The sequence below is a fragment of the Gordonia sp. 'Campus' genome, from assembly GCF_022206305.1.
GTDB lineage: Bacteria > Actinomycetota > Actinomycetes > Mycobacteriales > Mycobacteriaceae > Gordonia.
This window is the reverse complement of the sequence record NZ_JAKOIW010000004.1, coordinates 229,467-286,327: the sequence shown is the minus strand read 5'-3', so window position 1 is coordinate 286,327 and position 56,861 is coordinate 229,467. Positions and strand designations below refer to the sequence as shown.

Below are 56,861 nucleotides of genomic sequence, written 5' to 3'. Positions count from 1 at the left end.
GCACCATCAACAGACCACCCGGCAGGACGACGGGCCGCCGCCGTTCTGACGGCGCGTCGGCGAGAGTCAGATGGTCAGGCCCGCGGATATCCGCCTGTGTCGGCAGGCGCGGAGTCGCCGTTGCCGTTTCCGCCCGATCCTTTCGGCGGTCGGGTGAGCCGCTTCGGGAGCCGTTCGGCGAGCCCACCGAGCGGGGCGACCGACTGATTGAGGAGGTCGACGGTGTCGGCGAGTTCGTGAACCGTCTCCTGCATCGCGATCAGGCTCGGGCCGAGTTGTCCGATCACCTCCGTCAATTCGGTGATCCGATCCAGCGGCCCGCCGGGTGCGATGGCGCGCTCGACTGCGCCGTTCTCGCCGAGTAACTGGTCGAGCAGCCCGTCGTCCTCCGACAAGCGGTCGAGAATGCCGCCGGGCGCGGTGACCTTCTCCAGCACGCCGTCGGGTGCGGTCAGTTTGTCGACGATCCCGCCCTCGGAGGTCAGGCGCTCAAGGATGCCCTCGTTCTCGGTGAACTGATCGACCACGCCGCCCGGCCTCGTCAGCCTGTCCAGCGGTCCGCCCTTGGCGGTCAGCCGGACCAGGATCCCGCGTTCTTCGGCGACCTGGTCTAGGAGTCCGCCCTCGGCGGTGAGCTTGTCCAGCGGGCCGTCGGGTGCGGTGAGTCGGTCGACGACACCCCCGGTGCTCAGCAACCGTTCCAGCGGGCCGCCGGTCGCCAGGATCTTGCCGAACGGGCGGTCGGGACCCAGCAACTCGGACAGTTGGTTCAGCAGTGCGAGTGGCGTACGGATGGAGCCGAGTTCGTCGGCGTCGACGCCCACCGCCACGGCGATCTCGTTCTGGACGCTGCCTGCGGTGATGCGGGCGATCGTGACAGCTGATTCGGCGGCACTCAGTACGACACCGGTCACCGCGAAACCGAGCCGGAACGGCATCTCGACGAGGCTGCGGCCCGCGTCGGTCGGCACAACGGGCCGACGAGCGGCGTCGCGCCGACCCGGGAGGGTCTGTTCGGGGTGGTGCCGATCAGGAAGGGACTCCATGGTGTCCGACACTAGGCCACCGAACGGGGATCGAGTGGAAGGGTCGTGCGATCCGTCGGCGTGGTTCGGCTACTTCGCGCCGCCCGCGGGTGACTCCGCGGCTTTGGCGGCTTTCGCCGCCTTCTTGAAGTCGCGCACCTTCTGCAACGAATCCGGATCGGTCACATCGGCGACCGAACGGAAACCCTTCTTGCTGTAGTCGCCGGCCGCCTTGGTCCAGCCCGACGGTTTGATGTCGAGTTGCTTGGCCACGAGTGCCACGAAGATCTTGGCCTTCTGCTCGCCGAACCCCGGAAGCGCGCGGAGCCGGGCCATCAGGTCGGCACCGCTCGACGCCTCGGTCCAGATACGTGAGGCGTCCCCGCCGTACTCGTCCGCGACGACCTTCGCGAGAGCCTGGACCCGTCCCGCCATCGATCGGCCGTAGCGGTGGATCGCCGGGGGAGTGGCGCACAGATCGGCGAACGACTCCGGGTCGGCGTCGGCGATCTCGACGGGGTCCATCGTGCCGAAGCGGTCGCGTATCTTCGCCGGGCCGGCGAAGGCGCGCTCCATCGGGAACTGCTGGTCGAGAAGCATCCCCGTCAGGAGTGCGAACGAATCGCTGGAGAGGAGCTCGTCGGCCGCGGCGTCCTGGGCGATCTGGATCTTCGGCATGGGTCGATTCTGGCAGACGGCGCGCACGCAGGCTCTAGACTGCCCCCATGGTCAGCGGGGAGAACGGCACGCGCCGGGGTGTGCGCAACGCAGTGATATCGACGGCGACGGTGGTGGGACTCGTACTGGGTGTGGTCGCATCCGTGATCGGCGTCGGCGGTGCGGCGGCGGCCCCCGTCGACGACGGGGCGAACTATGTCACCACCCTGCGGTGCGACAGCGTGAACCCGTGGCCGGCGGGGACGGTGAAGGTCCGCGTCGACGTCTTCAACCAGATCCAGCACCCCGCCGATGGCCTCCCCGGACCCGTCATCTCTCTCATCGGGACCGATCGGGCTCGACCGGTGGCACTGGAATACAACTACGAGGTGGCGGTCTCGTGGCGCAATCTCCGCACCGGGCGGACCGGTGTCACCTCGGTCGCGGGCCGCGGTTTCACGGTCAAGTGGCAGGTCGATCTGCACCCGGGCAGCGGACCGGTGGTGTTCACCATCAGGCAGAAGCTGGGCGCCCTGGCCTTCTTCCCCATGACGAACCCGAAGTATTCGACCTGCCGGGGCCGCGCGGTCGCGTGACCGACCGGTCGGCGAGTCCGCCGATCAGCAGATACTGGGCGGCGAAGTAGCTGGCGAGCACCCACGTCTCACCGGCCACCCGCAGGCGCCGATCGGTCACCAGGTGCCGTCGGTTGACGATCGCCAGATCGGACAGCAGGAAGGCCCATCCGCCCGCGCGCATCCGCGGTTGTGGTCCGGGCATGTCCGACGCCAGTGCCGACATCGTCGCCAGCGTGTTGCCGTAGGTGCTCAGAGTCGGGAGCAGGTTCCGGCGGTGTCGTGCCAGAACGGTGGCGGACTCGCCGAGCAGGCCGAGCCGGGGCAGCAGGGTGCGCGCCGACGGTCGGGCGCCGGCACGCCACATCGCGATGGCGTAACTCAGCTGGGCGCCCGCGAACAGCGTTGCGCCCCAACGGAGATACCGATCCTTGGCGACCGGGTCGTCGTGGGTGAACTCCTCGCACAGCATCAACCGGTCGCCGGCCGTCGAGAACCCGATGACACTCGCCAGCGCGACGTTGTCGGCGATGCTGCGCCGGCGGGCACTCGCCGCGACCCGGCCCGCCAGCAGCACCATCGGCAACGGTTTGGTCAGGGCCGCCGCGCGGCGCGAGGTCGACGACCCGCTGACCGTCGCGACGGCAGCAGCCGCCGCATAGGCGATCCGAAACCCGCGACTCACCGCAGAACACGCGCGACGAAGCCGCGGATGTCCGTGTCGGACATGCGCTTCGACTGGGCGCCGTCCAGGGTCAGGTACGTGCGTGCGGACACCTTCGAGTCACCTGCGCGGGCGTCGTTGAGGTACTTGAGGGTCAGCGGTACGACCACCGAGGTGTCCTGCAGGGTCTGGGTCATCAGGACGGGCCGTTCGAAGCCGCCGGTCGGCAGCTCGGTGGCCTTGGTCAACAGCCCGGTGAGTTCGGTGTTGCCCGACAGCGGCTTGGTGAACAGCGAGCCCATCGCGAGTCCGTCGGCCTCGCGGGCGAACTCGGTCACGCAGGTGGACGCCGCCTTGGTGAGCCACTTCTTGCCCGCATCGGACAGGTAGGCGTTCATGTCGAGGTCCGGCTTGGCGTTCCGGATGGCGCTGAGGGTGTACAGCGCGTCGGCCGCCAGGCCCGAGGGCATCGTCGTCGACGACGGGCCCAGATTGGCGACCAGAGAACCGAATTCAGCGGGAATGGAGCTCGCCGCGGCGCCCTTGAAGTCGAGCTTCCCGCCCTGGATGCGCGGGGCGAGCCGGGCGAGTGTGATGGCGGCGGCGGCGCCCTGTCCCTCGCCGACGACGGCCCAGGAACGCGACAGGTTGTCGGCGATGTCGCGGGATGCCCGCACCGCGTCGGCGATGTTGCGGGCGGTGGCCTCGAGATCGTAGTACTGCGGTGTGCCGGGGGTTCCGACGCCGGCATAGTCGGTGCTGACGACGGCGTAGCCGCGGTCGAGCCAGCGGCGCAGTTCATCGGTGTCCTCGGTGATCGGGCGTGACGAGGGCGCGCACTTGTCGGCGATGCCGCGCGATCCGTGCGCCCATGCGACGATCGGCCACCCGCCCGCGGGAGCTCGCCCGGCCGGCACCATCAGCACTCCGGAGGAGAGGTGGGCCTTGTCGTCGGCGCCGGTACTCCAGTACGTGAAGTCGTTGCCCGACGCTGCGCCGGCCACCATGCGTCCCCGCGGCAGGTCACGGTTGGCGTAAACGGCCCCCGGCGTCTGACCGGGGCCACGGGTGTCGACGGTGCCCGCGTTGTCGTCGGCAGGTGCGCCGGAGTCCTCGGTGGCGGAATTCTCGGGGGTCGCCGGGCTGGACGTGGTGGGGCTCATGGGGGCCGGTTCGGCGGCCGCCGGGGCGGCCACGCCGAGTGCGACGGCCGGGGCCACCGCCATCGTCAGGGCCGCGGCAAACGCGACCGTGCGGGCGAGGGGAGCACTCCGTGGTTTCGAAGTCGTGCCGTGCGGGTTCATGTCGTACCAGTTCGTTCTGCTCAGGGGTGTACGTGGAAAGTGTTGTGAATCAGGCGTTCACGACACCGACGGCCGGGAGGAACCAGCAGTTCTGGTTGCCGTTGCTGGCGTTGCCGAAGACGGCCGACAGGATCGTCCCGCTTCCGGTCTTCACCGGCGCCAGGCGCACGCCCGACAGGAGGGGAAGTGCGGTGAGGGCGGTGTTGTCGGTGATCGGGTCCAGATCGGCGAAGCCGCCCTGCAGGGTGCTGGTGTTGAACCATGCGACCTGCATGGTGCCGCCGCTGCCTGCCGTCGGCGAGGCCGGGACGAAAGCATAGGCCGTCTCACCCTTGTCGACGAGATTGAGCTTCTCGGGCAATTTCACGCCCGGGATCATGTCGAGTAGTGGCTTCAGCGGGGTGAGCGGGTCGGTCTTCATCGGCCATGGACCGGCGACGGCCCCGGCGCCCGCGGTGACGAGACCGAGCGGGTTGTCTGCGGTCGGCGCGGTGCAGAACGGAGACACCGAGGGCGTGAGGGTCTGGATGCCGAGGGTGCGCAGGAGTGCGATCGGGTCCGTCGTCGCGACCGGGGTCGGCGTGGGTGCGTCGCCTGCCGCAGCGGGTGCGGCCGCCGGGAGGGGGAGTGCGCCCGCCCGTCCGGCGATGTCCTCCACCGACAGCTGGCCTGCGCTGCCCATGATCGTCTGCGCCGCCTCGACGGCGATCTTGTCGACGCCTGCCGCCTTCAGCAGGCGAACGGCGCCGGCCAGCTCGGCGTCGAACGGGATCGACAACGCGCCGAGCATGTTCGCCGGGATGAGGGGTTCGGCGGTCGCTGGTGCCGAGGTGACGGTGAGGGTGGCCGCTGCCATCGCCACGCCCATGAGTCCCGCTCCACAGCGCTGGATCGCGCGGTGACGGGTGACGCGATGACGAGTGACGGGACGGTCCGCGTCGGGGCGGGTGAACCGAGACGAGATGGACATGGCTCTCCTTGAGGCAACCGGCTATGACAACCGAGCACACCCGCCACGTGTGGCGGGTGTGACAGATGGGGCTTGAGTTACAAGAGACCATGCGGTGCTCGACCGCGGCAAGTCGTGAGTCCGACCCGTGACCTGGGCGCTACCTGTGAGATACCGGAGCCGGCGCGACATGCGGTTCTACCGGGGTTCGCGGGACTCCACGCGCGCAACAGAACGGCACCCCGGCGCTGACGCCGGGGTGCCGTTCCTGTGAGAGGGAAAGCGATCAGATGATCGCGAGTCCGATGACGGGGACGATCGTGCAGGACACGATCTGGCCCTTCGTCTTGGTGGTGACGTTGCCGTGGATCGCCGAGATGACGCGCCCCTTGCCGGTGCGGGAGATGCCGGTGAAGGTGCCCGGACCCTCCTTGACGTTGATCTTCGGGTTGCGCTTGAGGGTCGTCGTGCCGGTACGGCCGGTGTCGACGTTGAACCAGCTCACCGTCAGGGGAGCGGTCTTGTTGTCGATGGCCGGACCGGTGCCGAGGGAGGTGTAGACGTAGCCGCTCTCGCCCCGCTTGGGGCCGGGCGCCGGAGCTTCCTGCGGTCCGGCGGTCACCAGTGCACGGCCGAGCGAGCCGCCGCCCGGGATGCAGCCGAGACCGAAAGTGGGATAGAGGAATTCCTGGATCTTCGGGGCGTTCGGGCCCTGCGGGATCTCGGGATCGCCGGGCTTGCGCTCGGCGGCGAGCTCGCGCGCGGCCTGCTTGCGGCCCGGCTCGCCGAGGAAGTCGGCGATCGACCGCCAGATCTTGCTGACCTCCGCGGGCATCCCCGGGGTGTCGGCGAACGACTGTGCCTGACGGAGCAGATCGACCGAGACCTTGCCGTCCGGACCGGGCGTGGCCACCGAGCCGATGATGGCCGGGGCGAATGCGCCGAGCGAGTCCAGCACCCGCTGGTCGACCTTCGGCGCCGGAGCGGCCTGCGCGGCGACGGGCAGCGCGAGCGAGGTCGCCGCCGCGAGAGCCGAGACGGCGACGACGACGCGACGGGTCCGGAGTCGATGGGGGGCCTTGGCGGATCGCAACCTCAGTGGCCGAGTGAAACGCACTGGTGTGTCCTAACGGTCGTGGCGGCGCCGGCTGGAAACCGTCGTGCGCCTCGTGGTCGTGTCATCCGCCCGGGTGTCGGGTAGCGGACAGCCGATCTTCTCACCCGGGTCGTCGCGGGCCAGTCTAAGCCCCCGGCGGGTTCCAATGTCCAGACAGTAAGCCTGTTACGGGTGGGTTTATTGAGGTTATTGATGCAATTGTTACCGAAGTGAAGTATTGCGGCGTCGAATACAACGGGGTCTACCCACCTGGTTGGATGGACCGGAGTGGTGCCGACGCGTTGCGAGACGGCTGACGGTCCACGAGTCGACGATTGATGGGGTGTCCCGGGTGAGAGAACAGCGCAACGACGACGGTCGCGTCCGCGGGCGGGTCCGAATGGCGCGCGCGATGACCGCGTTCATCGCCATCGCGGTGGCCACGACGACGGTGACAGCCTGCGCTGACGAGTCGGCCACCGGTAGTCAGGTCACCCTGCTGACGCACGACTCGTTCGAGCTGCCCGAGTCGGTACTGGACGCCTTTCGTCAGGACACCGGTCTCACTCTGAAGATCGTGAAGTCCGGCGACGCGGGCCAACTGGCATCGACCGTTTCGCTCACACCCGGCGCGCCGAAGGGAGACGCGGTCTACGGCATCGACAACACCTTCGCGTCGCGGCCGATCGAGGCGGGCGCTCTCGAGCCCTATGCGTCTCCGGCCGCGGCCGCGGGAGCGGCCGACTACGCGGTGCCCGGCGCGAGCGATCAACTCACTGCCATCGATCGCGGAGACGTGTGCCTGAACATCGACAACGCCTGGTTCGAGCAGAGGTCACTCACCGCGCCGACGAGTTTTCGCGACCTCACCCGGCCCGAGTACGCGGCGCAGACCGTGCTCATGGACCCGTCGACCTCCTCGCCGGGTACCGCCTTCATGCTGACCACCGTCGGCGCGCTGGGCAACGGCTGGCAGGACTACTGGAAGCAGGTCATCGGCGGCGGTGCGACCGTGGTCTCCGGGTGGGAGATCGCCTACAACCAGTTGTTCAGTGCGGGCGAAGGGCGCGGCGACAAGCCGATCGTGCTGTCCTACGCCTCGTCGCCGGCCGCGACCCCGGGTACCAGCGCACTACTGGACAGCTGCTTCCCGCAGGTCGAATACGTCGGCATCCTGAAGGGCACCCGGAACTCGACGGGTGCGCGCAAACTCGTCGACTTCATGCTGAGTCCGACCGTCCAGAAAGAACTGCCATCGTCGATGTACGTCTACCCGGTGCAACGCGACACCCCGCTACCCGAGGGGTGGCCCGCCCGCGCCGAGGTGCCCGCGTGGATGGCGTCGCTGCCTCCGGCGACCATCGCGGACAACCGCGAGATGTGGCTCGACCAGTGGCGAGCCGCGGCCGGTCGGTGATGCCCGCGTGACAGAGGCCCAGGCGCAGGCCGGGACGGCTGCCACGCGTGTGGCGTCCCTCGCCGGGCGGGTGGCGCTGCGACTGGTCCCTGCGATCTTCGTCGTCGTGCTGTTCGCCTGGCCCGTCGTCGCCCTGGTCCGTCGTGCGGTCGCCCTTGCGGGTGACACGGGTTCGGGTCTGGGTGATCTGCTCGACCGCACCGACGCACTCGGCCTGCTGGGCGTCACCCTCGGGCAGGCGGCGGCGTCGACCGTGCTCGCGCTTCTCGCCGCGGCGCCGATCGCGTGGTTGTTCGCCCGGGTCCGGGGGCGGACGGCGATCATCCTGGCCGTGATCGTGACGGTGCCGTTCGTGCTGCCCACCGTGGTCGTCGGTATCGCCTTCCGCTCGCTGCTGTCGGGGCCACTCGCCTTCTTGCACATCGAGTCCGGTCTGCCGGCGGTGCTCGCCGCGCACATGTTCATCAATGTGGCGGTCGTCGTGCGTGTGGTGGGTGCCGCGTGGCGTGGCCTCGATCCCCGCGTAGTCGAGGCCGCCCGAACACTCGGCGCGGGCCGTCTGCGGGCGGTGCGTACGGTCGTCCTGCCGCGGCTGGTGCCGTCGATCGCCTCCGCGGCGGCGCTGATCTTCCTGTTCTGCTCTACCAGTTTCGGTGTCGTCATCATCCTGGGCGCGGGGGAGTTACGGACTCTCGAGACCGAGATCTACACGCAGGCCATCGGTTACTTCCGTATTCCGGAGGCGGTCGCGCTGTCGACGTTGCAGATCGTCGTGGTCGTCGCAGCGCTGCTGCTCACCCGGGTCTTCACCGATCCGGCCGGTACGGGGTCGGCGGGTGCCGGTCGTCGGCACGCCGGGAGCGCCGCGCATGGGCGGTGGACGCGGCCGGCCATGTGGGCGGCCGGCGTCTGGACCGTTGTGCTGCTCGTCGGACCCGTCGTCGTGCTCCTGGTGCGGTCCGTGCGGCCGGTCGCCGACGGTGGGTGGACGCTGGCCGGGTATCGCGCGCTCGCCGAACCGGTCAACGGCGTCACTCCGCTGGAGAGCCTGCGATATTCGCTGCTCACCGCGCTCGCCGCCACCGCGATCGCGATGGCCGTCGGTACGCTCGCCGCGGTGGCATTGCACCGATCGCACGGGTTCCTCGGCACGGTCGGCTCGGCCATCTCGCTCGTCCCGCTCGGAATCAGCGCCGTCACACTGGGTTTCGGATACCTGATCGTCCTGGCGTCGATGCCGTACGCGATTGCGGCGTCGCCCGCGGTCATCCCGCTCGTGCAGGCGCTCATCGCGATCCCGGTGGTCATCCGCATCATGCTGCCCGCCCTGGACTCGGTGCCGGCCCGGCAACGGCATGCCGCGGCAACCCTCGGCGCCCCGCCGTGGCGCGTCTTCGTGACCGTCGACATGCCGGTCGTCGGCCGGTCGATGGCGGCGGCGGGCGGCTTCGCCTTCGTGATGGCGCTCGGCGAGTTCGGGGCGACGAGCTTTCTCGCCCGCGCCGACACGACGACACTGCCCGTGCTGATCGGGTCCGCGCTCAACCGCCCGGGCGCCGACAATCTCGCCACCGCGATGGCCGCCTCGGTCGTCCTGGTGGTCGCCACCACCGTGGCGGTGGTGGCGGTCGAGGCATTCCGACCGCGAACGGAGGTGCCGCTGCTGTGACCGATGGTGGAGCACAGGTGGGTCGCGGTGTGTCGCCCGGTGATGTGCTGACGATCTCCGATCTCACCGTCGCCTACGGCGACGACACGGTGATCGACGGTCTGTCGTGGCAGGTCGGCGGGGAGGGCGCGCTGGTGACCGCGATCCTCGGCCCGTCCGGGTGCGGCAAGTCGACACTGCTGCGGGCGGTCGCCGGACTCGAGGTCCCCACCCGGGGTGCGGTGCGATTCCACGGTGTGGACCTGGCCGGGGTCGAGGTCCACCGCCGGGATTTCGGCGTCGTGTTCCAGGACGGACAATTGTTCGGCGGGCGCAGCGTCGCGTCGAACATCGGCTACGGACTGCGGGTCCGCCGATGGCCGCGTCGGCGCATCGCCGAACGCGTCGACGAGATGCTCGACGTGGTCGGTCTTCCCGGTTACGGGAAGCGGCAGGTGGACACCTTGTCCGGCGGGCAGGCCCAGCGCGTCGCGCTCGCCCGCGCACTGGCTCCCCGGCCGCGGTTGCTCCTCCTCGACGAGCCGCTCGCGGCCCTCGACAGGAGGCTGAGAGACGAACTCGCGGTGGAGATCTCGGAGATCGTGCGGGCCGCGGGAGTGCCGACCGTGGTGGTCACCCACGACCACGCCGAAGCCGCGACCATGGCCGACGTGATCAGTGTGATGCGAGACGGCGCGATGGTCCAGACCAGTGTTCCCGCGCACCTGTGGAGCCGTCCCGCCGACGAGTGGACCGCGCGATTCCTCGGTGTCACAACGGTTCTCGACGCACGAGTCGAATCGGGCGTCGCCGACACCGTTCTCGGTGCCCTGCCCCTCGATGTGCCCGATGGGTCGGTACGACTCGGCCTGCGTCCGGAGTCCGTCGAGGTCGGCAGCCTCCTCGAGGGTCGGGAGCCCGGGGGTCATACGGCTGGGGGTCACACGGCTGGGGGCACGGTGCGCCTCGTCGCCGAGTTGCCCTCCGGACCGCGGGTGCGCCTGGACACCGTGGCCGGCGAGATCGATGCGGTGACCGACGAACCGGTGATGATCGGCGACCGGGTGCGTATCCGGTTGGTGCCCGAACGTGTCGCGGTGATCGGGCGGTGACCGCGGCTCGACGCGACCTCCTCGTGCCGCCCGGGCTCATGATCGTCGGGGCCACGTCGATGTACCTCGGCGCTGCCGTCGCCGTCGGACTGTTCGACGTGATTTCGCCGGCTGCGGTCGCGTGGCTGCGTATCGCGGGTGCCGCGATCGTTCTGCTGCTGTGGGTGCGGCCGCCGCGCACCGCCTGGCGCTGGGAGCGATTGCGGCTCGCCGGGTGTTTCGGCCTGATCACCGCGGGCATGAACATCGCCTTCTACGAGGCGCTCGTGCATCTGCCGCTCGGCACCACCGTCGCGCTGGAGTTCCTGGGCCCGGTCGTGGTGGCCGCACTGGGTTCGGCAACACGACGAGACGTCGCCGCGCTCGTCCTGGCCGTCGTCGGTGTGCTCCTGATCGCCGACGTCCGATGGTCGGGGACGGCGCTGGGGGTGATCCTCGCCCTGACCGCGGCGGCCTGTTGGGCCGGTTACATCGTGCTGGGCAAGCGGGTCGCGGCCCGCGGCTCGGGCGTCGAGGACCTCGCCACCGGGTTCGCGGTCGCCGCAGTCGTCACGGCGCCGCTCGCGTGGTGGGTGGCCGACGCCGTACGCGCCGGTGCGTCATTGCCCGTGGTCCTCGGCCAGGGCCTGCTGCTGGGCATCGCCTCGACGGCGGTGCCCTACGCCCTGGATCAGATCGTGCTCCGGCGCGTCGGCCGGGCACGGTTCGCGATCCTGTTGGCGCTGTTGCCGGTGACCGCATCGGTCATCGGGCTGGTCGCGCTGGGCCAGATACCTCGGCCGCTGGAGGCGGTCGGGATCGCGGCGGTCGCGCTCGCCGTCGCGGTCAGGTCCGCCGACGAGGCCGACGAGGTGCCGCCGAACTAGCCGATCTCACGCGGCACGCGCCTTCTTCAACGCCTTCTGCAGCTCTTTCTTCGACATGTCCGAGGTGTCCAGCTTGCGCATCCGGTGGATCACCACGGGGCAGCGAACGCAGCGCGTGGAGCTCTTGCAGCACTTCTTCTTGGGCTTCAACGAGCCCACTCTGGTCGGGTCGACCTTGCCCATGACGCGAGGTTAGCAGGCCCTAAGTCCGGCGCTTCCGGGAGCTGTGATCGCGGTCTCACCGCCGGAGCCGATACTCTGTGACCTTGAATCCCTAGGTGATCTGCTCCCCACGCCGGTCAGAGCTGTTCGGCCGTGAGCGTCGTAGACGTTCGGCTGTGCCGACCGCCGGCCGCCGATGCCGGTCCCCAACCACACGAAAGAGAGCCAGTGAGCGCTGCCCCCACCTTCCGCAACGTCGCGATCGTCGCGCACGTCGACCATGGAAAGACCACACTCGTCGACGCCATGCTGCGCCAGTCCGGCGTCTTCGGTGAGCGCGCCGAGGTCGTCGACCGGGTGATGGACTCCGGTGACCTCGAACGTGAGAAGGGCATCACCATTCTCGCCAAGAACACCGCGGTCCACCGGCGCCAGCCGGACGGCACCGAGGTGGTCATCAACGTCATCGACACCCCCGGTCACGCCGACTTCGGTGGCGAGGTCGAGCGCGGCCTGTCGATGGTCGACGGTGTGGTGCTGCTCGTCGACGCCTCCGAGGGGCCGCTCCCGCAGACCCGGTTCGTGCTGCGCAAGGCGCTCGCGGCCGAGCTGCCGGTGATCGTGGTCGTCAACAAGACCGACCGTCCCGATGCCCGCATCCAGGAAGTCGTCGACGAGACCCAGGACCTGCTTCTCGACCTGGCGTCGGATCTCGACGAAGAGGCCGCGAAGGCCGCCGAACTCGTCCTCGAACTCCCGGTGCTCTACGCCTCGGGTCGCGCGGGCAAGTGCAGCACCGTGCAGCCCGCCAACGGTGAGGTCCCGGCGGGGGAGAACCTCGACGACTTCTTCGACGTCCTGCTCGAACACGTCCCGGCGCCCAAGGGCGATCCCGAGGCCCCGCTGCAGGCCCACGTCACCAACCTCGACGCGTCGGCCTTCCTCGGCCGCCTCGCGCTCGTCCGCATCCACAACGGCACCCTCCGCAAGGGCCAGCAGGTGTCCTGGTGCCGAGAGGTCGACGGCGAAGCCGTCGTCGAGCGCGCCAAGATCACCGAGCTGCTCGCCACCGTCGGCGTCGAGCGCACGCCCGCGGAATCGGCATCGGCCGGCGACATCGTCGCCGTCGCCGGTATGCCGGAGATCATGATCGGCGACACCCTCGCCGACCTCGAGAACCCGCAGCCGCTGCCGCGTATCACCGTCGACGAGCCCGCCATCTCGGTCACCATCGGCACCAACACCTCGCCGCTGGCCGGCCGCGTGTCCGGACACAAGCTGACCGCCCGCATGGTCAAGCAGCGCCTGGACGCCGAACTCGTCGGCAACGTCTCCCTCCGGGTGCTCGACATCGGCCGTCCCGACGCCTGGGAGGTGCAGGGCCGTGGTGAGCTGGCGCTGGCGATCCTCGTCGAGCAGATGCGCCGTGAAGGCTTCGAGCTGACCGTCGGCAAGCCGCAGGTGGTCACCCGCCAGGTCAACGGCAAGGTGCACGAGCCGTTCGAGCACCTGACGATCGACGTACCCGAGGAGTACCTCGGCGCGGTGACCCAGCTCCTCGCGGCTCGAAAGGGCCGCATGGAGCAGATGAACAACCACGGCACCGGCTGGGTCCGGATGGAGTTCATCGTGCCCTCGCGCGGCCTGATCGGCTTCCGCACCGACTTCCTCACCGAGACCCGCGGCACCGGCATCGCCAACGCCGTCTTCGACGGATACGACTCGTGGGCCGGCGAGATCCGCGCCCGCCACACCGGCTCGCTGGTGAGCGACCGCGCCGGCACGGTCACACCGTTCGCGATGATCCAGCTCGCCGACCGCGGCACCTTCTTCGTCAACCCCGGTGACGACAGCTACGAGGGCCATGTCGTGGGCATCAACCCGCGTCAGGAAGACCTCGACATCAACGTCACCCGCGAGAAGAAGCTGACCAACATGCGTCAGTCGTCGGCCGACGTGATGGAGACCCTTGCCAAGCCGATGCAGCTCGACCTCGAGGCCGCCATGGAATTCTGTGCCGCCGACGAGTGTGTCGAGGTGACCCCGGAGGTCGTTCGCGTGCGTAAGGTGCACCTCGACTCGAACACGCGGGCACGCGAGCGTTCGCGGGCCAAGTCCCGGGACGCCGCCGTCGGTTCCTGACCCGCGCGACAGGTGGCCGGGACGGTGGGGCCGACACGTCCGATGGGCCGAGAAGCTTCTTCTTCATGGGGGTATCCGAGGTGAATCGCGTGAGACCAGAGCTCCGTGCGGAGGGTCGGACGGGGAGCGCGGCCGCGCACCCGGTCCGACGCCGCGCGCTCGGACTGCTCTCGTGCGGTGCGGCGTTGCTCGTCGCCCTGACCGCGTGCATGTCGGATCCGCCGCCCCCGGTCCGGGACACCGGCCCGCCGCCCACCCCGACCGAGTATCCGGTGGCGAAGACGATCTACGTCGCCACCGACTCGGTCGGCGCCGGATTCAATCCACACATCGCGGCGGACCAGAACCCGGTCACGACGGCCGTCGCCGCGATGACGCTGCCGAGCGCGTTCGTGCCGGTCCAGACGCCGGGCGGAACGGTGTGGGAGCTGCAGCGGTCGTTCGTCACCTCCGCCGAGGTCACCTCGCGGGCACCGTTCACGGTCACCTACCGCATCCACACCGATGCGCAGTGGTCCGACGGTCTGCCCGTGACGGGTGACGACTTCAACTACCTGTGGCAGCAGATGTCTCGCCAGCCCAACGTGGTCGCCCCGGCCGGATACCGGCTCATCGACTCGGTCCAGTCCAGTCAGGGTGGGAAGGTCGTCGAGGTCAGGTTCGAGAGTCCGTACCCGGCGTGGCGCGAACTGTTCACCGGCCTGCTTCCCAGTCACGTCCTCAAGGGCGCGCCCGCCGGCTTCCAGACGGGGATGGACACCGGCAAGCCGGTCTCGGCCGGGCCGTACGCGATCGTCGGCATCGACAAGACACGCGACGAGGTGCGCCTCGCGCGCAACGACCGTTACTGGGTCACCCCGCCGCGCCTGGATCAGGTGGTGTTGCGTCGCGCGGGCAACTCCGCGCAGATGCTCGACTCCATCCGCTCGGGTGACTCCTCGATCGTGGCGCTCGGCGCCTCACCCGCGACCGAAGCCGAACTCGGCGCCCTGCCGGGTCTCGAGACGGCCCGCAGTCTGAGCGCGCGATCGCTCGGGGTGAGCGTGAACGCGCGCACCGAGGCGATGAGTTCGGTCGAGGTCCGCCGCGCCATCCTCGGCCTGATCGACCCGCGCCTGACCACGTTCGCCGGTGCGGGGGACTGGGTCGTCCAGCCCTTCGCCAACACGGTGTTCGCCCCGTCGGATCCGGGGTACACGCCGGTCTCGCGCCCGCGGACCCCGCCGGCCGAGATCGACGCGCTACTGGGCTCGGCGGGCTACCGGCGCGCCGCGCCGGAACCCGTCGGCTCCGCAGATCCGGTGCCTTCTGCCTCCGACGAGTCGTCTGCCTCCGAGCAACCGTCCTCCTCGGCGGTGCCGACTCCGTCGGCGGCAGGAGAGTCGACCGCGGGCGGATCAACGCCGCCGGGTCCGAGCGAGACGCCGGTGGAGGGTCTCGCCGAGGTGCCCGACCTGCCGGAGGGGATCCTGCCGTTCCAGAAGGATGGCCAGGACCTGATCGTGCGCGTGGGTGCGGTCGCGGGGGATCCGCGGACCATCTCCGCCGCGTCGAGCATCGTCGACCAGCTACGCGGCACGGGAGTCCGCGCGCAGGTGGTCACCCTGCCCAACAGCGAGCTGTACGGCTCCGCACTGACGAACCGGCGAGTCGACCTCGTCGTCGGCTGGACGGGCCTCGGAGTGCCGCCCGCGGCCTCGCTGGCGTCGCAGGTGGACTGCAACCAGCCCAAGCCCGGCACCGAGCCGTCGCCCGCCACGCCACCGACGCCCACCAGCATCGCACCCAGCGGCGGCGACCCGGGTGACAGCTACGCCAGCAACATCTCCGGCCTCTGCGATCCGCGGCTGATCGACCTCGCACGTACCGCGCTGTCCGAGGACGACCCGGTCGCCACGCTGAACGAGGCCGAACCGCTGCTGGCCGCGCAGGCCATCTACCTTCCGCTGTACCAGGATTCGATGGTCACCGGGACCACGCCCGCCGTGCGCGACGTTCCGCTGACCGGGCCGATCCAGGTGTCCATCTTCGGGACGGCCGTGAACTGGGAACTGTCGTGAACGGAGAACTGTCGTGACCGAGACGGTCGCCGCGCGTCGGCTGCTCCTCGTGCACGCCCACCCCGACGACGAGACGATCATGACCGGCGGCACCATCGCCCGCTACCTCGCCGAGGGGGTCGACGTCCGGGTCCTCACCTTCACGCTCGGGGAGGAGGGCGAGGTCATCGGCGACGAATGGGCGCAACTGGTCGCCGACGGCGGCGCCGACCAACTGGGCGGGTTCCGCATCCTCGAACTCACCCGCGCGCTGGCGGCGCTGAGCCCCGTCGACGAACCGGCGCTGAGGCCTCGGTTCCTCGGGGGAGCGGGGCGGTGGCGGGACTCCGGCATGGCCGGCTCGCCGTCGGCCGATCATCCGCGTGCTCTAGTCCAGGCGCCGTCCGACGAACCCGTCGACGCGTTGGTCGAGGTCCTGGCCGACTTCGCACCCCAGGTCGTCGTCAGTTACGACGCGTCCGGCACCTACGGCCACCCCGACCACAAGCTCGTCCACGAGGTCACCGCCGCCGCGGTCCGGCGCGTCCGTGACCACGGCGCCGGTCCGCTCAAGGTGTACGAATCGGTGACCGAACGCAGTGCGCTGAAGGCCGGGCTGGCCGGCGTCTCCGCGGTGCCGGAGGGCTGGCGCATGCCGGTCGACGGGGAACTGCCCAGCTACCCCGACGACGCCATCACCACCGAGATCGACATCCGCACATACCTCCCACACAAGGTCGCCGCCCTGGCCGCCCACGCCACCCAGGTCACCGTCGCCGAGTCGGGCACCGAGTACGCGCTGTCGAACAACATCCTGCAACCCATCGCCGACCACGAGCACTTCATCCTGACCGAGCCGCACCGGCACGACGTGCACGCCGGGACCCGCGAAACCGACCTGTTCGCCGGGATCGACTGAGGAGCGCAACGCCATGACCGCTCCCGCCGACCCCACGCGACGCCGCGCCCTCGACCGTGCGCTGCTCGGGTTCCTCGTCCTCGACGGCTTCGTCGTCGGCCTGCTCGCGGTGGCCTTCACCTACCAGCGATTCGGCGGCGTCGCGCTGCCCGTCGCCGCGATCGTCGCCGGTCTGCTCAACGTCGTACTGCTGTGGCTCGCCGCCGGGTTCACGGCCACGGCCTGGCGCTACGGCCCACTCGGCGCGTGGGGACTCGTCGTCCTCGTGGCCGGCGGCTTCCCCGGACCCGGCGGTGACGTCGTCCTGACGCCCAGCGGGAATTTCCTGTGGCAGACCGTGTTGCTCCTCCTGCTGGGTGTCGGCCCGGCGGTCGCCCTGATCTGGTCCGGCCGTCTGCCCGAACCCGGGCGGAACGCGGCCACACCGCGCTGAGCTCCCGGCGCGGGAACCGCTGAACCGTCGGCGCGGGGACCGCTGAACCGTCGGCGCGGGGACCGCGGCGGCCGAACGTTAGAGTGAGGGACATGGTTCTGCGCGCGTGGGCCGACGACATCACGGCCCCGATCGAGCGCGTCACCGCCGCACTGCGCGGTGTTCGTGACGACCCGGCCGCCCTCGGTCCCGATGCCCTCGACGACCAGGGCTGGGCCGCGCTGCTGGGTGCCTCCGGGCCTCAGTTGGAAGAGCTGTGCGACCTCGCCGACTCTGTCCGGTGCCGAGTGACCGACCCCCATTCCCTCACCTTCGTCGTCAACCGCAACTTCGACACCACCGTCGTCAGCCGGCTCGGACCCGGCGATCCGACACTCGCCGACCTCGTCACCGAGGCGGTGGGGCTCGGCGCCACCGAGATCTGCATGCAAGGTCCGCTGCCGGCCGAACTGCCCGCCACCGAGTACGTCCGGCTCGTCGAGGAGATCACCGGTGCGGCCGAGGGCCTGCACCTCCATGCCTACCGCGCGCCCGAGATCGTCGACGGTGCCGACCGGTCCGGGGTGTCCGTGGCCGAGCATCTGCAGCGGCTGCGTTCGGCAGGGCTCGGTTCCGTGCCCGGGACCGCGGCGCAGATCCTCGACGACACGATCCGGGCGACACTCTCACCCTCCGGCTCGGCCCCGCCCGTCGCCGACTGGGTCGACGTCATCGAGACGGCCCACCGGGCCGGGCTGTTCTCCACCGCCACGATGCTCTACGGGCACGTCGAGACTCCTGCGCAGCAGGTCGCACACCTGCGCACCCTGCTCGGAATCCAGCGTCGGACGGGGGGATTCACCGAGCTGATCCTCATGCCGCTTCTCCGCGAGAACGTCCCGCCGCACCTGGTGGGCGTTGCGACGGCCGATGCCACTCAGCGGGAGACCCGCGCCCTTCATGCGGTGGCCCGGCTCATGTCCGCGGGGCTCATCGACCACATCCAGGTGGCGTGGACCAAACTGCCCGCCGACACCGTCGACCTGCTGCTGCGCGGCGGTGCGGACGACATCGGCGGGCTGCTGCTCGACGGCGGTCTGATGCCCGGGGCGGGCGCGGAGGCGGGCCGGGTGCTCGACGTCGACACCCTGGTCGACATCGCGGCGCGTGCGGGCCGCATGCCGCGCCAACGCACCACGCGCTACCAGGAGCCCGAGCCCCACCGCCGGACAGCGCTCCCGCAGGTGCGTCCGTGACCGGGACCGCCTCGCCCGCACGTGAACCGATCGCGACCCCGATCAGTGATGTCGACGTCGCCATCATCGGTGCGGGTATCGCCGGTCTCGGGATGGCCACCACCCTCGCGCGTTCGGGCCGCGAGTCCTTCGTCGTCCTCGAGCGTGCCGACGCGGTCGGGGGCACCTGGCGGGACAACACCTATCCGGGCATCGCCTGCGACATCCCGGCCCACCTGTACTCGTTCTCGTTTCGGCCGCCGGCGGACTGGTCGTCGCGCTTCCCGAGCGGCGCCGAGATCCGCAACTACCTCGAACAGACCGTCGTCGACGAGGGGCTCACGGACCGGATCCTGCTCGAGCACGAACTGCGCCAGGCAGTCTGGGACGATGCCGCCGCGTGCTGGGTGATCGGCACGGGAAGGCCGGACGGCACGGTCACATCGTTTCGCGCCCGGTCGCTCGTGATGGCGGTCGGCCGACTCTCCGAGGCGCGTATCCCCGAGATCGACGGTCTCGACAGCTTTCCCGGTCAGGTCGTCCACACCGCGGCGTGGCACGACGACGTCGCGGTCGCGGGTGCCCGGGTGGGCGTCGTCGGCACCGGTGCCTCGGCGGTCCAGCTCATCCCGCACCTCGCCGAAGTGGCCGAGGACCTCGTGGTCTTCTGCCGTACACCTCCCTATGTCGTGCCGCGGGACGACCGTCGGTACTCCGATGCCGAACGCGCCGAGCTGCTCGACCCCGTCGTCGCCGACGAGGTGCGCAACCGCCTCCTGGCCGAGGCCGACGTCGCATTCCGTCAGCGCCTCGGCCTCTCGCCCGACATCGACGAGATCCGGGCGCGGGCCGTCGGTCACCTGCACGCGCAGGTCGCCGACCCAGTCCTGCGTGATCAGCTGACGCCCGATTACGAGATCGGTTGCAAGCGAATTCTTCTGAGCGACGACTTCTATCCCGCGCTGCAGCGCCCCAACGTGGTGTTCGAACCGAGCGCCCTGACATCGGTCACCGAGTCGAAGGCCACCGCCCGCAGTGGGCACACCTACGATGTGGACGTCCTCGTGATGGCCACCGGATTCGAGGCCGCGCGTCCGCCCGCCGCGTCGTTGATCGTGGGCCGCGCGGGCCGTCTATTGTCCGAACACTGGTCGGCGGGTATGACCTCGTACGCGTCCACCGTCGTCAGCGGCTTCCCGAACATGTTCGTGCTGGACGGACCCAATGCGGCGCTCGGGCACAATTCGGCGATCTACATGATCGAGACGCAGCTCGACTATGTCGCCGGTGCACTCGACCACATGCGGGACAACGGCATGCGGACGCTCGTCGTCTCGGCCGAGGCCGAAGCCGCCTACACCCGCGAGATCGACGAACGCAGTCGATCGACGGTGTGGCTCACCGGATGTGACAGCTGGTATGTCGATCCGGAGAGCGGACGCCTCACGCTGTTGTGGCCGGGGACGGCGGTGTCGTTCCGAGAACGCAACGGGACCTTCGATCCCGCCCCGTACGAGAACACCGCACACCACCGGACGAACGCCGCGACCACCATGGAGGGGGAGTGATGACCGACCCGAGGGCCATTCGTGCCGCATTGTCGGCTGCCCGTGACCGCGCGCCGATCGGTGTCGACGACGCCGTCGCGCTGCTGTCGTGTTCGGGAGACGACCTGACCGAGTTGCAGTCCATCGCCGCGGAGCTGCGCGACGAGGGGCTTGCCGCCGCCGGACGGTCGCGCCAGATCACCTACTCGCGCAAGGTCTTCATCCCGCTCACCAGACTGTGTCGCGACAGATGCCACTACTGCACCTTCGTGACGGTGCCGGGCAAGCTGGCACGGGCGGGCGAAGGTCTGTACCTCGAACTCGACCAGGTGGTCGACCTCGCGCGCCGCGGTGCCGAACTCGGTTGCAAGGAAGCACTGTTCACGTTGGGCGACCGTCCGGAGGACCGCTGGCCACAGGCCGGCGAGTGGCTGGCCGAACGCGGATACACCTCGACCCTCGACTACGTGCGGGCCGCGGCGGTCGCGGTCCTGTCGGAGACGGGCCTGCTGCCGCATCTGAATCCGGGCGTGATGAGCCTCGACGAGCTGCTCCACCTGCGCCCGGTCGCCCCCTCGATGGGCATGATGCTCGAGACGACCTCGCGCCGGTTGTTCACCGAGAAGGGGCAGGCGCACTACGGCAGTCCCGACAAGGATCCTCTCGTTCGCATGCAGGTGCTGCGCGACGCCGGGGCCGCACGGGTCCCCTTCACCACCGGCATCCTCGTCGGGATCGGTGAATCTCTGCGCGAGCGTGCCGAATCGCTGCTCGCGCTCGCCGAGGTGCATGCGCAGGGCGGTCACCTCCAAGAGGTGATCGTGCAGAACTTCCGGGCGAAACCCGACACCGCGATGCGATCGACCCCGGACGCCGAGATGACCGAGTTCCTCGCCGCGGTCGCGGTGGCCCGCATCATCCTGGGACCGCACATGCGGGTGCAGGCGCCGCCGAACCTGGTGTCGCCTGCCGAATGCGCCGCACTCATCGCGTCCGGGGTGGACGACTGGGGCGGTGTGTCGCCTCTGACACCCGACCACGTGAATCCCGAACGCCCCTGGCCGAACCTCGACGCCCTGGCCGCCCGGACCGCCGAGTCGGATTTCGTTCTCACCGAGCGCATCACGGCGCAGCCGCCCTACGTGCTCGCCGGTGACGACTGGATCGACCCGGCGCTGGCTCATCACGTCGCCGCACTGGCGGATCCCGTCACGGGACTCGCCGCCGACACCCGGCCCGCGCCGCGCCCCTGGCCGGCCGTCGCCTGACCTGCCGGCTGGTCTCAGTCCAGATGCGGTGCGAGCGCCTCGTATCCGCCGACGACGTCGGTGGCCCGGTGTAGGCCGAGGTCCTGCAGCGCCGCCGCGGCCAGACTCGACGTGTAACCCTGCGAGCACAGGATGATCCAGCGGACGTCGTGGTCGACGGCAGGCGCGATACGCGCGTCGCTGGCCGGGTCGCACCGCCACTCCAGGACGTTGCGTTCGATCACGAGTGCGCCCGCGGCCTCGCCCTCCTCGGCCCGCTGTGCGGCGGGCCGGATGTCGACGAGGACGGCACCCGCCGCGAGTTCGCCTGCGACGTCCGCGGCCTCGACGCGGTCGATACGTGACCGCGCGTCGGCGAGGACGTCGGCGATGGTCTTGGCCTGGCGACTCTCGCTCATTCGGGCTCGTCGGTGAGGATCGTGCGCTTGCGGCGCAGATGCCCGCCCTCGGAGATGTCGTAATAGGACATCGCGGTCAGCGGCGGCGAATACGCGTGCACGCTCAGCGTCGGCACGACCGGGGCCGCCGCGACTGTCGCCGTGTCGGCGGTGTCGGCGAGTCGGATCGTCGGGTTCTGCACCACGTCGTGTACCCAACCGAGGGGGAAGGCGGCCTGGTCGCCCGCGTCGAGAATGCGCACCGCCAGATCGTCTCCCGTCCAGTGATACTCGCGCAAGGAACCCGAGAGCACCGTGAGGGCGCCGAGCGAGCCGGCATGATCGTGGAGTTCGGTGGCCTCGCCGGGGGTCCAGCTGATCAGCCAGACGTCGACGTCGTCGTCGGTGTGCAGGCGCGTCGACCATCGATGACGGGGGTCCCATGTGTGCGGCAGGAGCGCGTCGTGCCGACCGTCGAGTACGTCGGCCACGCCCTGGTCGGTGAGGCGCAGGAGATCGGCGGGTCGCAGTCGGGTCGGCAGGTGACCGAGTGTGCGCGGGGCGGCGGTCCGGAGCCGGTCACGCGATGTGCTCGGCGCGCTACGGGCGAGGGTCGAGGTCATGGCGAATCCTTGGGGAGGAGCGGTGGATGGCGGTCGGTGAGGTCGATCAGCGACAACACATGCACATCGACCGTCGAACCGGTTCGTGCCCCACGCCGGCGCACTCGGCGACGGCACGGTCTCCCTCGATCACGAATTCGTCGATGACGATCATGCGGTGACCATGCCCGGAGATCGGCCCGGCGTCGAGAGTTGTCGGCACAGTGAGCGAAACCCCGACCCCGGCGACGCTCCGGGAAGACGCCCACATGTGATTCTCGTTACTCCCAGCCCTCTCGGGGCGCGATCCGGCAGGGGGCGATTTCGTCGTGGGCCCCACCGGGGCGGATACTGTGGGGTGCGGTTCGACCAGCCCTCGGGCCGCACCGGCGCCGACGCCGGAGAGCCGTTCGACGCCGAACAGCTCATCGCGTCGCGCCGACCCGGATCTTCCCTAGCGAAGGAGTGAGTGGTGACCTACATCATCGCGGAGCCTTGCGTCGACGTGTTGGACAAGGCTTGCGTGGAGGAATGCCCCGTCGACTGCATCTACGAGGGTGGACGCATGCTCTACATCCAGCCGGATGAGTGCGTCGACTGCGGTGCGTGCGAGCCGGTGTGCCCGGTCGAGGCGATCTTCTACGAAGATGATGTGCCGGACGAGTGGGAGCCGTACGTGAGCGCGAACGCCGATTTCTTCGACGACCTGGGTTCGCCCGGCGGCGCCAGCAAGGTCGGCAAGACCGATGCCGATCCGGCCTTCATCAAGGGGCTCCCGCCCATGAACGAAGAGGACTGACCCGCTCCGCATGAGCAGTCCAGTCTCCCGCGCGGCGGCACCGCTGCGCGTCTCCGCGTCCCGTGTCAGCCGGCGCCTGCCCGATTTCCCGTGGGACACGATCGCCGGCGCCAAGGCTGCGGCGCAGGCGCACCCCGACGGGATCGTGGACCTCTCGGTCGGGACGCCCGTCGACCCGGTGCCGGAGCTGATCCGCGACGCGCTCGCCGATTCGGCGGCGTTCCCGGGGTACCCGACGACCATCGGGACGTCGGAACTGCGCCGGGCCGCGGCGGAGTCGCTGGCGCGTCGACATGGCGTCACCGCTCTCGACGAGACGGGCATCCTGCCGGTGATCGGGACCAAAGAAGCCATCGCGGGACTCGCGTCGACCCTCGGGCTCGGACCCGGCGACGACGTCGTCATCCCCGAGGTCGCGTATCCGACCTATGAGGTGAGTGCTCTCCTCGCCGGAGCGAGGGCGGTACGGGCCGACTCTACGATCGCGCTCGGGCCGATGAACCCGGCGCTGATGTTCATCAACTCACCGTCGAATCCGACCGGCAAGGTGCTGGGCTTCGACCACCTGCGCAAGGTCGTCGGATGGGCCCGCGAACGTGGCACCGTCGTCGTGTCCGACGAGTGCTACCTCGGACTGAGCTGGGAGGGCGAACCGCTCTCCATCCTCGACCCGCGGGTCTGCGACGGCGACCACACCGGTCTGCTCGCCGTACATTCCCTGTCGAAGATCTCCAACCTCGCGTCGTATCGCGCCGGATTCTTCGCCGGCGACACCGACCTCATCGGCGAACTGCTCGCAGTCCGCAAGCACGCCGGGTTGATCGTTCCGTTCCCCATCCAGGGAGCGATGACCGCTGCGTTGCGCGACGATGCACACGTCGACGAGCAGCGCGAGCGCTATGCCGCTCGTCGACGGCTGTTGAAAACAGCGGTCGAAGGCGCGGGATTCCGGGTCGACCACTCCGAGGCGGGCTTGTACCTCTGGGCCACCCGGGACGAGCCGTGCCGAGACACGGTGGCCTGGCTCGCCGACCGTGGAATCCTCAGCGCCCCCGGCGATTTCTACGGTCCGGCCGGCGAACGCCACGTTCGCATGGCGCTCACCGCGACCGACGAGCGGATCCGCGCGGCCGTCGCTCGGCTGGCCGACTGAGTCCCGACCGGGTCAGCCGCGGCCGCTCTTCTGCTGCAATCGGTCGATCTCCTCGGAGGCCTCGGCCTTGGTGAGGTCGGCCGAGATCGTCTCGCCGGCTTCACGGGCGAGGGTGTCGAGGTAGCTGCGCTGGGCTCCGGTCATCGGTTCGTCACCGGTCACCCAGTCGTCCGGGTCTTTTTCGGTGGAGTTTCCGGCGCCTGCGCCGAGGACCTCGTCGGTGTCGTTCGTCGAACGATTGTTCGATGTGCTCATGAGCCCACCATACGTCGCGATCGCCGATCCGGCCAGGAGGCCCGGACTCAGCTGTTCTTGTGCAGGGCCTCGTTGAGGGCGATGCCGTCGCCCTTCCACGGCACGACCTCGACGGCGCCGGTCAGGCTGTTGCGACGGAACAGCAGATTCGACTGCCCGGACAGGTCGCGAGCCTTGATCTGGGTGCCGTCGGGCCCGGTGACCTTGGTGCCGGCGGTCACGTACAGCCCTGCCTCGATCACGCAGTCGTCGCCGAGCGGGATGCCGCAGCCCGAATTGGCTCCCAGCAGGCATCGCTTGCCGAGTGCGATGATCTCCTTGCCGCCGCCCGAGAGCGTGCCCATGGTCGAGGCGCCGCCGCCGATGTCGGAACCGTCGCCCACGACGACGCCCGCCGAGATACGGCCCTCGACCATCGACGATCCGAGAGTGCCGGCGTTGAAGTTCACGAAGCCCTCGTGCATTACGGTGGTACCCGCCGCGAGGTGCGCGCCGAGGCGGATACGGTCGGCGTCGCCGATGCGCACGCCGCCGGGGACGACGTAGTCGACCATGCGCGGGAACTTGTCGATCGAGTACACGGTGACCGGCCCACGGGCGCGCAGCTTCGCCCGCACCGACTCGAAGTTCTCGACGGCACACGGGCCGTGGTTGGTCCACACGACGTTGGTGAGCATCCCGAAGATGCCCTCGAGATTGGCGCCGTGCGGGGTGATGAGCCGATGCGACAGCAGATGCAGCCGCAGGTAGACGTCGTAGGCGTCGACCGGTGCGGCCGCGAGGTCGGCGATGCCGGTGCGGACCGCGATGGTCTTCACGCCGCGGACCGCGTCGACGCCGACGAGGTCGCGAAGGTGCGCGGGAGTCGACTCGTCGTCGAGGGTGACGGTCTCGGCCGTGTCCACGCCGTCGAGTTCGGGTTCGGGGAACCACACGTCGAGGACGACGCCGGGGGTCGAGCCCCCGTCGATGACGGTCGCGATGCCAGTTGCGTGTGCGCCAGTTGATGTCACGACAGGTGAGTCTAGGCGATCGGCGATGCCCGCCCGGCTCGCCACCCCTGGGGGACACATGGGCCCGAGCGTCATCCGTTCGACCCAAACCCCTGGTCGGCGCCGGTCACGCGCTCGTACATTCGTATCCCATGACCGGCCATCCCCATCCGCCCGTCCCACCGCGGCAGCGCCGTCGCCGGTGGCCCTGGGTGCTGGGCGGTGTCGGACTGGCCGTCGTCGTCGCGCTCGCCGTCGGGGCGGTGATCTTCCGGCCCTGGCTGCTCTTCGTCGACACCGAGGTCGACGACGCGATCCCGGTCGCGGTGACCCCGACGACGTCGTCACCGGGGCAGGCCCCGCCGCCGGCCGGACCCGTGGTGACCTCGCGCGGCACACTCATCAGCCACGAGCACTCGACCACCGGGGCGGTCTCTGTCATCGAGAAGCCGGACGGCTCACGGATTCTCGCGATCGAGAACCTCGACACCACCACCGGCCCCGATGTCCACGTATGGCTGTCGGGGGCCGAGGTGGTCGAGGGATTCGCAGGCTGGCGTACCGCCGCGGACGCGCCGCATGTCGATCTGGGCATGATCAAGGGCAACAAGGGCGATCAGGTCTATGAGATCCCCGCCGACGTCGACCTCGACGAGTACCCGGCGGTGTTCCTGTGGTGCGTGAGGTTCAGCGTCTCCTTCGGTGCGACGGAGCTCGGCCCCGTCGGTTGACCCGACGCGCGTACTACGGTGGGGGCGTGAGCAACCCCGTCCTCGACCTGGCCGCCGATCCCGTCGACCTCACCGCCGCCCTGGTCGACATCGAGAGCGAATCGCGCAACGAGGCGGCCATCGCCGACGCGGTCGAGGAGGCGCTGCGCCGGCAGACGACCGGTTTCGAGATCCTCCGGCACGGAAATCGTGTGCTGGCCCGGACCAACCGGGGTGTGGGCCGACGCGTCATCCTCGCCGGGCACCTCGACACGGTCCCGGTTGCCGGGAATCTCCCGCATCGTCGCGAGACCCATCCCGAGGAGGGAGACGTCCTCCACGGGTGCGGGACCGTCGACATGAAATCCGGCGACGCAGTGTTCCTGCATCTCGCGGCGACGCTGGACGAGCCGGCGTCCGACCTGACACTGATCTTCTACGACTGCGAGGAGATCGCCGCGGAGTTCAACGGCCTCAACGACATCGAGCGCGAGCTCCCCGACTGGCTGACCGGCGACGTCGCGATCCTCGGCGAGCCGACCGCCGGCCTGATCGAGGCGGGATGTCAGGGCACGTTGCGGGTGCGGTTGTCGGCGACGGGCACGCGCGCGCATTCCGCGCGGTCGTGGATGGGCGACAACGCCGTGCACAAACTGGGCGGACTCCTCACGACGCTGTCGGCCTATGAGGCGCGCCGGGTCGACATCGACGGATGCGAGTACCGCGAGGGACTGTCGGCGGTTGCGGTCTCGGGAGGCGTCGCCGGCAACGTGATCCCGGATGCGGCGCATGTGGACGTGAACTTCCGCTTCGCACCGGACCGCTCGATCGATCAGGCGCTCGATCACGTCCGCGAGGTCTTCGCCGCCGATCTCGCCGACGGCGTCTCGCTCGAGGTCACCGACTCGGCGGCGGGCGCGCTGCCCGGTCTCGCACACCCGGCGGCCGCCGCGCTCGTCGAGGCCGCGGGCGGGCGCTTCCGGGCCAAGTACGGCTGGACCGACGTCTCCCGGTTCTCCGCACTCGGCATCCCCGCGGTCAATCTCGGCCCCGGTGACCCCAACCTCGCGCACCGCGTCGACGAACGCGTCCCGGTGGCGCAGATCCGAGCGGTCACCGATCTCCTGCGCAGCTATCTGTCCTGACGCACGGGCGGTCCCGTCTCACCGCCGGACGTCACGGCGGCGCTGCTAGCGTGGCCGCCATGTCGACCATGCCTGAGCCGGAATCCGTCGAGGACGGAACGGACCCCGACACCTGCTACGTCGGGCCCATCCGCATCCGCCGTGATCAGCAGGGCAAGACCACCGACCGTCGGCTGCTCGAGTGGGTCGACCCGCGTGACGCCGAGCGACGCTCGGAGCGGACCATGCGCGACTCGTGGCGCGTGCTGCGCATCCAGTCGGAGTTCGTGGCCGGGTTCGACGCCATGAGCGAGGTGGCCGAGGCCGTCACCGTGTTCGGCTCCGCCCGCCTCGCCCCGGAATCGCCCGAGTACGAGCTCGGGATACGGGTCGGGCGCGCACTCGGCGACGCCGGCTACGCGGTCATCACCGGTGGCGGGCCCGGCGCGATGGAGGCTGCCAATCAGGGCGCCCGCCAGGCGGGTGCCCAGTCCATCGGCCTCAACATCGAGCTGCCGTTCGAGCAGGGACTCAATCCGCATGTCGATCTCGGGATGAACTTCCGCTACTTCTTCGTCCGCAAGACCATGTTCGTCAAGTACGCGCAGGCGTTCGTGTGTCTACCCGGCGGCATGGGCACGCTCGACGAGCTCTTCGAGGCGCTGACGCTGGTGCAGACCAAGAAGGTGGTGCGATTCCCGATCGTGCTGGTGGGCAGCGACTTCTGGGGTGGTCTGCTCACCTGGATGCGTGACGTGCTCGCCGCCCGGGGGATGATCTCCCCGGAGGATCTCGACCTGCTCACCGTCGTCGACGACCCGGATGACGTCGTGAAGGCGATCGAGGCCGCCACGCCCTGAGGTCCGGAGTGTGGGGCGTCCGGACTCGATGGCACGATTGCCCGGTGAGTGCTGTCTGTGTCTACTGTGCATCCGGTCCCGTCGATCAGCGTTACCTCGACCTCGCGTCCGAGGTGGGCAGGGCCCTGGCCGAGGCCGGACATGTCGTCGTCTCCGGAGGCGGCAACATCTCGATGATGGGCGCGCTGGTCACCGCCGCCCGGGAATCCGGCGGCCACACCATCGGCATCATCCCGCGCGCACTGGTCCAGCACGAGGTCGCCGACCTGGGTTCGTCGGAGCTGGTGATCACCGAGACGATGCGGGAACGCAAGCGACTCATGGACGAACGTGCCGACGGTTTCATCACGCTCCCCGGCGGTATCGGCACGCTGGAGGAGCTGTTCGAGACGTGGACCGGGGGATATCTCGGCATGCATGACAAGCCGGTCGTCCTGCTCGATCCTTTCGATTTCTACGCGCCGTTGCTCGACTGGCTGCGAGAGTTGTCGACAACCGGATTCGTCGCGCAACGTTCACTGGACCGGCTCCAGGTCACCGACACGGTGTCCGAGGCGGTCCGTTATGCGACATCGCGGTGAGGCTTTGCTACCGGCCGGTAAGGTAGCGCGAGAGTGCGCGGGGCACTCGTGACGCCCAGTGGGAGAGCGGAGGCCAGATGTCCCCAGACGTCGAGCAGCAGGACAGTCGTCAAGAGAGTGTGAAGAAAACGGTCGGGATTCCCGATCTCCTTCGCGGCGTGGTCAAGATGGCGCCACACGCGACCGGGATGATCAAACACGCGCCGGGTCTCATCCGGCGTCCACCGGAGGCCAAGCGGACCATCGGCTCGGTGTTCCAGAAACACGCCGCGGAGCACCCCGATCGCCCCTTCGTCCGGTTCGAGGGCCGCACCACCACCTACGGTGAGGCCAATCGCCGGGTGAACCGTTATGCCGCAGCACTTTCGAAGGTCGGTGTCGGGCAGGGTGACGTCGTCGCGCTGTTGTCGAAGAACTGCACGACCGATCTGCTGCTCATGCTGGCCACGGTCAAACTGGGTGCGATCGCCGGGATGATCAACTACAACCAGCGGGGCGAGGTGATCGAGCACAGCGTCGAACTGCTCGAGGCCAAGGTCCTGGTCCACGATCCGGAGTGCGCCGAGGCATTCGAGTCCATCCCCGAATCGGCACTGCCCGAACACGTCTACGACTTCGCCGAGTTCGACGCCGCGTCGGAGGGCCTGTCCGAGGCCGACCCGGAAGTCACCGAACAGCTGCCCGCGTCCACCAAGGCGTTCTACATCTTCACCTCCGGCACCACCGGGATGCCCAAGGCCAGCGTGATGAGCCACAATCGGTGGCTCGCGAGCATGTCCGGGATCGGCGGCCTCGCCGTCCGTCTGCGCCACAGCGACACGATGTATGTGCCGCTGCCGCTCTACCACAACAATGCGCTTTCGGTGTCGCTGTCGTCGGTGCTCGCCTCCGGGGCATGCATCGCGATCGGTCGGTCGTTCTCGGCGTCGAAGTTCTGGGACGACGTGATCCTGAACCGCGCCACGGCGTTCTGCTACATCGGGGAACTGTGCCGCTACCTCCTCGCGCAACCGGAGAAGCCGACAGACCGGCAGCACTCGGTGCACACGGTCGTCGGCAACGGGATGCGCCCCGACATCTGGGACGAGTTCCGCGAGCGTTTCGGCGTCGACCGGGTCGTCGAGTTCTACGGGGCCAGCGAGCTCAACCTGGCCTTCGTCAACGCGTTCAGCGTCGACAAGACGGCCGGATTCTGTCCGCTGCCGTACAAGATCGTGGAGTACGACGAGGAGGGCAACCCCAAGCGCGGCGACGACGGTCGGCTCACCAAGGTGGGTCGCGGCGGAACCGGACTGCTGCTCGCGCAGATCAGCGATCGGGTGCCCGTCGACGGCTACACCGATTCCGAGGAGACCGAGAAGAAGATCGTCCGTGACGCCTTCAAGGACGGGGACGCCTACTTCAACTCCGGCGACCTCGTCCGCGATCAGGGATTCGCGCACATCGCATTCGTCGACCGCCTCGGCGACACCTTCCGATGGAAGGGCGAGAACGTCGCCACCACCCAGGTCGAGGGCGCCGTGGATTCCTATGACGCCGTGGCCCAGTCCGTCGCCTACGGCGTCGAGGTGCCCGGCACCGACGGTCGCGCGGGAATGATCGCGGTCAAGCTGCGCGAGGGTGCCGACCTCGATCCGGGCAAGCTCGCCCGCCACCTCTACGACGCCCTGCCGTCGTACGCGGTACCGCTGTTCGTGCGGATCGTCGACGACTTCGAGCAGACGTCGACCTTCAAGAACCGCAAGGTCGAACTGCGCAAGGAGGGGTACGCCGAGGCCGACGCCGAGCGGATCTATGTGTTGCTCGGACGCGACAAGGGCTACGTGGAGTACTACGAGGACTACGCCGACGACGTGGCCGCGGCCAAGGTCCCCAAGGGGTGACCGACTCCCCGGGGTCCGGCGTCTCGTCGACGCTGTGCGGGCGTCCGGTGGCCACCGACCGCGCGCTGGTGATGGCCATCGTCAACCGGACCCCGGACTCGTTCTATGACCGCGGCGCCAGCTTCGACGACACCGCAGCCCAGCGTCACGTCGACCGGGTGGTCGCCGAGGGTGCCGACATCATCGACGTCGGTGGCGTCAAGGCCGGGCCCGGTCGAGAGGTCGACGCGACGACCGAGGCCGATCGCGTCGTCGGGATGATCTCGTGGATCCGCGAGCGTCATCCCGACGTTCTGATCAGTGTCGACACCTGGCGCAGCGAGGTGGCCGACAAGGCGTGCGCGGCGGGCGCCGATCTGATCAACGACACGTGGGCCGGGGTCGATCCCGAGGTCGTCTCGGTGGCTGCCGAGCGTGGCGCGGGCATCGTCTGCTCGCACACGGGCGGGGCTGTCGTGCGCACGCGGCCGCATCGGGTGGGCTACGGCGACTCCGTCGACGCGGTGGTGGCCGATGTCGTCGCCGAGGTGACCGCCGCGGCGGAGCGGGCGCTCGCCGCGGGGGTGCGCCGGGACTCGATCGTGATCGATCCGACGCACGATTTCGGCAAGAACACCCACCACGGGCTGGCTCTGTTACGCCACGTGAAAGATCTTGTTAACACGGGCTGGCCGGTGCTGATGGCGCTGAGCAACAAGGATTTCGTAGGGGAGACTCTGGGTACAGACCTAGAGCAACGGTTGGAAGGAACTCTGGCCGCGACGAGTCTGGCCGCCGCGCAAGGCGCCCGGATCTTTCGCGTTCACGAGGTCGCTGCCACCCGACGCGTGGTCGACATGGTCGCTGCCATCGCGGGAACGAGACCTCCCGCCCGAACAGTCAGGGGACTCGCATGACGAAGCAGCAGAAGCGACGGACACCCAGCACCATCAGCAGCCGCGACAAGGCCGCGCTGTGGCCGACGGCCGCCCAGCCCCTCGGCAACGACCAGCGCTGGTCGGCGACCCACACCTGGGAACAGCCGGACTGGACGATCGACGACCTGGTCGCCGCGAAGAACGGGCGCACGATCTCGGTCGTGCTGCCCGCCCTGAACGAGGAAGAGACCGTCGCCGACGTGATCGCCACGATCATGCCGCTGTACGGAACGCTCGTGGACGAGGTCATCGTCCTGGACTCGGGCTCCACCGACGCCACCGCCGAACGCGCGCGGGCCGCGGGTGCGCAGGTGATCACGCGCGAGGAGGCGGTTCCCGAACTCGAGCCGGTGAAGGGCAAGGGTGAGGTCCTCTGGCGTTCGGTCGCGGTCGCCACGGGCGACATCATCGCCTTCGTCGATTCCGACCTCATCGATCCCGACCCGATGTTCGTGCCGAAGATGTTGGGACCGCTACTGGTGAATCCCGAGATCCAGCTCGTGAAGGGTTACTACCGCCGTCCGCTGCGCACCGGCGGCACCCACGACGCCAACGGCGGCGGCCGCGTCACCGAACTGGTGGCCCGTCCGCTGCTCGCCTCCCAGAAGCCCGACCTGACCGCGGTCCTCCAACCACTCGGCGGCGAATACGCCGGCACGAGGGAACTCTTGTCGTCGGTGCCGTTCGCGCCGGGGTACGGCGTCGAGATCGGGTTGCTGATCGACACCTACGACCGTTGCGGGATGGCCGGGATCGGTCAGGTCAATCTCGGGGTGCGGACCCACCGCAACCGGCCGCTCATCGAACTCGGCGTGATGAGCCGGCAGATCGTCGGGACGCTGATGCGGCGCTGCGGCATCGAGGACTCCGGCGTGGGGCTCACGCAGTTCACCGCGGAATCCGACGGGTCTTTCACGCCGCACACCACCGACGTCTATCTCGAAGACCGTCCGCCGATGAACACCGTGCGGGTGATGGGTACCAAGGCCGAGGAGATGGCCTCGTAGACAGGTGCGGACAACGCCCGCCACACGCCGACCCGGCGGGTCGTTACCGCGGCTCTGTCAGGATGTAGGGCATGCAGACGCTGTTGCTGTACCTGCTGATCATGGCCCTCGTCGTGGCGGCCGTCTTCGCCGTGGTCTGGTTCGTGTTCGGTCGTGGCGAGGACCTGCCACCCGTCGAACCCGACACCACGCTCACACGCCTGCCGTCCGCGGGTATCAGCGGCGCGGACATCACGGCGCTGCGGTTCGCGCAGACCGCCCGCGGTTACAAGCAGAGCGAAGTCGATTGGGCGCTGGCCCGTCTCGCCCGCGAGGTCGATGACCTGCGTTCGGTGATAGTCCGACTGCGCGAGCGCGAGGCGGAATCGGGAGATCCCGGGACGTTCGTACCGCCGGAACGCTGAATCCACGAGGTCGACGCGCCGCGCGTGTGGCGCTCTCGCGTTCGCGTGAGACCCGGGCACGTATCATGTTCGGAGCAGGGACATTGAAGGGAGCTTGAGAATGGCGGCAATGAAGCCACGTACTGGGGACGGCCCCCTCGAAGCGGCCAAAGAAGGGCGTGGAATCGTTGTCCGGATTCCGATCGAGGGTGGAGGTCGTCTCGTCGTCGAGTTGACCGCCGACGAAGCCGCCGCACTGGGCGAGGAACTCCGCGGGGTCACCGGCTGAACAGGCCCCACGAGGGCAGTTCTGCTGAGGCCCGGGCGGTCCCACCGACACCGCACCGGGCGCACCACCTCTCGGTTGTCGCCGGAGTCCTTCGATGCCCGGTCTGTGCCGGAGCGCTCTCGGTCGTCGACACCTCGCTGCGTTGCCCTGATGCCCATTCTTTCGACATCGCCCGCCAGGGTTATGTCTCTTTGCTCGACGGTCGCTCCGGGGCTCTACGCGCCGACACCGCCGCGATGGTCGCGGCCCGTGCACGTGTGCACGACGCGGATTTCTTCGCGCCTGTCGTGGACGCCGTCGCCCGCCGTGCCGCGCAGTTCGACTCGTCCGCCGGACGTCGCATCGTCCTCGACGCGGGCGCCGGTGGCGGACACCATCTTCGCGCTGCCGTCGAAGCGCTGACACGTGCCGGCGCACCGGATGACGAAGCCCCAGAAAACGATGCCCCAGAAAACGATGCCCCGGTAACCAAAGCCCCGGAGGCCGACGGTTCCGTCCTGGGTATCGGTCTCGATCTGTCGAAGTACTGCGCGCGGGCGATCGCTCGCGGGCGGGGGCCGCTCGCGGCTGTCGTCGCCGACGTCTGGCGGGGCCTACCCGTTGCCGATGACGCTGTCTCGGTGGTGCTCTCGGTGTTCGCGCCGCGCAACGCCCCCGAGTTCGCCCGCGTCCTCGCACCCGGGGGCGGTCTGGTCGTCGTCAGCCCGGCAGCCGATCACCTCGCCGAGATCATCGAACCCATGCAGATGCTCCGGGTCGACTCGTCGAAATCGGCGCGGCTGCATGCCGCACTCGACGACGGCTTCGAGCTCGTCGACGAGACACTGTTGCGCTACACGAGGGAGATCGACGCGCAGACGATCGGTGACCTGGTCGCGATGGGCCCCTCTGCCTTTCACTCCGACGAGGCCGACATCCGCTCGCGTGCGGAGGCGCTGGCCGGGGACGGCACGGTACGGGTCACCGTGTCGGTCGTGGTGACGGTATGTCGGCCGGCGGCTGACCGGTCGGCACGCCCTCAGCGGCGAACCGACTCGTAGACCTCCAGGGTCTGTTCGGCGATCGCGGCCCACGAGAACTCGGCCTCGGCGCGTTCGCGGCCCGCCGAACCCATCGCCGTCGCGGCGGCAGGGTCCCTGACGACCGCGTTCACGGTGTCGGCGAGATCGTGCTCGAAGGTCTGCGGGTCGACCGGGTCGTAGCGTACGAGGCGCCCGGTGACGGCGTCGCGGACCACCTCGGGGATGCCGCCGACCTCGGACGCCACCACCGCGGTACCGCAGGCCATGGCCTCGAGATTGACGATACCCAGTGGCTCGTACACCGAGGGGCACACGAAGACGGTTGCTGCGGTGAGGATTTCGCGGATACGGGGGAGTGGAAGCATCTCGCGCACCCAGTGCACGCCGGGCCGTGCCGCCGAGAGCTCGCCGACGGCGTTCTCGATCTCGGCGCCGATCTCAGGGGTGTCCGGTGCGCCCGCGCAGAGGACCAGCTGGATGTCGGGATCGAAACGGTGGGCCGCGGCGACGAGATGGGCGACGCCCTTCTGCCGGGTGATCCGGCCGACGAACGCGACGACGGGTCGATCGGGGTCGAGCCCGAGTGCCGTGGGCGTCGAATCCGGACCGAAGGGATCGTCGACCGGAAACCACTGGGTGGTGTCGATGCCGTTGCGCACCACGTGCACGCGCTCGGGGTCCAGGCGCGGGTAGGTGTCACAGATCTCGGTGCGCATTCCTGCACTCACCGCGATCACGGCATCGGCGTACTCCACGGCGTTGCGTTCAACCCAGCTCGACACCCGGTAGCCACCGCCGAGTTGTTCGGCCTTCCACGGCCGGGACGGTTCCAGGGAGTGGGCGGTGAGGATGTGCGGCACGTCGTAGAGCTGCGCCGCGAGATGTCCGGCCAGGCCGGTGTACCAGGTGTGCGAGTGCACGACGTCGGCGTCCGCGGCCCCCACGGCCATCCGCAGGTCGGCCGAGAGCGTGGTGATCGCCGCATTCGCGCCGGCGAGACCGGGGTCGGGCGAATACACCTGCGCGGTCTCGCGTTCGGCACCCATGCAGTGCACGTCGACCGTCGCGAGATCGCGGAGGTGACGCACCAATTCGGTGACGTGGACGCCGGCGCCGCCGTACACCTCAGGTGGATACTCACGTGTCATCATCGCCACCCGCATGTCCCCGACGCTAGTGCCATCGCGCCGAGTTCGCCATCGGGCCCGGAGAACGGCGGGGTGGGAGAACGGCGGGGTGGGAGCAAGACGGCCACTTCTTCCGGCCCGGTCACCTGGCCGACGCGTTCGATGGCGGTTAAGTTGAGAGGGTGAGATCTGAGCCGCACGTCCTCGGCATCGTCCTCGCAGGCGGCGAAGGCAAGCGTCTGTATCCGTTGACGATGGACCGCGCCAAACCCGCGGTGCCGTTCGGCGGCGCCTACCGGCTGATCGATTTCGTGTTGTCCAACCTGGTCAACGCCGGTTATGAACGCATTTGCGTGCTGACACAGTACAAGTCGCATTCACTGGACCGGCACATCTCGCAAACCTGGTGGACGTCGGGATTCCACGGCGAGTACATCACCCCGGTCCCGGCGCAGCAACGGCTCGGTCCGCGCTGGTACACCGGCAGCGCCGACGCGATCTTCCAGTCGATGAACCTCATCTCCGACGAGCGGCCCGAGTACATCGTCGTGTTCGGCGCCGATCACGTGTACCGCATGGACCCCTCGCAGATGGTGGCCGCGCACATCGAGTCCGGCGCCGACGTCACGGTGGCCGGGATCCGCGTGCCCCGTGCCGAAGCGGTCGCCTTCGGTTGCATCGACTCCGACGAGAGCGGGAAGATCACCCGGTTCCTGGAGAAGCCGTCCGATCCGCCGGGCACCCCGGACGATCCCGACGTGACGTTCGCGTCGATGGGCAACTACGTGTTCACCACCGAGGCATTGGTCGACGCACTGCGCGCCGACGCGGCGGACTCCGATTCCGACCACGACATGGGCGGCGACATCATCCCGGCGTTCGTCCGGCGCGACACGGCGTTCGTCTACGACTTCAAGGACAACCTGGTGCCCGGGGCGACCGAACGGGACACCGGATACTGGCGCGACGTGGGCACCCTGGACGCCTTCTACGAGGCGCACATGGATCTGGTGTCGGTGCACCCGATCTTCAATCTCTACAACGGTCGCTGGCCCATCCGCGGCGAGACCCACAACCTCCCGCCGGCCAAGTTCGTCCAGGGTGGTGTCGCCGAGGACTCCGTCGTGGGGTCCGGATGCATCATCTCCGCTGGGACCGTGCGCAATTCGGTGTTGTCATCGAACGTCATCGTCGAGGACGGGGCCCTGGTCGAGGGCAGTGTGCTGATGCCGGGCGTGCGCGTCGGCAAGGGCGCCGTGGTCCGCAAGGCGATCCTCGACAAGAACGTCGTCGTCGGCGACGGTGAACAGCTCGGCGTCGACGTGACCGCCGACCGCGAGCGGTTCTCCGTCAGCGCAGGCGGCGTGGTCACGGTCGGCAAGAACATCCGGGTCTAGACGACGCTCGCAGCTCAGGGGGCGGTGGTGGCGGCCTCGATGAGCGTCGCGATGTCATCGCCGACGTCGAGCGGCAGGGCGTCGACCGGCCACCAGCGCAGGTCCACCGATTCCTCGCTGCGCACGAACTCCGGCAGCCCGCCGTCGGGCGTCGGCGCCGCGATCACCCGATACCGGACATCGAGATGACGCGTCGGCACACCGAGCGAGCACGTGATCGGGTGCGTGTGCAGGTGCACGATGCCGTCCCCCGGCCCGCCGTCTCGGGTCGTGTCGAGTTCGAGTCCGGGGATGCCGGATTCCTCCCGGGCCTCCCGGAGCGCGGCGTCGGCGATCGTGGTGTCGGACGGCTCGCAGTGACCGCCGAGCTGAATCCATCTGCCCACCCGGGGGTGCAGGGTCAGCAGGACGTGTCGGCGGTCGGCGTCGAAGACGATGGCCGACCCCGTGAGATGTCCTGCAGTGCAGGCACGTAGGCAGGCGTCGGGCGATGCCGCGAGGAATGCCAGGTAGGCGTGCCGGATGCTGTCCTGGTTGGGATCGGGTGTCTCCCAACCGGTCAGGGCCTGCACCGCGGATGCGTGCAGCGACCCCGCGCTCACAGTTCGATCACCCAGTCCCGGGTCGGTGCGGCATCGCGCAGCGGCGCCGGATGGAGCGGATGGCCGATGGCGACCGCCCCGAGTGGCTCCCAGGACGCGGGCAGATCGAGAACGCGACGGACGGTCGGCGCTGCGAAGATGGTGGATCCCACCCAGCAGCTCCCGATCTCGCGGACCGACAGCGCGGTCAGCAAGGTGGCGACCGCGCCCCCGGCCGCGACCGTGAACATGGTGTGCTCGGCGGCGTTACGGCGGTCGTCGGGATACTCGTGCACGCCGTCGGGCACCAGGAACGGGATGACCAGCTCCGGGGCGTCGTAGAGGATCTGACCGCGTCGCAGACGCTTGTCGATGGACTCGCGGGTCTTCGCGTCGGATTCGAGATCGGCGCGCCAGTCGTCGGTCATCGCGTCGAGCAGCTCCCGGCGGCGCGAATCCGAACGGACCCACACGAACCGGACGGGATGGGTGTGGTGCGGTGCCGGCGCGGTGAGGGCCTCACCGAGGGCGGTACGGAGCTGGTCGGGATCGACCGGACGGTCGTCGAAGGAGCGGACCGAACGCCGCGTGCGGATGGCCTCCCGACGTCCCTGCGCGATGGCCTCTTCGGTACCGAGCCGGAACAGATCCTCCTCGTGCGGCCGGATGAGGTCGGCTGCGGCCGTGCCGTTGTCGGCCGGCGCGAAGCCGCGTACGACGGCGACCGGTACCGCGGCGAGCTTGCCCTTCACGAGGTCGGCGGCTGCGGCGAGTTCGTCGGCGACCGCGATCTCGGTGACGACGAGGGGATTGCCGTAATCGTCCACCCCACCCTCGTAAGGGTGGGTGACGGCGATACCCGCCGCGCCGATCGCCACGTCGGTCTGACCGGTGCGCCAGGCGCGACCCATCGTGTCGGTGATGAGCACCGCGACGTCGATGCCCGCGGCCTCGCCGATGGCGCGCCGCAACTGTGCGGCACTGCGGTCGGGGTCCTCCGGGAGCAGGGCGAGCTGATCCGAACGGACGTTGGAACCGTCGATGCCCGCGGCGGCCTGCACCAGACCCAGCCGGTTCTCGGTGATCAGGGTGCGGTTCTTGCGGGCGAGCACGCGCACCGATTCCGCCTCGACGAGCCGTCGGCGCAGCGCATCGCGTTCCTCGGGGTCGGTGGGTGCATCGACCATCCGCCCCTCGGCCTTGGAGATGATCTTGCTCGTGACCACCAGCACATCACCCGACTCCAACCACGGTGCGGCGGCGAGGATCTCGGCGGCGACATCGGAGTCGGGGGTGAACTCCGGCAGGTCGGTGACCGGTCGGATCTCCAAGCTCCCGGGAGCGCGATGATCCGGACGAGCCGTCACGCGGTGCCCGCATTCGTGTCGGGCAGACGCACGTCGACCAGTGCGCACGCGGCGCGGACCATCTGGGCGGTCGCCGCCGGATCGGTCATCAGCAGGGGAGCCGCACCGATCGCGATACCGTCGACGGACGCATGGTCGCCGTCGGCGATCAGCCAGCCGTCGAGAATCCCGTTCCCGCTGCGCGCGCCGTAGTGCTCGGCGATGCCCTGCGCCGACGACTCGACGCCGATCACGGACAAGCATTCGTCGGCCATGCCGCGCAGGGGACGGTTGTCGATCACGGGCGAGATGCCGACGACCGGCGCCTTGGTCTGTCGGAGTGCGCTGCGCATTCCCGGGACACTGACGATCGCGCCGATGCTCACGACGGGGTTCGACGGCGCGAGGAGGATGACGTCGGCCTCGGCGATCGCGTCGAGCACACCGGGAGCCGGTGCGGTGTCGTCCGATCCGACCTGGGCGAAACCGAAAGACGGGATCTGGGCCCGGTGCCGCACCCACCACTCCTGGAAGTGGATCGCCACGCGTTCGCCGTCCTCGGCGTCGGGCTTCGCGACGACCACGTGCGTCTCGTGCCGGTCGTCGGTGACCGGCAGCAGGCGCACCCCGGGGCTCCATCTCCGACACAGGGCCGCGGTGACGTCAGAGAGGCGGTATCCCGCATCGAGCATCTGCGTGCGGATCAGATGCGTCGCGAGGTCGCGGTCACCGAGGCCGAACCAGTCCGGATCTGCTCCGTAGGCCGCGAGTTCGTCCTTGGCGTGCCATGATTCGTCGCGCCGGCCCCATCCGCGCTCTTGGTCGATACCGCCGCCGAGCGTGTACATGCAGGTGTCGAGATCGGGACAGATCCGCACGCCGTGCATCCATGCGTCGTCGCCGACGTTCACGATCGCGGTGATGTCGTGGTCGCTCGGGTGGGTTTGGGGCGCGTCGTCCTGGGGTAACGGGAATGCCGTCGGACCGAGCAGTTCGCGCAGTCCGAGGAGGAATCGAGCACCTCCGACGCCCCCGACGAGTACGGTCACCTTCACAGCAGGTATCCCTTCACACCGCCACTCTAGTGGTCGGCGTGTGACGGCGGTCAGCGGCTGTCGGCGCGGACCCCGATGCCGGGGCCACCGTCGGATCGGTGTGATCTTCGTAGCGCTCTGCGCGAGAAGTCGTGTCGAGTCACACCGATGTCGGATCCCGGTGGTATTAGGGAATCTTTGTCTTCAACTTGACCGCGACCGCCTCCGGCGTGTGTAATCACATCAGTGTCATTCCGAGTTTGAGATCGAGAACCTTCGAGATCGAAAACCGCTGGACTCCAACGGATTCGATCATATGTTCGAACTCGGGTGAGGGTCGGTACCGGCACTTCGCGGGCCGTCGCTCGGGCGCTGTGTACGAATGGTGAGGGTGGTTTCCCGACCCGTAGTACAAGTGGTGTGGCAACAGTGGTGGGTGCGGCTCGCAGGCCGTGTTCGCAGAGGACGCAGAAACTACCAACATCCCGAGCTAGGAGGCGCCGACGATGGCTTTGGAAAACCCGATCGGCAATCCGCTTGAACCACATGATCGCCCGCAATTCATTGCCGAGTACAACACCCTTGGCCCCGTTGACGATTCGATGATCGGCGGCACCGCTGTCGCTCCGCTCGCCGGAGTCGGGACCGATCTGGCCACGCCGGTGGAGCATCCCGCCGACGACACCGACGCGAGCCGCCGTCATCTCTCGTTGGTACCCAACGACTTCGACGATCTCTTCGACGCCGTCGAGGAACAGTGGCAGGACCGCGCGCTCTGCGCGCAGACCGACCCCGAGGCGTTCTTCCCCGAGAAGGGCGGATCGACGCGTGAGGCGAAGCGGATCTGCCAGGGGTGCGAGGTGAAGTCCGAGTGCCTCGAATACGCATTGCACAACGACGAACGGTTCGGCATCTGGGGCGGACTGTCCGAACGTGAACGCCGTCGCCTCAAGCGCGGCATCATCTGAACGACGCGTTCGCCGGACTTCCGGCGGCGCATCACCATCCCCGGCGCCCGGGACCCACGGTCCCCTCAGACGCGCCTATCGACCGCGGATCACTCTGGTCCGCGGTCGATGGTGTCTTCGTCGACACCCAGATGGGTCGCCACCTGCTGCACGAGGACCTCGTGGATGAGGTCCAGCAACTCGGTGCCCTTCTTCGCCCGCGCCTCCAGGGGGCGGCGGAAGAGGATGATCTGAGCCCTGGTCGGCGCTCCGCTGACGTCCATCCCCGCCGGGATCAACCGGGCCAGCGGTACGGCACCGTCGGCGGTCACCTCGTCGGGCCACTCGACGGTCTCCGGGTCCTTGGGCAGCAGGCGGGGGATCTCGTCCACCGCGATGTCGAGGCCGGCGATCTGGTCATGCCACTGGGCGTCGATCTCCGCGAAGGCCTCGAGCGCCACCGCGTCGAACTCGTCGGAGCGGCTGTTGTGCGCGGGCACGCCCTGCGGGAGCAACGGCGAGCGGAGCCCACGTCCGCGTCGATCGCGATGACGACCCGCGCGGCGTCGACCCCGTCGCGGCCCCGGCACGCCGGATGCGCCGCGAGGAGTCGGCTTGGGGTCGATACGCATGGCGAGAGTGTAGGAGGTCGGAGGAACCCGTGTCTCGTCCGGTAGCCGTCCCCGTGAGCGTGTCGCCGACGTGGTTGCGAGCGCCGAGGGCTAATCTCGTCACGTGAAGCTTCCCCGTCTGTGCTGCCGACCCGGCTGCGCCCGATCTGCGGTGGCTACCCTGACCTTCGTCTACGCAGAGTCGACCGCGGTCATCGGTCCGCTCGCGACGTCGGAAGAGCCGCACTCCTGGGATCTGTGCGACGACCACGCCCGACGCATCACGGTCCCGAGGGGCTGGGAGATGCTGCGCAGCGAGCGCGGCTTCTCCGCACCGCCGGCCGAGGATCAGGAACTGACGGCACTGGCGGAAGCGGTCCGGGAGGCCGGTGCGGTCGCCGGTGGCGGACGCCCGCGCTTCGTCGACCGGGGTCCGATCGACACACTCGACGCTTTCGACGACCCGCGTTTCGCCGGGGTGGGTCCGGATGGCCCCGTCGAGCGCGCTCGACAGCAGTTCGACGCGACCGGTGGCGGCTTCGGGTCCGTCGAGGACCGTCGGTCCGGGCGGCACCGGGCCGGGCCGGTCGACCCGACGTCGCAGCCCGCGCCGGGCTCCGGTGCGCCGCGTCATCAGACCCGTCCTCGTCCGGGCCGGCGCGGACACCTCCGGGTGCTGCCGGACCCGGTCGACTGACCGGTCACCACCACGCGGGGGGCGTGGAACCCGTTGTCGCCGTCGGGGGTGACCACTTCGGTGGTGCGGGTTCGGCCGCGTACTCCACGCTTCCGGGGACTGTGCCGCGTACGTGCGCGCCGACCCGGCGAGCTGGCTACCCTGGTGACATGCGCACCGGTTTCCCCGACCTCGACAACGCCGAGGAGCTGATCTCGGCCGACGTCGACGGATTGCTGAGGGCCGTGGCCCTCGCCGGCGCCCAGGTGCGTGCGGTGGCGGAGGCGGTGCGCGAAGGGGTCCTGGCGCCACTGTCCGATCTGCGTCCCCGGAGCGTGGTCGTTGTCCACGGGTCCAGCGGTGTGTCGCACCGTGCGGCGGAGTTCGCCGTCGCGACGCTGGCCTCCCGGGTGGATGTGCCGGTGGTCAGCGGTCCGGTGCTACCCGGCTGGACGGGTCCGCTCGATGTGGTCGTGGTGGCCGGTGACGACGCGGGTGACATGGCCCTCGCCGATGCCGCGGCCCGTGCCCTGCGCCGACGCGCCGAGGTGGTCGTCATCGCGCCGATCGCCGGACCATTACAGGATGCGCTGGGCGGCAACGCCATCGATCTCTCACCGCGATTCGACATCGAGCCGCGCTTTCGTTTCGTGGGTTTCGCCGCCGCGCTGCTCGCCGTGTTCCGGTCACTCACGCAGGTGCGGTTCACCGGAACGGCCCCCGAACTCGACGACCTGGCCGACGCGCTCGACGCCGAGGCCTCAGCGGGCCATCCCGACCGCGATGCGTTCCGCAACCGCGCCAAATCGCTCGCCCTGCGCGTCCAGGGTCGTCCCACCGTGTGGACCGCGGACAGTCCGGGCGGCGCCGTCATCGCCCGCCATGCGGCTTCGGGTCTGGTCGGCCTGTCCGGAATCGTCAGCGCGGCGGCCGAACTCGCGGACGTGTCGCGGATGACCCAGCTGCTCGCGATGCGCGGTGACGCCGCGCCGGTCGCGGACTCGATCTTCTACGACCCCGAGTTCGACGGTCCGCCGCAGTCGGCCGCTCCCCGTGTGCAGGTCGTCTCGACCGCGCGCCGCGAGTGGTACACGCGACAGCGGGTGACCGGTCTGGGGGACGTCGATCTGCTGGTCGGCGGCGAACCGGCCGAGACCGCGCCGGCCGCCGGGGGCGGGCCCGTGCAGCAGTGGGATGACCGGCGCCCGGCGCCGGGGGAGGATCCGGTGGCCGACGGCCCGGGGGACATGCTGGATTTCCTGATCGTGGCGCTACGGATCGAGATGGCGGCGGTGTACCTCCGTCTGGTTGGGAACACGATGCAATGAGGATCATCGAGGGTGTGGTGCGCCCCTATGCATGGGGCTCACGTACGGCGATCGCGTCCATGCAGGGCAGACCGGTGCCGTCCGCGCACCCGGAGGCCGAGCTGTGGTTCGGTTCCCATCCGGCGGGATCGGCCCGATGTGTCGACGTCGCCGGGGTCGGTCAGGACCTCGTCGACGTGATCGACTCGGATCCGATCGGCTGCCTCGGACCGTCCTGTACCGCGGCATTCGGCGATCGGCTCCCGTTCCTGCTGAAGGTGCTCGCCGCGGATGAGCCGCTGTCGCTGCAGGCGCACCCCTCGTCGGAGCAGGCGCGCGCGGGCTTCGAGCGGGAGAACGCCCGCGGCGTCGCACTCGACGCACGGGATCGGAACTACCGCGATCCCTGGCACAAGCCGGAACTGATCGTCGCCACCACCCCGTTCGACGCGCTGGCCGGTTTCCGCGCACCCGAGCAGACCATCCGACTGCTGCGCGAATTGCAGGTCAGTGCACTCGACCCCTACCTGGGAATGCTTGCCGGGCAGCCTGATTCAGAGGGGCTGCGTGCCCTGTTCACCACATGGCTCACCTTGCCGGAGTCGCTGCTGCGGCAGCTGGTACCCGCCGTGCTCGGCGGGGCGGTCGATGCCCTGAGCGCGGGGGAGTCCGAGTTCACGTCCGAGCTGCGTACGGTGTGCGAACTCGGGGAGGCGTACCCGAACGATCCGGGCGTGCTGGCCTCGCTGCTGCTCAACAACATTCACCTCGAACCCGGCCAGGGGCTGTATCTCGCGGCGGGCAATCTCCATGCCTACCTCCGCGGCACCGGCGTGGAGATCATGGCCAACTCGGACAACGTGTTGCGCGGCGGCCTGACGCCCAAGCACATCGACGTCCCCGAATTGCTGCGCGTCCTGGACTTCACGCCCGTCGATGTCGCCGCGCTGTCGCCGGAGGTCCGGACCATCGGTGCCGAACGTGTCTATCTCACCCCGGCGCCCGAGTTCCGGCTGTCGCGAGTCGAATTGGACGGTACCGGTCTGCGGCATGCCTCGTCGATCTGCTTCGACATGCCGGGCCCCCAGATCCTCGCCGTTCTCAGCGGCGCGATCGAGGTGCGGCCCGCCGGCGGCGCGCCGTTGACGGTGAGCGCGGGCCGGGCGATGTGGATCACCGACGACGATCCGGATGTCATCGTCCGCGCGGCATCGGCTCGGGCGGTGTTCTATCGCGCCCTGGTCCCGGTGGCCGCGGACGCCAATCCCGAGGTCCCGTCATCATTCGCCTCCGCCGCCGAGTAGATCGGTCGGCACGGTCCCTGGTGGTACCCGGGGTCGTGGACGCTCAGCGTCGAACCGGTTGTGCCTGTGAGGCCGCAGGTTCGGGGTATCCGCCGATCAGGTTCCATTCGTCGGGAGTCGCCACCATCGTCACAAGCACCGGCTGACCGCCCGCGTCCAGCGTGATGTCCTGCGGTGTCCGCGGGTTCTGTCGAAGCGCGACCGTCGCGCCGTCGGCGGGGTCGGCGAGACCGGGGGCCACGACGATCATCCTCGTGGTGTCCGGCTGGGGCGGGGGCGGTGACACCCCGTCCACGATGATCAGCGCCGGTCCGGCCCGGGGCGGCGTCCGGTCCGCGGAGAGCGACAACGCGCTCGGGTCGCCGACCGCGGTGACCAGTGGCGTCCACCGGTGGGGCCGGTCGGTGTGGACGCGAACCGCCGCGCCGACGGCGACGGCCCGCAGGGCGATCTGGGCGACGACGTGGATGCCCGCGGCAACCGAGACCGTCGAGATCCCCGGTCCGACCAGCCGGGTGGCCACGGCCCGGCCCGCGTGGTCGGCGCCGATGAGCTGCCCGCAGCCGCCTGCCGGCAGCCGGGTCGAGGACAGGAACGCCTCGGCGTCCGGTCCGGTGAGCGAGGGTACGTTCCGGTCCAGACGACCCGGCGTGGCGATCGGCAGGCTGACGGCCAGGGCATCGAACTGCCGTCCGTCGAGTGGTGTCAGACCCGCCGGCCACTCGGTGAGAACCCGCGCAGCGGTGGGGAACTCGTTGAATCGAACGAAGCCGGACACCTCGACCGTCGCACGATCGGTTCGGCGTCGGTGCTCGGCGTCGACGTGACGGAGCCGGAGGGTGACCGTCGTGGACACCGCGGGATTGACCCAGATGGTGCGCAAGACGTCGGGCAGCGCCGCGGGTTCGATGGCGGCACTGCGCATCTGCAGGCCGGTCACACCGACGGAGTCCCACTCTTCCGACAGCGATTCCAGCGGAGCGCCCTCGGTCAGCTGCGTGGTGATGGCGGTGATCTGGGCGGCGGACAGGATGGTCGTCGACAGACCCTTCTCCGCCAGTCTTTTCGCCACCCGCCGGGTGGTGATGGTCGCGGTCCGCAAAGCGCCGGTCGCGCCACCACCGCGGCGGGCCACGGCATCGGCACAGTCGAGGGGGTTGAGGCGGAGGACCACCAGCACGGACCGCTGTGCGGTCGCCGACAACGGGCCGAGCGTGCGTTCGTAGGTGGTCGGGGCGACACCCGAACCCCATACGCGCACACCGGAACTGACCACCTCGATCGAGCTGAGACGGATGTCGTAGGGACTGATGCACTCGGCCAGGACGTCCAGCGGCACCACCTGCCCGGTCTCGTCGCCCAGGGTGTTGTTCCCCGGCGTCAGGTAGGTGACCGCGGGTGCGCCCGGATCGACCCGGACGACCGTCACGAGGGTGTCCCCGACCCACCGCGCGCCGATGGTGGTCGGGGCCGACGACCGGCGGGCCGCGGCGTGGGCCGCAGGCGCGGGCAGTGGGATGTCGAACGGCGCAGGTGCGAGGTCCGCGTGGTCGCGACGCATCCTGGACCAGGAGAACACCAGCCGCCCGCCGGCCCGGCCGAACAGCGACCGACGGCCGCCGATCGAGACGAGTCCGGCCGCGCCGATCGCCGCGACGACGAGGGCCGACACTCCCCACAGGTGACCGGACAGCGCCCAGGCCACCAACCCGGTCGCGAGGACCACTTCGATCACCACGAACGTGCGCAGTCCCATCGCGCGCGTGTTCCGATCCACGGTTCGACCCCCTCGATCACCGTCGCCGATCACCTGTTCACCCGCCTCTCGCGGGTGTGCACAGGCAGTGGAGCCCCACACGTCGGGGGCCCGGTTGTCGGTTAGGCTACTACCGCGCGGCAGGGGGTATGCCGCAGGAGATCACAACCCTTTCCCGCCGACGCTGCGCTGCGACGGGGAGACGGGTTCGGACAGGGGGAGTCGTGGCACGTCAGCTGACGACCAAGGCCCAGGTCAACGGCTACCGCTTCCTCATCAAGCGGCTCGAGCACGCACTCGTCCGGCGCGACGTGCGCATGCTGCACGATCCGATGCGGTCGCAGCTGCAGGCGCTCCTCGTCGGAACCGTCCTCGGCTTGCTGGTTCTCGGCGGGTGTGGGATCTGGGGACTCATCCGACCCCAGGGGTCGGTCGGCGACGCCTCGATCATCGTCAGCAAGAACAGCGGCAGCACCTACGTGCTCATCGACGACACTCTGCACCCGGTCCTGAACCTCGCCTCGGCACGCTTGATCACCGGCAGCTCGGAGTCGCCGACGTCGGTGGGGGACAACAAGTTGTCGCCTTATCCGCGCGGTCCGCTGCTCGGCATCCCCGGCGCGCCGGCGTCGCTACCGGGGTCCACCCATGCGGGCACCTCCACGTGGACGGTGTGTGATTCGTCGACGGTGTCGACGAACGGCCCCACCGAGTCGATCGAACAGACGGTCATCGCCGACGCTCCGCACCTCGACGACTCCGTGGGTCTCGCTCGTCCCGCGGACGCCGCGCTCGTCACCGACGGCGCCGAGACGTTCCTGGTGTACCAGTTGTTCCGGAACGGTGCATGGGGTCCGGTCCGCGCCTCCGTCGACACCGGCAGCGCACCGGTTCTGCGGGCGCTCGGGCTCGACGGCGTCGCTCCACGACGGATGACGGCGGGACTGCTCAACACGTTCCCTCTCGTGGACCCGCTCGAGGTCCCCACGATTCCCGGCGCCGGCCGGCCCGGGGCCGTCGAGGGATCGACCGTGGGATCGGTGGTGAAATCGGTCGGCGTGGACGACACGCCGACGTATCACCTGGTTCTGCGCGACGGTGTGCAGGAGATCAGCGCCCCGACGGCGGAGATCCTGCGGCTGGCCGACTCCGACGGCGCTGCGCCGGTGGCCACCGTGCCGCCCGGACGGCTGGCGGCGCTGGAGAACGTCCGCACGGTACCGGTCGCGGATTTCCCCGAACTCTCACCGTCGCTGCTCTCCGTCGGCGACGATCCGACGCTGTGCCGGACCTGGACCCGCGGTGGCGGTGAGCCGCGCGCCCAGACCACCCTGCTCGCCGGCCGCGGGCTCCCGCTGGACGGTGATGCGATTCCGGTGCGGCTCACCTCCGCCGACGGTGCCGGCCCGGGTCTGGACGCGGTGTACGTACCGCCGGGGTCGGGTGAGTACCTGCAGGTGACCGGTGACGAGCCGACGAGCACGCGTACCGAATCACTGTTCTACGTCAACGATTCCGGCGTACGGTTCGGCATTCCGGATTTCGAGACGGGCGGGGTGTTGGGGCTCGGGGACTCGCCCGCGAGAGCTCCATGGTCGGTCGTGTCCCTGCTCGCGCCCGGTCCCACGCTGTCGCGTGACGCGGCGCTCGTGGCCCACGACGGGCTACAGACCACCGGCCTCGCACCCGCGGAGGAGTGATTCGGCCGGTCCGCCGCTCAGGTGAGCGGACCCCCGACGATGTTGCCGACGATGCCGCGGATGATGTTCGTGCCGTCCTCGTGCCGGAGTTCTTCGTACCAGGCTGCGGTGGCCTCGGGGTCCTTGCCGTGGGTGACGTCGCTGCGCTTGCGCGCACGCAGCACAAGATCCGCGGCCCGCTCGGTACGCGACGACTCGTAGGCCGACAGTGCCGCCAGCGGATCGTCCGGATGGTCGCGGAATGCGAACTGCAGGGCGATGGCATCCTCCATCGCCGAGCACCCTCCCTGCCCGATGTCGGGGGTCGTGTTGTGGGCGGCGTCGCCGAGCAGGGCGATCCGACCCTTGATCCAGGTGTGGAACGGGTCGACGTCGAAGATCTCGACCCGGTTGGTGGTGTCGGGGTCCAGCGTCTCGATGAGGGTCTGCACTCCCGGTGCCCAGCCCGCGAATTCTTCCGCGAGTACGTCGCGGGCGGCCCCGCGTTCGAACGGAAGGCCCTCGGGCACGGTGACATCGAAGAAGAAGTAGAAACGATCGTCGGCCACCGGCATCACCGACACGCGGCGCGAATCACCCACGTACGTCGTCCATTCGGTTGCCGGTCCGATGCGTTCGTCGATCGGCACGAGTCCGTTGAAGTTGACGTAGCCTGCGTAACGTCGCTCGACATCCCGACCCAGTACGTGATCGCGGGCCAGTGACCGCGCGCCGTCGGCGGCGATCACGATGTCACCTGATGCGGTTGTGCCATCGGCGAATTCGACGGTCGCGTTCTCGGGCCCGTCGTGCAGGGCGACCATTCTCTTGCCGAAGTGGATGTCGTCGTGACCGAAGGCGTTCATCAGCATGAGCTGCAGCTCGGCGCGCGCGATCGGATAGGGGCGTCGGCCCACCTCGTCGATCAGCGGGGCCATGCTGAAACGGCACATCGTCTCACCGGTGAAGGCGTCGATGTAACTCATCGAGTCGATGATCCCGCCGAGCGCGGCGGTCTCGTTGCCGAGACCGAGGTGATCGAGGCACCTGACACCGTTGGACCACACCGAGATCGCCGCACCGACCGGCTTGTTCTCGGTGACCTGTTCATACACCTCGACGTCGTGTCCGAGCTGCCGTAGCGCGATGGCCGCGGACGTCCCGCCCATCCCCGCACCGATGATCACTGCTTTCACAGGAACCAAGGCTAGGTGTCCGCGGGCCCCGGCGCGCGGCGAGTGGTCGAGCACTCACCGTCGTCGTGGGCGGCGCTCAGAAGCGGTCGTGCCCGGCGACGAGTGCGGTCACCATCTCCTGCCACTGCTCGGTGATCGTCTCGAGGTCCAGGCCGACGTCGACCATGAGGTAGCGGACCGAACTGGCCGAGAGCGGACCCTGCACAGCCAGCGACATGAAGTCCAGAGCGTCGTCGAAACCCAACTGGCGCAGAAGGATCTGTACGTGCTGAGTGGAGGTCCGGGCCACCGGGTGCGTCATGAAGTCCTCCGCGCCGGCCCCGGCCTCGAGCAGGATGTCGAGGTGATCGGCGGTGAGCTTGAGGCGCGCGCGACCGTAAGCGCAGAGGCGATCGAGCGGGGGCGCGCCCGGCCCCAGCGGTTCCGGACCGGACAGATAGGCCTGCTGGATCTCGGATTCGCTGTGGTCGAGGAGCGCGAGCATGAGTCCGGTGCGGCTGCCGAAGCGGCGGAAGACCGTGCCCTTGCCCACACCGGCCTCCCGGGCGACCGCTTCCATCGTCACGGCGGCAGCGCCGTGGTGGTCGATCAGATTCTTGGCGGCAGCCAGCAACAGACGCCGATTACGCGCGGCGTCGGCACGTTCGGTCCCCGGCGAGTCGAGCGAGATGTGGAGCGGGGAGTGGTCGGGCCCATTCGGCACGTGATGAGCGTAACTCTTGACCCCGACCCGGAATCAATCGGACCCTGGTCCGGTTAATGAATGCTGTAGCCACGGTCCGTCACGGACCCCGCGCCCCATCGAGAGGAATCACATGTCGGACCGAGTCGTCGAACTGGTAGCCCTGGTCGGAAGTCTGCGTGCTGCATCGGTCAATCGTCAGCTCGCGCACATCGCGGCGGACAACGCCCCTGCCGGTGTGCACATCACTGTGGTCGACGACCTCGGCTCGCTGCCGTTCTACAGCGAGGACATCGATGTCGAGGATCGACTCCACGCCGGTGTCGAGGAGCTGCGCAAGGTCGTCGGTGCGGCCGACGCGGTGCTGATCGCCACCCCGGAGTACAACGGCACCATCCCGGCCGCGCTGAAGAACGCCATCGACTGGCTCTCGCGTCCCTACGGCGTCGGTGCCCTCTCCGGTAAGCCCGTCGCGGTCCTGAGCGCGGCGCTGGGGCAGTACGGCGGGGCATGGACGCGCGAGGACACCCGGAAGTCCGTGGGTGTGGCCGGCGGCCGCGCGGTGGAGGAAGCCGATCTGGGATTGCAGATCCCGGCGCTGCCCGAGGGGGGTCTCACCGACCCGACCGTCGTGGAGCAGATCGTCGCCTCGGTGACCCGACTGGTCGACGAGGTCGCTGTCAGCGCCTGAGTCCGCACCCCTTGAACCGACGCCGCCGCGTCCGGGCCCCGGCCCGGCGCGGCGGCGTCGCGTTCGGGGATGGGAAAGGGCTGGCCCCCGGATGTGGATGGTCGGTGGACATGTTGTGGACCGCCTCGGGACAACTTGTGAGCGACACGCCGAACACGCGGTGGACACGCCCGGATTTGTGATCGTGCACCGCTCCGACCTGCACGTCTTCCATCAATGTTATTCACAACCCCTTGTGGTGGTCAGAAATGTCAGCCACTAGGTGTAGTGTTTGCTTTACCAGTCAGGCGGACGACGAGCTGCGGTTGAACCACTCGGAGAAAGCCTCGGAGGTGGTGATGCGGATCACTATCTTCACGCTGGGAAACCGCACGTCACCGGCGATTACTACGACCCGAGGAGCACCACCGAATGTCGATCACCGTCTACACCAAGCCGGCATGTGTCCAGTGCAACGCCACCTACAAGGCCCTCGACAAGCAGGGGCTGGCCTACGACGTCGTCGACATCACCGAGGACCCCGAGGCGCGCGACTACGTCATGGCTCTCGGCTACCTGCAGGCGCCCGTCGTGGTCGCCGGTGACTCCCACTGGTCGGGCTTCCGTCCCGACCGCATCAAGGCGCTCGCCACCGCAGCAGCCTGACCCGTCGGTGTCACCACGACGGTGATGCCGGCTTGCGACGCAGGTCGAGGTCCGACGGGGAAGCCGGATCCGCCGCGTCGCGGAAGTCCATCGAGGAAATGGTCGCGCCGCCCACGGCGTTGAAGACCATGACCCCCGCGCCGCAGTGTCGGGCGCGGGACATCCACGAGACCGAGCAGCGTTGGAGGAGACATGGCGGCTGTATCGCCGTTGATCGTGTACTTCTCCTCTGTCTCGGAGAACACCCACCGGTTCGTCGAGAAGCTGGGCATGCGCGCCGTGCGCATCCCGCTGCTCGATCGGACCGGTGTTTTCCGTGTGGACGAGCCGTATGTGCTCGTGTGCCCGACCTACGGCGGCGGCAAGGCGACGGGGCAACCCGGCGGTCACGTGCCCAAGCAGGTCATCCGCTTCCTCAACGACGAGCACAACCGATCGCTGATCAGGGGGGTGATCGCGGCGGGCAACACGAACTTCGGCGAGGAGTTCTGCTACGCCGGCGACATCATCGCGCGGAAATGCCGCGTGCCCTACCTCTACCGATTCGAGCTGATGGGCACGCCCGACGACGTCGACCGCGTTCGTGCGGGGCTCGCCGACTTCGCCCTGAGTCCGGCGTTCGCGACAGACATGTCGCTGCACGCCTCGCCTGCCTGACCTGCGCGCCAGCGTCGGCCCGGCCCCTGTCACACCCCACCAATACTCTGGCCGCACCGGCCCTCGGTTTCAGCCACCACTACCTGCAGGAGTCATCTGTCGTGTCGCCCACCGCCGCCGCCGTCTCGGACACCACTTCAGCCAGCAAGTCGGGCGTACACGCCGGTCCCTCGGGCCACGAGCCGGGCGAGCTCGACTACCACGCGCTCAACGCGATGCTCAACCTGTACGACGCCGACGGCAAGATCCAGTTCGACAAGGATCGCGAGGCCGCGAACCAGTACTTCCTGCAGCACGTCAACCAGAACACCGTCTTCTTCCACGACCGCGACGAGAAGCTCGACTACCTCATCGAGGAGAACTACTACGAGCCCGAGGTCCTCGCGAAGTACGACCGTGCGTTCGTGAACGAACTCTTCGATCACGCCTACGGCAAGAAGTTCCGCTTCCCGACCTTCCTGGGGGCGTTCAAGTACTACACGAGCTACACGCTGAAGACCTTCGACGGCAAGCGGTACCTCGAGCGCTTCGAGGACCGTGTGTGCATGGTCGCGCTGACCCTGGCCGACGGCGACACCGCGCTCGCTCGCAACCTCGTCGACGAGATCATCTCGGGCCGGTTCCAGCCGGCGACGCCGACGTTCCTCAACTCCGGCAAGAAGCAGCGTGGTGAGCCGGTCTCGTGCTTCCTGCTCCGCATCGAGGACAACATGGAGTCGATCGGCCGGTCGATCAACTCGGCACTGCAGTTGTCCAAGCGGGGCGGTGGAGTCGCGTTGCTGCTCAGCAACATCCGTGAGCACGGCGCGCCGATCAAGAAGATCGAGAACCAGAGTTCGGGTGTCATCCCGATCATGAAGCTGCTCGAGGACTCGTTCTCCTACGCCAACCAGCTCGGCGCGCGTCAAGGCGCGGGTGCGGTGTACCTGCACGCCCACCACCCCGACATCTACCGCTTCCTCGACACCAAGCGTGAGAACGCCGACGAGAAGATCCGCATCAAGACGCTGTCGCTCGGGGTGGTGATCCCCGACATCACGTTCGAGCTGGCCAAGGCCAACGACGACATGTACCTGTTCAGTCCGTACGACGTCGAGCGCGTCTACGGCGTCCCGTTCGCCGACGTCAACGTGACGGACAAGTACCACGAGATGGTCGAGGATCGTCGAATCCGCAAGACCAAGATCAAGGCGCGCGAGTTCTTCCAGACCCTCGCCGAGCTCCAGTTCGAGTCGGGCTACCCGTACATCATGTTCGAGGACACGGTGAACCGGGCCAACCCGATCGACGGCAAGATCACGCACTCCAACCTGTGCTCGGAGATCCTGCAGGTGTCGACGCCGTCGACCTTCAACGACGACCTGTCCTACGCCGAAGTGGGCAAGGACATCTCGTGCAACCTGGGGTCGCTGAACATCGCCAAGACGATGGATTCACCCGACATCGGTCAGACCATCGAGACCGCGATCCGGGGCCTCACCGCGGTGAGTGACCAGACCTCGATCACGTCCGTGCCCTCGATCGAGTTCGGCAACAACAACTCCCATGCCATCGGCCTCGGGCAGATGAACCTGCACGGATACTTGGCGCGCGAGCGGGTCTTTTACGGCAGCGACGAGGGCATTGACTTCACGAACATCTACTTCTACACGGTCCTGTTCCACGCGCTGCGGGCGTCGAACAAGATCGCGCGAGAGCGGGGCCGGGCGTTCACCGGCTTCGAGAAGTCGAAGTACGCCAGCGGTGAGTTCTTCGACAAGTACACCAACCAGGTGTGGGAGCCGGAGACCCAGAAGGTACGGGATCTGTTCGGCCAGGCCGGAATCCACATCCCGACCCAGGACGACTGGCGTGAGCTGAAAGACGCCGTCCAGCGCGACGGCATCTACAACCAGAACCTGCAGGCGGTGCCGCCGACCGGTTCGATCAGCTACATCAACCACTCGACCAGCTCCATCCACCCGGTCGCCGCGAAGATCGAGATCCGCAAGGAAGGCAAGATCGGTCGCGTCTACTACCCGGCGCCGTACATGACCAACGAGAACCTGGAGTACTACCAGGACGCGTACGAGATCGGGTACGAGAAGATCATCGACACCTACGCCGCGGCCACGCAGCACGTCGATCAGGGTCTGAGTCTGACGTTGTTCTTCAAGGACACCGCCACCACTCGCGACGTCAACAAGGCGCAGATCTACGCATGGCGCAAGGGGATCAAGACGCTGTACTACATCCGTCTGCGCCAGATCGCGCTCGAGGGGACCGAGGTGGAGGGCTGCGTCAGCTGCATGTTGTGATCCTCTCCGAGACAACAACTTTCAGTACCTCTGAGACTCCCGGCACCCACCCCACCCGTTAGACGAGGAAAAGTCATGACCTCCACCGCAAGCCACAGCCCCGCCGACGGAGCGCCCATCAAGCTGGTCAGCCGCGTGTCGGCGATCAACTGGAACCGCGTCCCCGACGAGAAGGACGCCGAGGTGTGGGATCGCCTCACCGGCAACTTCTGGCTGCCCGAGAAGGTGCCGGTGTCCAACGACATCCCGTCGTGGGGCACGCTCACCGAGTACGAGAAGCAGCTCACCATGCGGGTCTTCACCGGCCTGACGCTCCTCGACACCATCCAGGGCACGGTCGGTGCGGTGTCGCTGATCCCGGACGCGACCACCCCGCACGAAGAGGCGGTGCTCACCAACATCGCGTTCATGGAGTCGGTGCACGCCAAGAGCTACAGCTCGATCTTCTCGACCCTGTGTTCCACCAAGGAGATCGACGAGGCGTTCCGCTGGTCGGAGGAGAACGCGCAGCTCCAGCGCAAGGCGCAGATCGTCATGGACTACTACCGTGGCGAGGACCCGCTCAAGCGCAAGGTCGCCTCGACGCTGCTCGAGTCCTTCCTGTTCTACTCCGGTTTCTACCTGCCGATGTACTGGTCGAGCCGCGCCAAGCTCACCAACACCGCCGACCTGATCCGTCTCATCATCCGCGACGAGGCGGTGCACGGGTACTACATCGGTTACAAGTACCAGCGCGCACTCGAGGTCGAGACCCCGGAGCGCCGCCAGGAACTGAAGGACTACACCTTCGAGTTGCTGTTCGAGCTGTACGACAACGAGAGCGATTACACCGAGACGCTCTACGACGAGGTCGGTCTCACCGAGGACGTCAAGAAGTTCCTGCGCTACAACGCCAACAAGGCCCTCATGAACCTGGGCTACGAGGCGATGTTCCCGCGTGACGAGACCGACGTGAACCCGGCCATCCTGTCGGCGTTGTCACCCAACGCCGACGAGAACCACGACTTCTTCTCCGGGTCGGGCAGCTCCTACGTCATCGGCAAGGCGGTCAACACCGAGGACGAGGACTGGGACTTCTAGTCCCACTCGGGATTTCGTAGCAACAATGTGCCTATGGCGCGCATTGTTGCTACGAAACGCGGGGGGTCAATCGTCGGCGGTGAGGCGGTCGTACAGGTCGCCCAGCTCGTCGACGGTCTCGGCGATGTCCGCGGGCGCCACACCGGTCGCACGCAGGGCGGCGCGCAATTCCGCACCGTCTAGTGCGGTCAGCGGGTTCATGCGCGGCGGGGACGGCAGTGGTGGCAGCGTGGCCGTGGTGCCGTAGAAGTCGTCCGGCCGCAGCGAGTCCGATGGCCCGGCGTCGTCGGGGGCCGGTGAACCGGCTGGACGCGAATCGATCTCTGCGAGCAGGGCACGGAGATCGGTGCCCATCACGGTGAGGAGCGTCAGCGGAGAGCGGTCGATCTCGGCGGCCACCTCGTAGCAGGTGACGAGCGCATGGATACAGCGTGGCGCCTCGTCCGGGCACGTGCAGTCGGTGCCGACGTCCGCCGATTCCGTCGGGACCAGCAGTTCACCCAGCGTCGGAGGTTGCTCGCCGCGCGTCAGCCGCATGAGCTCCTCGACCGCCCCGCGCTCACGGAGGAGTCCGGCCACCGTCGCGGTGTCGACGCTGCGGGTGGTCAGGATGACGTCGAACGGATCGAGTTGGGTGCCCTCGACCGACGCCGAGACCTGACCGGCCCCGATCCGGAGGCCGCGGACGTGCCGATCGCGAAAGTATCTGCGAGCCTTCGTGATGTGCCGGCTGTCCGCGACCGATTCACCATCGGTGCCCCGGCCCTCGACCACGTCGACGAAGGCGCGCGACCACGGCGTCAGGCCATACCCCCGGACCGCGATGGTCCCGCGCGAGGCGCGCTGTGTGCCCTTCTTGCGCACGGTCATTCGCTCACCGCCTCGTCGCGTAGCCGGAACAGCTCGAACAGCTCATCGTCGGCAAGGTCGGACACCCAGTTCTCGCCGGCCGCGACCGTCAGCCGGGACAGTTCGCGCTTCTTGGCGATCATGTCGTCGATGCGCTCCTCGATGGTGCCGACACACACGAAACGGTGCACCGACACCTTCTGATCCTGCCCGATGCGGTACGCGCGATCGGTGGCCTGATCCTCCACCGCGGGATTCCACCAGCGATCGACGTGGATGACGTTGTTGGCGGCCGTCAGATTGAGGCCGGTACCACCGGCTTTCAACGTCGCCAGCAGGACCGGCGGGCCGTCGTCGGACTGGAAGTCGGCGACGAGGCGGTCGCGTTCGGTACGACCGAGACCGCCGTGGAGCAGTGGGATCTCGGTGCCGAACTGTTCGCCGAGCCACGACGACAGCATCTCGCCGAAGGCGGCGAACTGGGTGAAGACCAGCGCGCGATCTCCTTCGTCGGCGACGGTGGAGACGATGTCGGCCAGCAATTCGACCTTGCCGGAACGATGTTCGCCGTCGCGAACGAGGTCGGTACCGTCGGCGAGATAGTGCGCGGGATGGTTGCACACCTGCTTGAGGCGGGTCAGTGCGGCGAGCACATTGCGGCGACGCAGGGTGCGTTGCTGTTTGTCTCGCAACGCCGCCATGAGCTCGTCGATGACCGCGCGATACAGCGCAGCCTGTTCGACGGTCAGGTTGGCACGCACCGAGAAGTCCGCCTTCTCCGGCAGGTCCGCGGCGATGGCGGGATCGGTCTTCTCACGTCGCAGGATGAACGGCCGGGTGATCGCGGAGAGTCGGCGGAGCGCGGCCGGGTCGCGGTCCCGCTCGATGGGCTCGGCGTACCTGACCCGGAAGACCGACGGCGAGCCGAGCAGGCCCGGGTTGACCAGGTCGATGACGGCGCGCAGGTCCTCGAGCCGGTTCTCCACCGGCGTGCCGGTGAGGGCGAGC

At 68.8% G+C, this 56,861-nt stretch carries 58 protein-coding genes (2 of these 58 cut by a window edge); 36 read left to right on the top strand and 22 right to left on the bottom strand.

All coding sequences use genetic code 11. The features are described 5' to 3' along the window. Positions 1–49 carry the end of an HNH endonuclease signature motif containing protein gene (locus tag MAY35_RS06785; protein ID WP_238420117.1) on the top strand. It extends 1,721 nt beyond the left edge of the window, so only the last 49 of its 1,770 coding nucleotides appear in the window; its start codon lies beyond the left edge, outside the window; it ends in the stop codon at positions 47–49. 25 nt (positions 50–74) lie between these two features. Here MAY35_RS06785 and MAY35_RS06780 read toward each other — a convergent pair whose 3' ends face one another. Both MAY35_RS06780 and MAY35_RS06775 read right to left on the bottom strand, forming a co-directional pair. Further along, positions 75–1,046 carry a hypothetical protein gene (locus MAY35_RS06780; protein WP_238420115.1) on the bottom strand — a complete coding sequence of 324 codons (972 nt, stop codon included), beginning with the start codon at positions 1,044–1,046 and terminating at the stop codon, positions 75–77. Positions 1,047–1,115: 69 nt separating this feature from the next. Next, a complete protein-coding gene (locus tag MAY35_RS06775; protein WP_238420114.1) occupies positions 1,116–1,703 on the bottom strand; it encodes an HhH-GPD-type base excision DNA repair protein in 588 nt (195 codons plus the stop codon). 47 nt (positions 1,704–1,750) lie between these two features. Here MAY35_RS06775 and MAY35_RS06770 point away from each other — a divergent pair, with 47 nt between their 5' ends. Further along, the gene (locus MAY35_RS06770; RefSeq protein WP_238420113.1) at positions 1,751–2,278 is read left to right on the top strand and encodes a hypothetical protein; all 528 of its coding nucleotides are present in this window, start codon (positions 1,751–1,753) and stop codon (positions 2,276–2,278) included. Here MAY35_RS06770 and MAY35_RS06765 read toward each other — a convergent pair. The 4 genes from MAY35_RS06765 to MAY35_RS06750 form a co-directional block, all read right to left on the bottom strand. After that, positions 2,196–2,942, bottom strand: coding sequence for a lysoplasmalogenase (locus MAY35_RS06765; RefSeq protein WP_238420112.1), 747 nt, complete (start codon positions 2,940–2,942; stop codon positions 2,196–2,198). The two genes, MAY35_RS06770 and MAY35_RS06765, sit on opposite strands and share 83 nt — an antisense overlap. After that, on the bottom strand, positions 2,939–4,225 hold the full coding sequence (locus tag MAY35_RS06760; protein WP_238420111.1) for a S9 family peptidase: 1,287 nt from the start codon (positions 4,223–4,225) through the stop codon (positions 2,939–2,941). Before MAY35_RS06760 ends, MAY35_RS06765 begins: the two co-directional genes overlap by 4 nt. A 49-nt stretch (positions 4,226–4,274) precedes the next feature. Then, positions 4,275–5,195, bottom strand: coding sequence for a hypothetical protein (locus tag MAY35_RS06755; protein WP_238420110.1), 921 nt, complete (start codon positions 5,193–5,195; stop codon positions 4,275–4,277). 265 nt (positions 5,196–5,460) lie between these two features. Beyond that, complete coding sequence (locus MAY35_RS06750) at positions 5,461–6,291, bottom strand: hypothetical protein (protein ID WP_238420109.1); 831 nt, start codon at positions 6,289–6,291, stop codon at positions 5,461–5,463. 379 nt (positions 6,292–6,670) lie between these two features. Here MAY35_RS06750 and MAY35_RS06745 point away from each other — a divergent pair, with 379 nt between their 5' ends. Genes MAY35_RS06745 through MAY35_RS06730 form a run of 4 tightly spaced genes read left to right on the top strand, consistent with a single transcriptional unit; the run spans position 6,671 to position 11,313 of the window. Further along, positions 6,671–7,687, top strand: a complete 1,017-nt coding sequence (locus MAY35_RS06745; RefSeq protein ID WP_238420182.1) for a thiamine ABC transporter substrate binding subunit — start codon at positions 6,671–6,673, stop codon at positions 7,685–7,687. A gap of 7 nt (positions 7,688–7,694) precedes the next feature. Further along, on the top strand, positions 7,695–9,356 hold the full coding sequence (locus MAY35_RS06740) for an iron ABC transporter permease (RefSeq protein WP_238420107.1): 1,662 nt from the start codon (positions 7,695–7,697) through the stop codon (positions 9,354–9,356). Positions 9,357–9,400: 44 nt separating this feature from the next. Further along, positions 9,401–10,447: an ABC transporter ATP-binding protein gene (locus MAY35_RS06735; RefSeq protein ID WP_374237931.1), complete on the top strand. Its 1,047-nt coding sequence runs from the start codon at positions 9,401–9,403 to the stop codon at positions 10,445–10,447. Continuing rightward, on the top strand, positions 10,444–11,313 hold the full coding sequence (locus tag MAY35_RS06730; protein ID WP_238420105.1) for a DMT family transporter: 870 nt from the start codon (positions 10,444–10,446) through the stop codon (positions 11,311–11,313). Before MAY35_RS06735 ends, MAY35_RS06730 begins: the two co-directional genes overlap by 4 nt. A gap of 6 nt (positions 11,314–11,319) precedes the next feature. On the opposite strand, the gene MAY35_RS06725 is transcribed toward MAY35_RS06730, so the two are convergent. Beyond that, positions 11,320–11,496, bottom strand: a complete 177-nt coding sequence (locus MAY35_RS06725; RefSeq protein ID WP_238420104.1) for a hypothetical protein — start codon at positions 11,494–11,496, stop codon at positions 11,320–11,322. 207 nt (positions 11,497–11,703) lie between these two features. Between MAY35_RS06725 and typA the strand changes: the two genes are divergently transcribed. The 7 genes from typA to cofG all read left to right on the top strand — a co-directional run bounded on the left by typA (position 11,704) and on the right by cofG (position 21,037). Continuing rightward, positions 11,704–13,617, top strand: a complete 1,914-nt coding sequence (gene typA / locus MAY35_RS06720; RefSeq protein WP_238420102.1) for a translational GTPase TypA — start codon at positions 11,704–11,706, stop codon at positions 13,615–13,617. 65 nt (positions 13,618–13,682) lie between these two features. Further along, positions 13,683–15,677 (top strand): ABC transporter family substrate-binding protein, encoded by a 1,995-nt coding sequence (locus MAY35_RS06715; RefSeq protein ID WP_238420100.1) that lies wholly within the window; start codon positions 13,683–13,685, stop codon positions 15,675–15,677. Between the two features lie 13 nt (positions 15,678–15,690). Further along, entirely contained in the window at positions 15,691–16,575 is an 885-nt protein-coding gene (mshB, locus tag MAY35_RS06710; protein WP_238420098.1) for an N-acetyl-1-D-myo-inositol-2-amino-2-deoxy-alpha-D-glucopyranoside deacetylase, read from the top strand. 13 nt (positions 16,576–16,588) lie between these two features. Continuing rightward, positions 16,589–17,008, top strand: coding sequence for a facilitated glucose transporter (locus tag MAY35_RS06705; RefSeq protein WP_238420096.1), 420 nt, complete (start codon positions 16,589–16,591; stop codon positions 17,006–17,008). 92 nt (positions 17,009–17,100) lie between these two features. After that, positions 17,101–18,243: an FO synthase gene (locus MAY35_RS06700; protein ID WP_238420095.1), complete on the top strand. Its 1,143-nt coding sequence runs from the start codon at positions 17,101–17,103 to the stop codon at positions 18,241–18,243. Further along, on the top strand, positions 18,240–19,790 hold the full coding sequence (locus MAY35_RS06695; protein WP_308192442.1) for an NAD(P)/FAD-dependent oxidoreductase: 1,551 nt from the start codon (positions 18,240–18,242) through the stop codon (positions 19,788–19,790). The genes MAY35_RS06700 and MAY35_RS06695 overlap by 4 nt, the downstream gene beginning before the upstream one ends. After that, complete coding sequence (cofG, locus tag MAY35_RS06690) at positions 19,790–21,037, top strand: 7,8-didemethyl-8-hydroxy-5-deazariboflavin synthase CofG (RefSeq protein ID WP_238420094.1); 1,248 nt, start codon at positions 19,790–19,792, stop codon at positions 21,035–21,037. The genes MAY35_RS06695 and cofG overlap by 1 nt, the downstream gene beginning before the upstream one ends. Positions 21,038–21,051: 14 nt before the next feature. Here cofG and MAY35_RS06685 read toward each other — a convergent pair whose 3' ends face one another. Then, positions 21,052–21,435 (bottom strand): rhodanese-like domain-containing protein, encoded by a 384-nt coding sequence (locus MAY35_RS06685; protein WP_238420093.1) that lies wholly within the window; start codon positions 21,433–21,435, stop codon positions 21,052–21,054. Further along, on the bottom strand, positions 21,432–22,037 hold the full coding sequence (locus MAY35_RS06680) for a cysteine dioxygenase family protein (RefSeq protein ID WP_238420092.1): 606 nt from the start codon (positions 22,035–22,037) through the stop codon (positions 21,432–21,434). Before MAY35_RS06680 ends, MAY35_RS06685 begins: the two co-directional genes overlap by 4 nt. A gap of 448 nt (positions 22,038–22,485) precedes the next feature. Here MAY35_RS06680 and fdxA point away from each other — a divergent pair, with 448 nt between their 5' ends. Beyond that, on the top strand, positions 22,486–22,815 hold the full coding sequence (gene fdxA, locus MAY35_RS06675; RefSeq protein WP_004019217.1) for a ferredoxin: 330 nt from the start codon (positions 22,486–22,488) through the stop codon (positions 22,813–22,815). 10 nt (positions 22,816–22,825) lie between these two features. Continuing rightward, positions 22,826–23,968, top strand: coding sequence for a succinyldiaminopimelate transaminase (gene dapC / locus MAY35_RS06670; protein WP_238420091.1), 1,143 nt, complete (start codon positions 22,826–22,828; stop codon positions 23,966–23,968). A 12-nt stretch (positions 23,969–23,980) separates the two neighbouring features. Here dapC and MAY35_RS06665 read toward each other — a convergent pair whose 3' ends face one another. Together MAY35_RS06665 and dapD are read right to left on the bottom strand one after the other, a co-directional pair. Beyond that, complete coding sequence (locus MAY35_RS06665) at positions 23,981–24,223, bottom strand: DUF3072 domain-containing protein (protein ID WP_238420090.1); 243 nt, start codon at positions 24,221–24,223, stop codon at positions 23,981–23,983. Between the two features lie 47 nt (positions 24,224–24,270). Further along, positions 24,271–25,236 (bottom strand): 2,3,4,5-tetrahydropyridine-2,6-dicarboxylate N-succinyltransferase, encoded by a 966-nt coding sequence (gene dapD / locus MAY35_RS06660; RefSeq protein WP_238420089.1) that lies wholly within the window; start codon positions 25,234–25,236, stop codon positions 24,271–24,273. A gap of 191 nt (positions 25,237–25,427) precedes the next feature. On the opposite strand from dapD, the gene MAY35_RS06655 reads away from it, so the two are divergent. The 10 genes from MAY35_RS06655 (at position 25,428) to MAY35_RS06610 (ending at position 34,009) form a co-directional block, all read left to right on the top strand. Further along, complete coding sequence (locus MAY35_RS06655; protein ID WP_238420176.1) at positions 25,428–25,946, top strand: DM13 domain-containing protein; 519 nt, start codon at positions 25,428–25,430, stop codon at positions 25,944–25,946. 26 nt (positions 25,947–25,972) lie between these two features. Next, positions 25,973–27,070 (top strand): succinyl-diaminopimelate desuccinylase, encoded by a 1,098-nt coding sequence (gene dapE / locus MAY35_RS06650; protein WP_238420088.1) that lies wholly within the window; start codon positions 25,973–25,975, stop codon positions 27,068–27,070. 59 nt (positions 27,071–27,129) lie between these two features. Next, entirely contained in the window at positions 27,130–27,909 is a 780-nt protein-coding gene (locus MAY35_RS06645) for a TIGR00730 family Rossman fold protein (protein WP_238420086.1), read from the top strand. Positions 27,910–27,953: 44 nt separating this feature from the next. Further along, entirely contained in the window at positions 27,954–28,490 is a 537-nt protein-coding gene (locus MAY35_RS06640) for a TIGR00730 family Rossman fold protein (RefSeq protein WP_238420084.1), read from the top strand. A 77-nt stretch (positions 28,491–28,567) separates the two neighbouring features. Beyond that, a complete protein-coding gene (locus MAY35_RS06635; protein WP_238420083.1) occupies positions 28,568–30,373 on the top strand; it encodes a long-chain-acyl-CoA synthetase in 1,806 nt (601 codons plus the stop codon). Positions 30,374–30,444: 71 nt separating this feature from the next. Then, the gene (folP, locus tag MAY35_RS06630) at positions 30,445–31,269 is read left to right on the top strand and encodes a dihydropteroate synthase (RefSeq protein WP_238420174.1); all 825 of its coding nucleotides are present in this window, start codon (positions 30,445–30,447) and stop codon (positions 31,267–31,269) included. Further along, the gene (locus MAY35_RS06625; RefSeq protein ID WP_238420082.1) at positions 31,266–32,297 is read left to right on the top strand and encodes a glucosyl-3-phosphoglycerate synthase; all 1,032 of its coding nucleotides are present in this window, start codon (positions 31,266–31,268) and stop codon (positions 32,295–32,297) included. The genes folP and MAY35_RS06625 overlap by 4 nt, the downstream gene beginning before the upstream one ends. 71 nt (positions 32,298–32,368) lie before the next feature. Then, complete coding sequence (locus MAY35_RS06620) at positions 32,369–32,701, top strand: DivIVA domain-containing protein (RefSeq protein ID WP_374237929.1); 333 nt, start codon at positions 32,369–32,371, stop codon at positions 32,699–32,701. A gap of 100 nt (positions 32,702–32,801) precedes the next feature. Beyond that, positions 32,802–32,969, top strand: coding sequence for a DUF3117 domain-containing protein (locus MAY35_RS06615; protein WP_004019232.1), 168 nt, complete (start codon positions 32,802–32,804; stop codon positions 32,967–32,969). Then, complete coding sequence (locus tag MAY35_RS06610; RefSeq protein WP_374237930.1) at positions 32,966–34,009, top strand: putative RNA methyltransferase; 1,044 nt, start codon at positions 32,966–32,968, stop codon at positions 34,007–34,009. The genes MAY35_RS06615 and MAY35_RS06610 overlap by 4 nt, the downstream gene beginning before the upstream one ends. Here the strand turns inward: MAY35_RS06610 and glgA are convergent. Next, positions 33,988–35,154 carry a glycogen synthase gene (gene glgA / locus MAY35_RS06605; RefSeq protein ID WP_238420081.1) on the bottom strand — a complete coding sequence of 389 codons (1,167 nt, stop codon included), beginning with the start codon at positions 35,152–35,154 and terminating at the stop codon, positions 33,988–33,990. The genes MAY35_RS06610 and glgA overlap by 22 nt on opposite strands. A 146-nt stretch (positions 35,155–35,300) precedes the next feature. Here glgA and glgC point away from each other — a divergent pair, with 146 nt between their 5' ends. Then, the gene (gene glgC / locus MAY35_RS06600) at positions 35,301–36,515 is read left to right on the top strand and encodes a glucose-1-phosphate adenylyltransferase (protein WP_238420080.1); all 1,215 of its coding nucleotides are present in this window, start codon (positions 35,301–35,303) and stop codon (positions 36,513–36,515) included. Between the two features lie 14 nt (positions 36,516–36,529). On the opposite strand, the gene MAY35_RS06595 is transcribed toward glgC, so the two are convergent. The 3 genes from MAY35_RS06595 to cofD are packed head-to-tail and all read right to left on the bottom strand — an operon-like array spanning position 36,530 to position 39,497. Then, the gene (locus MAY35_RS06595; protein ID WP_238420079.1) at positions 36,530–37,117 is read right to left on the bottom strand and encodes an NUDIX hydrolase; all 588 of its coding nucleotides are present in this window, start codon (positions 37,115–37,117) and stop codon (positions 36,530–36,532) included. After that, positions 37,114–38,463 carry a coenzyme F420-0:L-glutamate ligase gene (locus MAY35_RS06590; RefSeq protein ID WP_238420078.1) on the bottom strand — a complete coding sequence of 450 codons (1,350 nt, stop codon included), beginning with the start codon at positions 38,461–38,463 and terminating at the stop codon, positions 37,114–37,116. The genes MAY35_RS06595 and MAY35_RS06590 overlap by 4 nt, the downstream gene beginning before the upstream one ends. Continuing rightward, a complete protein-coding gene (gene cofD / locus MAY35_RS06585; RefSeq protein WP_238420077.1) occupies positions 38,460–39,497 on the bottom strand; it encodes a 2-phospho-L-lactate transferase in 1,038 nt (345 codons plus the stop codon). Before cofD ends, MAY35_RS06590 begins: the two co-directional genes overlap by 4 nt. 689 nt (positions 39,498–40,186) lie before the next feature. Here cofD and MAY35_RS06580 point away from each other — a divergent pair. Continuing rightward, the gene (locus MAY35_RS06580) at positions 40,187–40,444 is read left to right on the top strand and encodes a WhiB family transcriptional regulator (RefSeq protein WP_171011557.1); all 258 of its coding nucleotides are present in this window, start codon (positions 40,187–40,189) and stop codon (positions 40,442–40,444) included. Positions 40,445–40,533: 89 nt separating this feature from the next. Here MAY35_RS06580 and MAY35_RS06575 read toward each other — a convergent pair whose 3' ends face one another. Further along, on the bottom strand, positions 40,534–41,055 hold the full coding sequence (locus MAY35_RS06575; protein WP_238420075.1) for a metallopeptidase family protein: 522 nt from the start codon (positions 41,053–41,055) through the stop codon (positions 40,534–40,536). Positions 41,056–41,158: 103 nt separating this feature from the next. Here MAY35_RS06575 and MAY35_RS06570 point away from each other — a divergent pair, with 103 nt between their 5' ends. From MAY35_RS06570 to manA, 3 genes are all read left to right on the top strand, one after another. After that, complete coding sequence (locus MAY35_RS06570; RefSeq protein ID WP_238420073.1) at positions 41,159–41,731, top strand: DUF3499 domain-containing protein; 573 nt, start codon at positions 41,159–41,161, stop codon at positions 41,729–41,731. A gap of 149 nt (positions 41,732–41,880) precedes the next feature. Beyond that, positions 41,881–43,038: a hypothetical protein gene (locus tag MAY35_RS06565; protein ID WP_238420071.1), complete on the top strand. Its 1,158-nt coding sequence runs from the start codon at positions 41,881–41,883 to the stop codon at positions 43,036–43,038. Next, complete coding sequence (manA, locus tag MAY35_RS06560) at positions 43,035–44,321, top strand: mannose-6-phosphate isomerase, class I (protein ID WP_238420069.1); 1,287 nt, start codon at positions 43,035–43,037, stop codon at positions 44,319–44,321. The genes MAY35_RS06565 and manA overlap by 4 nt, the downstream gene beginning before the upstream one ends. 43 nt (positions 44,322–44,364) lie before the next feature. On the opposite strand, the gene eccE is transcribed toward manA, so the two are convergent. After that, the gene (gene eccE / locus MAY35_RS06555; protein WP_238420067.1) at positions 44,365–46,098 is read right to left on the bottom strand and encodes a type VII secretion protein EccE; all 1,734 of its coding nucleotides are present in this window, start codon (positions 46,096–46,098) and stop codon (positions 44,365–44,367) included. A 203-nt stretch (positions 46,099–46,301) separates the two neighbouring features. On the opposite strand from eccE, the gene eccB reads away from it, so the two are divergent. Next, positions 46,302–47,777: a type VII secretion protein EccB gene (gene eccB / locus MAY35_RS06550; protein ID WP_238420066.1), complete on the top strand. Its 1,476-nt coding sequence runs from the start codon at positions 46,302–46,304 to the stop codon at positions 47,775–47,777. Positions 47,778–47,794: 17 nt separating this feature from the next. Here the strand turns inward: eccB and hpxO are convergent, their stop codons facing one another. Continuing rightward, positions 47,795–48,952, bottom strand: coding sequence for an FAD-dependent urate hydroxylase HpxO (hpxO, locus tag MAY35_RS06545; protein ID WP_238420065.1), 1,158 nt, complete (start codon positions 48,950–48,952; stop codon positions 47,795–47,797). Between the two features lie 76 nt (positions 48,953–49,028). Further along, positions 49,029–49,655 (bottom strand): TetR/AcrR family transcriptional regulator, encoded by a 627-nt coding sequence (locus MAY35_RS06540; protein WP_238420064.1) that lies wholly within the window; start codon positions 49,653–49,655, stop codon positions 49,029–49,031. 112 nt (positions 49,656–49,767) lie between these two features. Between MAY35_RS06540 and MAY35_RS06535 the strand changes: the two genes are divergently transcribed. Beyond that, the gene (locus MAY35_RS06535) at positions 49,768–50,325 is read left to right on the top strand and encodes an NAD(P)H-dependent oxidoreductase (protein WP_238420063.1); all 558 of its coding nucleotides are present in this window, start codon (positions 49,768–49,770) and stop codon (positions 50,323–50,325) included. A gap of 411 nt (positions 50,326–50,736) precedes the next feature. Then, entirely contained in the window at positions 50,737–50,970 is a 234-nt protein-coding gene (locus tag MAY35_RS06530; protein ID WP_238420062.1) for a redoxin NrdH, read from the top strand. Positions 50,971–50,980: 10 nt separating this feature from the next. Here MAY35_RS06530 and MAY35_RS06525 read toward each other — a convergent pair whose 3' ends face one another. Next, positions 50,981–51,133, bottom strand: a complete 153-nt coding sequence (locus MAY35_RS06525) for a hypothetical protein (RefSeq protein ID WP_238420061.1) — start codon at positions 51,131–51,133, stop codon at positions 50,981–50,983. A gap of 29 nt (positions 51,134–51,162) precedes the next feature. Here MAY35_RS06525 and nrdI point away from each other — a divergent pair, with 29 nt between their 5' ends. The 3 genes from nrdI to nrdF all read left to right on the top strand — a co-directional run bounded on the left by nrdI (position 51,163) and on the right by nrdF (position 55,004). Continuing rightward, positions 51,163–51,627: a class Ib ribonucleoside-diphosphate reductase assembly flavoprotein NrdI gene (gene nrdI / locus MAY35_RS06520; protein ID WP_238420060.1), complete on the top strand. Its 465-nt coding sequence runs from the start codon at positions 51,163–51,165 to the stop codon at positions 51,625–51,627. Positions 51,628–51,728: 101 nt separating this feature from the next. Beyond that, positions 51,729–53,924 (top strand): class 1b ribonucleoside-diphosphate reductase subunit alpha, encoded by a 2,196-nt coding sequence (nrdE, locus tag MAY35_RS06515; protein ID WP_238420058.1) that lies wholly within the window; start codon positions 51,729–51,731, stop codon positions 53,922–53,924. Between the two features lie 75 nt (positions 53,925–53,999). After that, positions 54,000–55,004, top strand: a complete 1,005-nt coding sequence (gene nrdF / locus MAY35_RS06510) for a class 1b ribonucleoside-diphosphate reductase subunit beta (RefSeq protein ID WP_238420057.1) — start codon at positions 54,000–54,002, stop codon at positions 55,002–55,004. Between the two features lie 66 nt (positions 55,005–55,070). Here the strand turns inward: nrdF and MAY35_RS06505 are convergent, their stop codons facing one another. Together MAY35_RS06505 and MAY35_RS06500 are read right to left on the bottom strand one after the other, a co-directional pair. Then, positions 55,071–55,874: a hypothetical protein gene (locus tag MAY35_RS06505; RefSeq protein ID WP_238420056.1), complete on the bottom strand. Its 804-nt coding sequence runs from the start codon at positions 55,872–55,874 to the stop codon at positions 55,071–55,073. Beyond that, on the bottom strand, positions 55,871–56,861 hold the 3' end of the coding sequence (locus MAY35_RS06500) for a DEAD/DEAH box helicase (RefSeq protein ID WP_238420055.1). 2,009 nt of this gene lie beyond the right edge of the window; 991 of the gene's 3,000 nt are visible here — the last part of the coding sequence; its start codon lies off the right edge, out of view — the gene reads right to left on this strand; the stop codon is at positions 55,871–55,873. The genes MAY35_RS06505 and MAY35_RS06500 overlap by 4 nt, the downstream gene beginning before the upstream one ends.

Bases quoted from the DNA above. Each gene is read 5' to 3' on its own strand.
- nrdI (WP_238420060.1), top strand. From the start codon at position 51,163: ATGGCGGCTGTATCGCCGTTGATCGTGTACTTCTCCTCTGTCTCGGAG.
- MAY35_RS06665 (WP_238420090.1), bottom strand. From the start codon at position 24,223: ATGAGCACATCGAACAATCGTTCGACGAACGACACCGACGAGGTCCTC.
- MAY35_RS06685 (WP_238420093.1), bottom strand. From the start codon at position 21,435: ATGAGCGAGAGTCGCCAGGCCAAGACCATCGCCGACGTCCTCGCCGAC.
- MAY35_RS06620 (WP_374237929.1), top strand. From the start codon at position 32,369: ATGCAGACGCTGTTGCTGTACCTGCTGATCATGGCCCTCGTCGTGGCG.
- MAY35_RS06625 (WP_238420082.1), top strand. From the start codon at position 31,266: ATGACGAAGCAGCAGAAGCGACGGACACCCAGCACCATCAGCAGCCGC.
- MAY35_RS06565 (WP_238420071.1), top strand. From the start codon at position 41,881: ATGCGCACCGGTTTCCCCGACCTCGACAACGCCGAGGAGCTGATCTCG.
- MAY35_RS06525 (WP_238420061.1), bottom strand. From the start codon at position 51,133: ATGTCCCGCGCCCGACACTGCGGCGCGGGGGTCATGGTCTTCAACGCC.
- cofG (WP_238420094.1), top strand. From the start codon at position 19,790: ATGACCGACCCGAGGGCCATTCGTGCCGCATTGTCGGCTGCCCGTGAC.
- manA (WP_238420069.1), top strand. From the start codon at position 43,035: ATGAGGATCATCGAGGGTGTGGTGCGCCCCTATGCATGGGGCTCACGT.
- MAY35_RS06715 (WP_238420100.1), top strand. From the start codon at position 13,683: ATGGGGGTATCCGAGGTGAATCGCGTGAGACCAGAGCTCCGTGCGGAG.
- MAY35_RS06535 (WP_238420063.1), top strand. From the start codon at position 49,768: ATGTCGGACCGAGTCGTCGAACTGGTAGCCCTGGTCGGAAGTCTGCGT.
- MAY35_RS06725 (WP_238420104.1), bottom strand. From the start codon at position 11,496: ATGGGCAAGGTCGACCCGACCAGAGTGGGCTCGTTGAAGCCCAAGAAG.
- MAY35_RS06700 (WP_238420095.1), top strand. From the start codon at position 17,101: ATGGTTCTGCGCGCGTGGGCCGACGACATCACGGCCCCGATCGAGCGC.
- glgA (WP_238420081.1), bottom strand. From the start codon at position 35,154: ATGCGGGTGGCGATGATGACACGTGAGTATCCACCTGAGGTGTACGGC.
- MAY35_RS06645 (WP_238420086.1), top strand. From the start codon at position 27,130: ATGTCGACCATGCCTGAGCCGGAATCCGTCGAGGACGGAACGGACCCC.
- folP (WP_238420174.1), top strand. From the start codon at position 30,445: ATGGCCATCGTCAACCGGACCCCGGACTCGTTCTATGACCGCGGCGCC.
- MAY35_RS06635 (WP_238420083.1), top strand. From the start codon at position 28,568: ATGTCCCCAGACGTCGAGCAGCAGGACAGTCGTCAAGAGAGTGTGAAG.
- MAY35_RS06575 (WP_238420075.1), bottom strand. From the start codon at position 41,055: ATGCGTATCGACCCCAAGCCGACTCCTCGCGGCGCATCCGGCGTGCCG.
- MAY35_RS06760 (WP_238420111.1), bottom strand. From the start codon at position 4,225: ATGAACCCGCACGGCACGACTTCGAAACCACGGAGTGCTCCCCTCGCC.
- MAY35_RS06705 (WP_238420096.1), top strand. From the start codon at position 16,589: ATGACCGCTCCCGCCGACCCCACGCGACGCCGCGCCCTCGACCGTGCG.
- MAY35_RS06755 (WP_238420110.1), bottom strand. From the start codon at position 5,195: ATGTCCATCTCGTCTCGGTTCACCCGCCCCGACGCGGACCGTCCCGTC.
- MAY35_RS06505 (WP_238420056.1), bottom strand. From the start codon at position 55,874: ATGACCGTGCGCAAGAAGGGCACACAGCGCGCCTCGCGCGGGACCATC.
- MAY35_RS06775 (WP_238420114.1), bottom strand. From the start codon at position 1,703: ATGCCGAAGATCCAGATCGCCCAGGACGCCGCGGCCGACGAGCTCCTC.
- MAY35_RS06745 (WP_238420182.1), top strand. From the start codon at position 6,671: ATGGCGCGCGCGATGACCGCGTTCATCGCCATCGCGGTGGCCACGACG.
- MAY35_RS06680 (WP_238420092.1), bottom strand. From the start codon at position 22,037: ATGACCTCGACCCTCGCCCGTAGCGCGCCGAGCACATCGCGTGACCGG.
- MAY35_RS06530 (WP_238420062.1), top strand. From the start codon at position 50,737: ATGTCGATCACCGTCTACACCAAGCCGGCATGTGTCCAGTGCAACGCC.
- MAY35_RS06780 (WP_238420115.1), bottom strand. From the start codon at position 1,046: ATGGAGTCCCTTCCTGATCGGCACCACCCCGAACAGACCCTCCCGGGT.
- MAY35_RS06615 (WP_004019232.1), top strand. From the start codon at position 32,802: ATGGCGGCAATGAAGCCACGTACTGGGGACGGCCCCCTCGAAGCGGCC.
- dapC (WP_238420091.1), top strand. From the start codon at position 22,826: ATGAGCAGTCCAGTCTCCCGCGCGGCGGCACCGCTGCGCGTCTCCGCG.
- MAY35_RS06770 (WP_238420113.1), top strand. From the start codon at position 1,751: ATGGTCAGCGGGGAGAACGGCACGCGCCGGGGTGTGCGCAACGCAGTG.
- nrdF (WP_238420057.1), top strand. From the start codon at position 54,000: ATGACCTCCACCGCAAGCCACAGCCCCGCCGACGGAGCGCCCATCAAG.